This is a genomic window from Salinisphaera sp. C84B14, assembly GCF_040361435.1.
Lineage (GTDB): Bacteria > Pseudomonadota > Gammaproteobacteria > Nevskiales > Salinisphaeraceae > Salinisphaera.
The window spans coordinates 55,603-113,273 of record NZ_APNL01000001.1; the positions used below are offsets into that span (position 1 = coordinate 55,603).

The 57,671-nt window shown below is 63.2% G+C and carries 44 protein-coding genes and 1 pseudogene (2 of these 45 only partly in view); 25 read left to right on the top strand and 20 right to left on the bottom strand.

Annotated features, from left to right (window positions below; genetic code table 11):
• Both C84B14_RS00285 and C84B14_RS00290 read left to right on the top strand, forming a co-directional pair.
• Positions 1-869: the 3' portion of a magnesium transporter gene (locus C84B14_RS00285; RefSeq protein ID WP_353221374.1), read on the top strand. The gene continues 328 nt to the left of window position 1, outside the view; the window shows 869 of its 1,197 coding nt (coding positions 329-1,197); the start codon falls outside the window, past its left edge; its stop codon occupies positions 867-869.
• On the top strand, positions 866-1,411 hold the full coding sequence (locus C84B14_RS00290; protein ID WP_353221375.1) for a DUF427 domain-containing protein: 546 nt from the start codon (positions 866-868) through the stop codon (positions 1,409-1,411). The genes C84B14_RS00285 and C84B14_RS00290 overlap by 4 nt, the downstream gene beginning before the upstream one ends.
• On the opposite strand, the gene C84B14_RS00295 is transcribed toward C84B14_RS00290, so the two are convergent.
• Positions 1,342-3,534, bottom strand: coding sequence for a putative bifunctional diguanylate cyclase/phosphodiesterase (locus C84B14_RS00295; protein ID WP_353221376.1), 2,193 nt, complete (start codon positions 3,532-3,534; stop codon positions 1,342-1,344). The genes C84B14_RS00290 and C84B14_RS00295 overlap by 70 nt on opposite strands.
• 319 nt (positions 3,535-3,853) lie before the next feature.
• A complete protein-coding gene (locus tag C84B14_RS00300; protein WP_353221377.1) occupies positions 3,854-4,648 on the bottom strand; it encodes an SDR family NAD(P)-dependent oxidoreductase in 795 nt (264 codons plus the stop codon).
• Positions 4,649-4,880: 232 nt separating this feature from the next.
• On the opposite strand from C84B14_RS00300, the gene C84B14_RS00305 reads away from it, so the two are divergent.
• The 3 genes from C84B14_RS00305 to C84B14_RS00315 all read left to right on the top strand — a co-directional run bounded on the left by C84B14_RS00305 (position 4,881) and on the right by C84B14_RS00315 (position 9,044).
• Entirely contained in the window at positions 4,881-5,792 is a 912-nt protein-coding gene (locus tag C84B14_RS00305; RefSeq protein ID WP_353221378.1) for a LysR family transcriptional regulator, read from the top strand.
• 136 nt (positions 5,793-5,928) lie between these two features.
• Complete coding sequence (locus C84B14_RS00310; RefSeq protein WP_353221379.1) at positions 5,929-6,924, top strand: TAXI family TRAP transporter solute-binding subunit; 996 nt, start codon at positions 5,929-5,931, stop codon at positions 6,922-6,924.
• A gap of 107 nt (positions 6,925-7,031) precedes the next feature.
• Positions 7,032-9,044, top strand: coding sequence for a TRAP transporter permease (locus C84B14_RS00315; protein ID WP_353221380.1), 2,013 nt, complete (start codon positions 7,032-7,034; stop codon positions 9,042-9,044).
• Between the two features lie 145 nt (positions 9,045-9,189).
• On the opposite strand, the gene C84B14_RS00320 is transcribed toward C84B14_RS00315, so the two are convergent.
• Complete coding sequence (locus C84B14_RS00320) at positions 9,190-9,642, bottom strand: hypothetical protein (protein WP_348767101.1); 453 nt, start codon at positions 9,640-9,642, stop codon at positions 9,190-9,192.
• An 18-nt stretch (positions 9,643-9,660) separates the two neighbouring features.
• Positions 9,661-10,827, bottom strand: coding sequence for a porin (locus C84B14_RS00325; protein WP_353221381.1), 1,167 nt, complete (start codon positions 10,825-10,827; stop codon positions 9,661-9,663).
• Between the two features lie 466 nt (positions 10,828-11,293).
• On the opposite strand from C84B14_RS00325, the gene tadA reads away from it, so the two are divergent.
• The 4 genes from tadA (at position 11,294) to C84B14_RS00345 (ending at position 15,768) form a co-directional block, all read left to right on the top strand.
• The gene (gene tadA / locus C84B14_RS00330; RefSeq protein ID WP_353221382.1) at positions 11,294-11,749 is read left to right on the top strand and encodes a tRNA adenosine(34) deaminase TadA; all 456 of its coding nucleotides are present in this window, start codon (positions 11,294-11,296) and stop codon (positions 11,747-11,749) included.
• A 62-nt stretch (positions 11,750-11,811) separates the two neighbouring features.
• Positions 11,812-12,960: an isocitrate/isopropylmalate dehydrogenase family protein gene (locus C84B14_RS00335; protein WP_353221383.1), complete on the top strand. Its 1,149-nt coding sequence runs from the start codon at positions 11,812-11,814 to the stop codon at positions 12,958-12,960.
• A 116-nt stretch (positions 12,961-13,076) separates the two neighbouring features.
• Complete coding sequence (locus C84B14_RS00340) at positions 13,077-14,339, top strand: aspartate aminotransferase family protein (RefSeq protein ID WP_353221384.1); 1,263 nt, start codon at positions 13,077-13,079, stop codon at positions 14,337-14,339.
• A 130-nt stretch (positions 14,340-14,469) separates the two neighbouring features.
• A complete protein-coding gene (locus C84B14_RS00345; protein ID WP_353221385.1) occupies positions 14,470-15,768 on the top strand; it encodes a DUF2254 domain-containing protein in 1,299 nt (432 codons plus the stop codon).
• 1 nt (position 15,769) lies between these two features.
• On the opposite strand, the gene C84B14_RS00350 is transcribed toward C84B14_RS00345, so the two are convergent.
• Positions 15,770-16,792, bottom strand: coding sequence for an alpha/beta fold hydrolase (locus C84B14_RS00350; protein ID WP_353221386.1), 1,023 nt, complete (start codon positions 16,790-16,792; stop codon positions 15,770-15,772).
• Between the two features lie 158 nt (positions 16,793-16,950).
• Between C84B14_RS00350 and glnT the strand changes: the two genes are divergently transcribed.
• From glnT to C84B14_RS00365, 3 genes are all read left to right on the top strand, one after another.
• On the top strand, positions 16,951-18,309 hold the full coding sequence (gene glnT / locus C84B14_RS00355; protein ID WP_353221387.1) for a type III glutamate--ammonia ligase: 1,359 nt from the start codon (positions 16,951-16,953) through the stop codon (positions 18,307-18,309).
• A gap of 68 nt (positions 18,310-18,377) precedes the next feature.
• The gene (locus tag C84B14_RS00360; RefSeq protein ID WP_353221388.1) at positions 18,378-19,430 is read left to right on the top strand and encodes a putative urea ABC transporter substrate-binding protein; all 1,053 of its coding nucleotides are present in this window, start codon (positions 18,378-18,380) and stop codon (positions 19,428-19,430) included.
• Between the two features lie 94 nt (positions 19,431-19,524).
• A complete protein-coding gene (locus C84B14_RS00365; protein ID WP_353221389.1) occupies positions 19,525-20,142 on the top strand; it encodes a TetR family transcriptional regulator in 618 nt (205 codons plus the stop codon).
• An 84-nt stretch (positions 20,143-20,226) separates the two neighbouring features.
• On the opposite strand, the gene C84B14_RS00370 is transcribed toward C84B14_RS00365, so the two are convergent.
• Positions 20,227-21,576 carry a DAPG hydrolase family protein gene (locus C84B14_RS00370; protein WP_353221390.1) on the bottom strand — a complete coding sequence of 450 codons (1,350 nt, stop codon included), beginning with the start codon at positions 21,574-21,576 and terminating at the stop codon, positions 20,227-20,229.
• Positions 21,577-21,964: 388 nt separating this feature from the next.
• Here C84B14_RS00370 and C84B14_RS00375 point away from each other — a divergent pair, with 388 nt between their 5' ends.
• Together C84B14_RS00375 and ybiO are read left to right on the top strand one after the other, a co-directional pair.
• Entirely contained in the window at positions 21,965-24,694 is a 2,730-nt protein-coding gene (locus C84B14_RS00375; protein WP_353221391.1) for a DUF8508 domain-containing protein, read from the top strand.
• A gap of 492 nt (positions 24,695-25,186) precedes the next feature.
• A complete protein-coding gene (ybiO, locus tag C84B14_RS00380) occupies positions 25,187-27,532 on the top strand; it encodes a mechanosensitive channel protein (protein WP_353221392.1) in 2,346 nt (781 codons plus the stop codon).
• A gap of 501 nt (positions 27,533-28,033) precedes the next feature.
• Here the strand turns inward: ybiO and C84B14_RS00385 are convergent.
• The 4 genes from C84B14_RS00385 to C84B14_RS00400 all read right to left on the bottom strand — a co-directional run bounded on the left by C84B14_RS00385 (position 28,034) and on the right by C84B14_RS00400 (position 32,092).
• Positions 28,034-28,432, bottom strand: coding sequence for a tautomerase family protein (locus C84B14_RS00385; RefSeq protein WP_348767246.1), 399 nt, complete (start codon positions 28,430-28,432; stop codon positions 28,034-28,036).
• Positions 28,433-28,861: 429 nt separating this feature from the next.
• Positions 28,862-30,637 carry an SLC13 family permease gene (locus tag C84B14_RS00390; RefSeq protein WP_353221393.1) on the bottom strand — a complete coding sequence of 592 codons (1,776 nt, stop codon included), beginning with the start codon at positions 30,635-30,637 and terminating at the stop codon, positions 28,862-28,864.
• A 90-nt stretch (positions 30,638-30,727) separates the two neighbouring features.
• Positions 30,728-31,117, bottom strand: coding sequence for a rhodanese-like domain-containing protein (locus C84B14_RS00395; protein WP_348767248.1), 390 nt, complete (start codon positions 31,115-31,117; stop codon positions 30,728-30,730).
• A gap of 33 nt (positions 31,118-31,150) precedes the next feature.
• Positions 31,151-32,092: a LysR family transcriptional regulator gene (locus C84B14_RS00400; protein ID WP_348767249.1), complete on the bottom strand. Its 942-nt coding sequence runs from the start codon at positions 32,090-32,092 to the stop codon at positions 31,151-31,153.
• 65 nt (positions 32,093-32,157) lie between these two features.
• Here C84B14_RS00400 and C84B14_RS00405 point away from each other — a divergent pair, with 65 nt between their 5' ends.
• Entirely contained in the window at positions 32,158-32,370 is a 213-nt protein-coding gene (locus C84B14_RS00405) for a hypothetical protein (RefSeq protein WP_353221394.1), read from the top strand.
• A 30-nt stretch (positions 32,371-32,400) separates the two neighbouring features.
• On the opposite strand, the gene C84B14_RS00410 is transcribed toward C84B14_RS00405, so the two are convergent.
• Complete coding sequence (locus tag C84B14_RS00410; RefSeq protein ID WP_353221395.1) at positions 32,401-33,639, bottom strand: urate hydroxylase PuuD; 1,239 nt, start codon at positions 33,637-33,639, stop codon at positions 32,401-32,403.
• Between the two features lie 520 nt (positions 33,640-34,159).
• On the opposite strand from C84B14_RS00410, the gene C84B14_RS00415 reads away from it, so the two are divergent.
• Entirely contained in the window at positions 34,160-34,897 is a 738-nt protein-coding gene (locus tag C84B14_RS00415) for a GntR family transcriptional regulator (protein WP_348767252.1), read from the top strand.
• A 7-nt stretch (positions 34,898-34,904) separates the two neighbouring features.
• Here the strand turns inward: C84B14_RS00415 and uraD are convergent, their stop codons facing one another.
• Entirely contained in the window at positions 34,905-35,444 is a 540-nt protein-coding gene (gene uraD, locus C84B14_RS00420) for a 2-oxo-4-hydroxy-4-carboxy-5-ureidoimidazoline decarboxylase (RefSeq protein WP_353221396.1), read from the bottom strand.
• Between the two features lie 435 nt (positions 35,445-35,879).
• On the opposite strand from uraD, the gene C84B14_RS00425 reads away from it, so the two are divergent.
• The 7 genes and pseudogenes from C84B14_RS00425 (at position 35,880) to C84B14_RS00455 (ending at position 45,634) form a co-directional block, all read left to right on the top strand.
• Entirely contained in the window at positions 35,880-37,286 is a 1,407-nt protein-coding gene (locus C84B14_RS00425) for a nucleobase:cation symporter-2 family protein (protein WP_348767254.1), read from the top strand.
• Between the two features lie 44 nt (positions 37,287-37,330).
• Complete coding sequence (uraH, locus tag C84B14_RS00430; protein ID WP_353221547.1) at positions 37,331-37,684, top strand: hydroxyisourate hydrolase; 354 nt, start codon at positions 37,331-37,333, stop codon at positions 37,682-37,684.
• A gap of 36 nt (positions 37,685-37,720) precedes the next feature.
• A pseudogene (locus tag C84B14_RS00435) lies at positions 37,721-39,076 on the top strand (8-oxoguanine deaminase).
• A gap of 47 nt (positions 39,077-39,123) precedes the next feature.
• The gene (locus tag C84B14_RS00440; protein WP_353221397.1) at positions 39,124-41,952 is read left to right on the top strand and encodes a xanthine dehydrogenase family protein molybdopterin-binding subunit; all 2,829 of its coding nucleotides are present in this window, start codon (positions 39,124-39,126) and stop codon (positions 41,950-41,952) included.
• A gap of 14 nt (positions 41,953-41,966) precedes the next feature.
• Entirely contained in the window at positions 41,967-42,509 is a 543-nt protein-coding gene (locus C84B14_RS00445; RefSeq protein WP_348767260.1) for a (2Fe-2S)-binding protein, read from the top strand.
• Between the two features lie 2 nt (positions 42,510-42,511).
• Positions 42,512-43,720 (top strand): c-type cytochrome, encoded by a 1,209-nt coding sequence (locus C84B14_RS00450; protein ID WP_353221398.1) that lies wholly within the window; start codon positions 42,512-42,514, stop codon positions 43,718-43,720.
• Positions 43,721-43,939: 219 nt separating this feature from the next.
• Complete coding sequence (locus tag C84B14_RS00455; protein ID WP_353221399.1) at positions 43,940-45,634, top strand: NAD-dependent malic enzyme; 1,695 nt, start codon at positions 43,940-43,942, stop codon at positions 45,632-45,634.
• Positions 45,635-46,016: 382 nt separating this feature from the next.
• Here C84B14_RS00455 and C84B14_RS00460 read toward each other — a convergent pair whose 3' ends face one another.
• The gene (locus tag C84B14_RS00460) at positions 46,017-47,009 is read right to left on the bottom strand and encodes a DnaJ C-terminal domain-containing protein (protein WP_353221400.1); all 993 of its coding nucleotides are present in this window, start codon (positions 47,007-47,009) and stop codon (positions 46,017-46,019) included.
• 273 nt (positions 47,010-47,282) lie between these two features.
• Here C84B14_RS00460 and C84B14_RS00465 point away from each other — a divergent pair, with 273 nt between their 5' ends.
• Positions 47,283-47,600, top strand: coding sequence for a hypothetical protein (locus C84B14_RS00465; RefSeq protein ID WP_348767833.1), 318 nt, complete (start codon positions 47,283-47,285; stop codon positions 47,598-47,600).
• A 40-nt stretch (positions 47,601-47,640) separates the two neighbouring features.
• Here the strand turns inward: C84B14_RS00465 and C84B14_RS00470 are convergent, their stop codons facing one another.
• From C84B14_RS00470 to dinB, 3 genes are all read right to left on the bottom strand, one after another.
• Positions 47,641-48,312, bottom strand: coding sequence for a thiopurine S-methyltransferase (locus C84B14_RS00470; protein WP_353221401.1), 672 nt, complete (start codon positions 48,310-48,312; stop codon positions 47,641-47,643).
• A gap of 29 nt (positions 48,313-48,341) precedes the next feature.
• Positions 48,342-49,067 carry a glutathione S-transferase gene (locus C84B14_RS00475; protein ID WP_353221402.1) on the bottom strand — a complete coding sequence of 242 codons (726 nt, stop codon included), beginning with the start codon at positions 49,065-49,067 and terminating at the stop codon, positions 48,342-48,344.
• A gap of 433 nt (positions 49,068-49,500) precedes the next feature.
• Entirely contained in the window at positions 49,501-50,562 is a 1,062-nt protein-coding gene (gene dinB, locus C84B14_RS00480) for a DNA polymerase IV (RefSeq protein WP_353221548.1), read from the bottom strand.
• 129 nt (positions 50,563-50,691) lie between these two features.
• Between dinB and purU the strand changes: the two genes are divergently transcribed.
• Positions 50,692-51,549 carry a formyltetrahydrofolate deformylase gene (purU, locus tag C84B14_RS00485; protein ID WP_353221403.1) on the top strand — a complete coding sequence of 286 codons (858 nt, stop codon included), beginning with the start codon at positions 50,692-50,694 and terminating at the stop codon, positions 51,547-51,549.
• A 30-nt stretch (positions 51,550-51,579) separates the two neighbouring features.
• Here the strand turns inward: purU and C84B14_RS00490 are convergent, their stop codons facing one another.
• From C84B14_RS00490 to C84B14_RS00505, 4 genes are all read right to left on the bottom strand, one after another.
• Positions 51,580-53,910, bottom strand: coding sequence for an acyl-CoA dehydrogenase family protein (locus C84B14_RS00490; RefSeq protein WP_353221404.1), 2,331 nt, complete (start codon positions 53,908-53,910; stop codon positions 51,580-51,582).
• Between the two features lie 177 nt (positions 53,911-54,087).
• Complete coding sequence (gene galE / locus C84B14_RS00495) at positions 54,088-55,113, bottom strand: UDP-glucose 4-epimerase GalE (RefSeq protein WP_353221405.1); 1,026 nt, start codon at positions 55,111-55,113, stop codon at positions 54,088-54,090.
• An 89-nt stretch (positions 55,114-55,202) separates the two neighbouring features.
• On the bottom strand, positions 55,203-56,222 hold the full coding sequence (locus C84B14_RS00500; RefSeq protein WP_348767632.1) for a histone deacetylase family protein: 1,020 nt from the start codon (positions 56,220-56,222) through the stop codon (positions 55,203-55,205).
• A gap of 169 nt (positions 56,223-56,391) precedes the next feature.
• Positions 56,392-57,671, bottom strand: the 3' portion of a protein-coding gene (locus C84B14_RS00505) for an NAD-dependent succinate-semialdehyde dehydrogenase (protein WP_353221406.1). It continues 169 nt past the right edge of the window; the window shows 1,280 of its 1,449 coding nt (coding positions 170-1,449); the start codon falls outside the window, past its right edge; its stop codon occupies positions 56,392-56,394.

A 57,671-nucleotide genomic window follows, 5' to 3' on the forward strand; every position in this document is an offset into this window, starting at 1 on the left:
CGGTCGCACAGATCACGTATATCTTCGTCGTCGACGACGAGAAACTGGTCGGGGTCGTGGGCATGCGCGATATCGTGCTCGCCAAGCCCGGCCAGCCGTTATCCGAGATCATGGTGAAAGAGCCGTTCGCGTTCAAAAGCGGCACCGGCGTGGATGCGGCCGTGCGTGCTGCACTGGCGCGCCACTATCCGGTTTATCCGGTGGTGGATGACCAGGGCCGTCTGCTGGGCTGTGTACGGGGCTGGCAGCTGTTCCAGCGCGTGGTAGTGGAAGTCACCGCACAGGCGGGCGCCCAGGTCGGTGTCTCGCGCGAAGAACAGGTCAATACCTCCATCCTCGCGGCGTTTCGCATGCGTCATCCCTGGCTGCAGGTGAATCTGCTGACCGCGTTCGCGGCCGCTTTCGTCGTCAGCCTGTTCGAGGACACCATCACCCAGATCGTCGCGCTTGCGGCATTCTTGCCGGTGCTGGCAGGCCAGAGTGGCAATACCGGCTGCCAGGCACTGGCTATTACCCTGCGCGGCCTCACGCTCGGCCAGCTCGATGAATATCCCGTACGCAAGCTGTTGCGCAAGGAGATATTGCTGGGTGCGCTCAATGGTGTGGTGGTGGGGATCGTCGCCGGCGTCGCGATGTGGCTGTATGCGTCTTACTCGGGCGAGCCGAACGCGATCATGCTGGGCCTCGTAATCCTGGTCGCCATGGTCGGCGCCTGTACCGGCAGCGGCATATTCGGGGTGGTCGTGCCGCTCACGCTCAAGCGCGTGGGGGCCGATCCGGCCATGGCCAGCAGTATCTTTCTGACCACGTTCACCGATATCCTCGGCATGGGTTTGATGCTGTTTCTTGCGAGCTCGATTCTCTTGTGACCGCTACCAACGACGACGACGGCTTCGGGTGGCACTATCGCGGAAGTGAGCGTCCGCCGTTCGCCATCGAACCCGGGCCGGGCCAGGAATCGGTATGGGACTATCCGCGCCCGCCGGTGCTCGTGGCCTGCGACAGGCGTATCGACGTGCGCCTGGGCTCGCGTGTCGTTGCCAGCACCCGGGCGGCGTTTCGCATACTCGAAACCGCCGGCGCGCCGACTTATTACCTGCCGCCCGAGGCCGTGGATTTCGATGCGCTGATCGCCGTCGATGCCCAGAGTTTCTGCGAATGGAAGGGCATCGCACGTTACTGGGACGTCACCGACGGTAAACGCCGGGTCGCGCGCGCGGCCTGGAGCTATCCCGACGCGGGCGATCGCTTTGCCGCCATTGCCGGCTGTATTGCGTTCTACTGCGATCGGCTCGACTGCCGCATCGACGGTGTACGGGCCTTCCCGCAGCCAGGGGGCTTCTATGGCGGCTGGGTTACCCCAGACGTTGTCGGGCCATTCAAGGGTGAGCCCGGTACGCGGGACTGGTAGCGTGGCTCAAGGGGGCGCGCGTCTAGACCCGCGTTTGCATTGTCTTTAATTGGTACGACCTTGCCCTGCGGGGCGCGTTGCGTCAGCCGGACAAACTCATCCGCTGCCAGCGCAGGGCTGAACAGATAGCCCTGTACCTGATCGCAGTGCATTTGCTGGAGCTGCACCAGCTGGCTTTCCTGCTCCACGCCTTCGGCCACCACGTCAAGGTTCATGGCATGGGCAAGGTTGATCACGGCGTCGACGATCATCCGTCCGTGCTCGCTGGGGGATGTGAGCTGGCTGATGAAGCTGCGATCGATCTTGAGCTGGTCGATCGGCAGATCGCGCAGGTAGGACATGCTCGACAACCCGGTGCCGAAATCATCGAGCGCGATCCGAATGCCGCATGCACGCAGTCCCCGCAGCGTTTTAAGCGTGGACGCCAGTTCGGCTATGGCCGCCGTTTCCGTAATTTCGCAGATGAGGTCGTCGTTCGACAGGCCGAATTCGTCAAGCGTGCCCAGCAGCACGTCCGGCAGATGCGTATTGCGCAGGCACATGGCCGACAGATTGAAAGCGATCGGTGGTACAACGCGGCCGGCTTGGCGCCATGCCCGCACATCGCGACATATCTGCCGGAGCATGCTCATCTGCAGATCGTTGATCTGATTCGAGCGCTCGGCGACCATGATGAACTCGCCCGGGGATAATTTACCGCGTACCGGATGATGCCAGCGCGCCAGTGCTTCGCAGCCGACCAGCTGACGCGTGGCGACATCATATTTCGGCTGATAGTAGGGTCGAATTTCTCCGCTGGCGATTGCGGCACTGAGTTCGTTGCGGATGACAAAGTCACGTTCCAGCCCGGCGGTTTGTTCGAGCGTAAAGAAAGCATAGCGATCCCGGCCCGCCTGCTTGGCGTTGTGCAATGCAATGTCCGCCGACTTCATCAGGGCCGGGGCGGTCCTGCCATCGGCCGGATAGCAGGCCACGCCGAGGCTGGCGCTCAAACGCGTACGTCCGGCGCCGACCGAACGCACGGCCGCAAGCAGTCGTTCGGATACCTGTTCCAGTGCTTCATCGCCCTGGTTCGACAAAACGAGCAGCGAAAATTCGTCACTGCCCATGCGTACCGCCGTGTCCTGTGGGCGAACGCTCTGATACAGAGCAGCGCCAACCCGGCGCAGGATGTCGTCGCCGTGGTCATGTCCGAGGTTGTCGTTGAGCTGCTTGAAATTGTCCACATCGAGCGCGATCAAGGCGAAGCCGCTGCCGGTGCGCGCGGCGTGCTCTATGGCCAGGTTCAAGCGCTCGCGTAGCAGTACACGGTTGCCGAGGTTGGTCAGCGAATCGTGCCGGTTGGCATGGCGAAGCTGATCGCTGACCTGCTCAAGGGCAGCCATATGCTGCGCTGTGCGATTTTGCAGGCGCCGATCCAGCGCGCCTGCAATCAGCGCACATGCCAGCAACAGCAACGCGGTATTGGTTATCAGAAACGCCAGCCAGGGCGTGCTGATCGCGGTGACGGCACCGCACACGCTGCCGATCGGAAACTGGGCGGCCTGCATGGCCGTGTAGTGCATGCCCACGATTGCGCCGCCCAGCGCCAGGGCAGCGAGTGCCCTGTTCATGAAGCCGGCCTGGTGATGACTGAATGCGATACGCAGAGCGCCATAAGACGCCGCCAGAGCAACGCCGATGGACGCACAGACCCAGAGCGGGTCGTATGAGATCGCCGGCTGCATATCCATCGCCGCCATGCCGGTGTAGTGCATGCCCACGATGGCGGTACTGATGAACACGGTGCCGCCCAGGTGATGGCGCCTGTGCAGCGTGGGGGCCGTAGCCAGACGAAGCCCCAGAACGGAACCCAGCACAGCGAGCAGCCACGAAGCAGCGGTCAGATCGATGCGATAACCCATCTCGATCGGCAGATCGAATGCCAGCATGCCGACGAAGTGCATGGCCCAGATGCCGCTGCCCATACTCAGCGCGCCGGCCAGCAGCCAGCCCCAGGCGGTGGCGCCTTGGGCGGCGCGGATCCGGCCGGTCAAATCCAGCGCCGTATAGCCTGCGATCACGGCTATACCGATCGATACGGAAACAAGTAGCGGATCGTGGGTGCCGGAAAGAAAAGCCATGCAGAGTCCTGGAGTGGGGCGCGGAATCCCCCGCGCCGGCGCTGGTCTGCTGACTTATCGGCCGAACGCCATTTTTTTGAAGTACGCTAACTACGCGAACGACCTGCGCTGGATGACGCCCCACCAAGGGTACGTCGCCGCTCATGGTCGCGCCTGTACCCGGCTCATAGGCAACGACCCGGCCGGTTATTTTCTCGGGTAGACCTGGCTGGAACGAGATGCGTGCCGCTCGCCGGGGATACACAGCTTCGAGCGTATTTCGCGGTTTTTCTCCGGACCCAAAGGCCGACGGTTTGGCACCGCCGGCCCTTGGCATGGCTCAGGCGATGCTGTCGACCACGCCGCCGTCCACGCGCAGGGCGGCGCCCGTGGTGGCCGACGCCTGTTCCGAAACCGCATAGACCACCATGTTCGCGACTTCTTCGACCGTGGCGGCGCGCTGGATGATGGAACTCGGACGGGCCTTCTGGACGAACTCGGCTGCGACCTGTTCCATTGACTGACCGCTCTTGGCCTGCTGATCGGCGAGCATGTCCTGTACGCCTTCAGACAGCGTGGGGCCCGGAAGTACGGCGTTGACGGTTACGCCGGTCCCGGCCAGGCGCTTTGCCAGCCCGCGCGAAACCGACAGATTGGCGGTTTTGGTCATGCCGTAATGCAACATCTCGGCTGGGATATTCAGCCCGGACTCGGACGACAGGAACACCACTCGGCCCCAGCCGGCCTCGACCATGGCGGGAGTATAGGCACGCGACAGCCGCACCCCCGACATGATGTTCACGTCGAAGAATTGCTGCCACTCCTCATCGGGGATGTCGTAGAAATCCTTGGGTCCGAAGATACCGAGGTTGTTGACCAGGATATCGACGCGCGGCTCGGCGTCGACCAGCGTACTGCAGCCTTCGGCCGTGCCCAGATCGGCGGCAACGCCGCGGGCATCGACGTTGGGCACTTCGGCGCGAAGCTCGGCCAGGGCGGCATCGACGCGGTCGGGTTTGCGGCCGTTGATGATCACCGTGGCGCCGGCACGGGCCAGGCCGGTGGCGATTGCGAAGCCGATACCGTGTGTGGATCCGGTGACCAGGGCGGTTTTTTGGCTTAGGTCGATCTGCATGGCAATTCTCTCGAGGTGTGGTGATGGGTTCCCGTTGTCCGGGGCCGGCGCGACAGCCTCCTGCCGGTCGGGCTTGGCATGACAGCAGCGCGGGCACGGTGGCTGCGTTGCTGTATTGACGGGCTCAGCCGAATACTGGGTTTTGCCGAAGATAGAGCCAAGCGGCGCCGGGTGGAATGCTTTGTTGCCAATCATGCAATAATCCGCGGTTTTCGGGCGAGGCGCTACCGGCATGGCCGACGAACTCATTCAGATGCGGGTTTTCGTGCGGGTGGTGGAGTCGGGCAGTCTATCGGCGGCAGGACGGGAACTGGGGCTGTCGCCCGCGGTGGTCAGTCGACGTCTGGCCGCGCTCGAGCAGCGTCTGGGCGTGCGCTTGATCAACCGGACCACCCGCAGCCTGGCGCTGACCGACGAGGGGGCGTCGTTTCAGGCGAGGTGCATGCGCATCCTGGCCGATATCGAGGATGCCGAAACCCAGGCCGCGGTGGGGGCACGTGCGGCCAGTGGCGAACTGCGGGTGACCTCGACCGTGGCGTTTGCGCGTCGGCTTTCGCCGCTGTTGCACGAATTTCAACGCCTGCATCCGGGGCTGAGTATCCGGCTGCACGCCAGCGATGCGGTCATCAATATCGTGGAGGGCGGCTTCGACCTGGCGGTGCGATTTGGCGCGCTGGCCGATTCCAGCCTGATCGCCCGCGAGCTCGCACCCAACCGGCGCGTGATCTGTGCGTCGCCGGCCTATCTCGACCGGCGCGGGCGACCGGCCTCGCCGGCCGAACTGGTGCATCACGACTGCCTGCTCATGAGCGATGCGGGCCCGGATGTGTGGCAGTTTGCCGATGGTACGAACGTGCGCGTGGCGGGGGCGTTTGCCAGCAACGACGGGGAAATCGCGCATTTATGGGCTCTGGACGGTGCCGGCCTGGTGCGCAAGTCGATATGGGATGTCCAGGCGGATCTGGCCGCCGGGCGCCTGGAAACGGTACTCGATGCGCATCCCTTGGCCTGTGCCCATATCCATGCCATGTACCCGCATCGTCGATTCGTCGCACCCAAGGTGCAGCTGTGCGTGGACTTCCTTCGCGAGCGCCTGGCCGCCCAGGCCCTGGAAATGCCGGATCTGGCGGCGGCGAGGGGCTGAGATGGCCGCGGCACAGAGCACGGCACGTATCTGGCGTGGTCCTTGCGTTTATCCCGCCCTTGGCTAGACTCGATTGACCGGCCGCGCTTTCGCATACGGCCTGGGCCAAATCATTTTTCAGGGGGCTTTCATCGCTATGTTCACGCGAATTCTCAAGACACTTGCCGTTGCCACGCTGGTGCTGGGCGTTGCCCAGGCCGCCAGTGCGCGGACCTTCATCACCATCGGCTCGGGTTCCACCACGGGCCTGTACTACCCGACTGCGGTCGGCATGGCCAAGATCGTCAACGAAGCGGGCATCGATATCCGGGCCAACGCACGCTCGACCGGCGGCTCCGTGTTCAACGACCGCGCCGTCGGCGCCGGCCAGCTGCAGATGGGCATCAGCCAGAATAACGTGGCCTATTACGCCTATAACGGCAAAGGCGTCGAGGCATTCGACGGCAAGCCGGTCGAGAATCTGCGCGGCGTGGCCGTCCTCTACCCGGAGACGATCCAGGTCCTGGCACGCAAGGATGCGAACATCAAGACGCTGGCCGACATGAAAGGCAAGCGCGTCTACGTGGGCGATATCGGTTCCGGGACCGAACAGGACGTCAAGAACCTGTTCGGCGCCTTCGATATGAGCATCGACGACCTCAAGGCGCCGGTGCGCGGCAGTGCTGGCAGCGCCGTTGGGCTGCTGCGCGATGGCCAGATCGATGCCATGTTCTATACCGTGGGCCTCGGCGCGTCGGCGATTACGGAAGCCGCGCAGACTGCGCCGATCGAACTGGTGTCGATCGCGCCGGAGAAAATCGAGGAATTGAACGCCAAGTATCCGTTCTATACCCGTATCGACATCCCCGACGACACGTACCCGAACATGGGTGCCGCGACGGCGGTCACGCTCAAGGCCATGCTCGTGACCTCGTCCAACGTATCGGAAGGCGCGATTTATCAGTTCATGAACACCGTGTTTCACGACAAGAAGGACGCCTTCTACAACGACATCGCGAATCCGAACCTCAAGAAATACTTCACGCTCGACACGGCCCTCGAAGGCATGTCCATTCCGCTGCATAAGGGCGCGGTGAAGTTCTTCACCGAACAGAATATCGACGTGAAGGAAAGCCTGATGCCGGCGTCCTGATCCAGGGCAGTTAGCGCAGCGCAACCATCGGACCCCGGCCCCTGCGGCTGGGGTTCGTTCGTTTGGCCGGCCGACGCCGGCACGTTGTTTTATGGCGGGATAGATCGATGAGCGAACACGTGGCACGAGAAGCCGAGGGTATCGTCAAGGCGAGCGAGTACGGCGGCCGCGAGCCCACAGCCAACTGGCAGCGCTGGCTGCTGGTGGTCATTGCCGTGGCGTGGAGCCTGTTTCAGCTCTATGCCAGCTATTTCGGCACGCTCAATCCGCAGAAGATCGGCTCGATTCATCTGGCCTTCGGCTTTGCGCTGGCGTTTCTGGCCTATCCACGCAAGGGCGGCGTGGTCGATCGCATTCCCTGGTACGACTGGCTGTTGGCCGCCGCCAGCGTGGCCAGCGCGCTCTACATCCTGTTCAACTACTACAACATCGTGATGATTCAGGGCGGGCTGCCCGAGCCGCGCGATGTCTGGGTCGGCACCGCGCTGATGGCGTTTCTGGTGATTGCCTCGGTGCGGCTGCTGGGCTTTGCCCTGCCGGTGATCGCGGCGATTGTGGTGCTCTACGGGGTGACCGGCCCGGCGGGACTCATCCCGCTCACCCCGCCCGACGTGATCTATCTGCACAACGGCTATCAGTGGTCGGAAATTATCCAGCAGCTCTATATCACCACCGAAGGGATCTGGGGCACGCCGATCCAGGTATCGGCGACGTTCGTGTTCCTGTTCGTGCTGTTCGGCGCGCTGCTGGACAAGGCCGGGGCAGGGCAGTATTTCGTGGACCTGGCCTATAGCGGCCTGGGCACGTTTCGCGGCGGCCCGGCCAAGGCCTCGGTGGTGGCCAGCCTGCTCACCGGCGTGATCTCGGGCTCGTCGACCGCGAATACGGTCACCACCGGCACCTTCACCATCCCGCTGATGAAACGGGTGGGGTATCCGGCGGTCAAGGCCGGGGCTACCGAGGTGGCGGCGTCGGTCAATGGCCAGCTGATGCCGCCGATCATGGGCGCGGCGGCCTTCATCATGGCCACCTTTATCGACGTGCCGTATTCACAGCTCATCATCTATGCGCTGGTGCCAGCGGTGCTGACCTATCTCGGCCTGCTTTATGTCGTGCATCTGGAAGCGCTCAAGCTCGGCCTGGAAGGCCTGCCTCGCGCCGAGCTGCCGCCTTTCTGGCCGACCTTCATCAAGGGCGTGCACTACCTGATTCCGGTGGCGTTTCTGCTCTACGAACTCATGTGGGCCAACCTCACCCCGGAGCGCAGCGCGCTCAACGCGACCGTGGTTCTGGCCGGTCTCATTCTGGTGCAGGAGACGATCAAGGGCCTGAAAGGCGAGGCCGGGCTGGCCGGCGGGCTGTGGCAGGGGCTGCGCTCGATCGTGGCCGGCCTGGAACTGGGCGCACGCAACATGACCACCATTGCCGTGGCCACCGCTGCGGCCGGCATCATTGTGGGCATGGTCACCATGACCAACCTGGGCTATGGACTGACCCAGGTACTGGACGTGCTCTCGGGCGGCAACATCTGGATCGTGCTGATCCTGTCGGCGATCACCTCGCTGATTCTGGGTATCGGCCTGCCGACGACCGCCAACTATATCGTCATGGCCGCGCTCGTCGCGCCGGTGATATCCAGCCTGGCGGCCGCTGCGGGCATGGACGTGCCGCTGGTGGCCGTGCATCTGTTCGTGTTCTATTTCGGCATTCTTGCCGACGACACACCGCCGGTGGGTCTGGCTGCCTATGCGGCCGCCGCCATTTCGCGGGCCGACCCGATCGCCACCGGCGTACAGGGCTTCATCTACGACCTGCGAACGGCGATTCTGCCCTTCATGTTCTTCTTCAATCCGGAGTTGCTGCTCTACAACGTGAGCAACTGGTACTACGCGGCGTGGGTGATCGCCACGGCCCTGGTGGGCATGCTCGGCTTCGTTGCCGCGACCCAGGGCTATTTCCGGATTCGCATGACCTGGTACGAGCGACTGATCATGCTTGCCGGCGCCTTGCTCATGCTCAAACCGGGCTCCTGGACCGATATCGCCGGAATCGGCCTGCTCATGGCGGTCGGCCTGTTCCACCACATGCGTGCGGCGCGGCAACCCGCTTCGGTTTCGTGATGGCGCCGCGCTTTTAGCGGATTCGGGGCTGTACGGAACGGCCGCGCCCGGTGCGGGCCCGATAAAAAAGGTCGATCGACCCGCGACATCGAGAATGCCCGCGGAATCGATCGACCCGTTCTCTACTACGACAGGTGAGCGCGGACTAGCGCTGCTGGCTGTCCTTCCACTGCTGGTACTGCTTCCATTCCTGCCAGTCCTTGAAGCGCTGGTATTCCGGCGAATCCTTGGGCATGTTCCGGAAGCGCTGGTATTCCTCGTAGTCGGCGAATTCCTGCTGCTGGGCGGCCGAGGGCGCCGTTGCCGTGCTGGAAGCCGGGGCCGCCTCATCGGGCCGGGCGGTCTGTCGGCTGCGCGAATCGCGGTTGATCAACGCCGGCTTGGAGGCATCGTCCGAGTAGACGCGAACACCGTCGTCGTAATCATCGCCACGTGCCGGGCTCATCAGCCCCGGGCCGTCGGCCATCTTGTCGCCCGAACCCGGCAGGCGTTCATAGTTCACGGGTTCGCCTACGCCGGTGCCGGCGCAGCCTGCGACAAGCAGGCTGCACACGGCAACGCAAAGACCGGAGGCCGCGATTTTCAGAGAGTGCTGCATACGGTCTTCGACTCGGTTCTAGAGGAATTTCAGGCGGGTGCCGACGAACAGAATATCAAGATCCTGAGCGTCACCGGTTGCCGAGATGGTGGTGTCGGTGCCGGTGGCATCCGTGCTCGTGTAGCTGTATTCGGCATCGTCGAGCGTGAGGTGATGATAGGAGGCGAACAGTTCGACGCTGTCGATCACGTCATAAACATAGGCCAGGCCGTAGCTGCGCGCGGTGCTGCCATCGCCGGCCAGATCGTTGGTCTGCATATAGCTGACTTCGAAGTGATGCTTGTCCTGCACATAGCCTACGCCGCCGAAATAGTTTTCGGCCGTGGCGCGATCCGGGGCATTGTAGTCGCGCTGCTTGAACGAGGCGGTGAGGGTCAGGCCCGAAGGCAGCAGCAGCGAACCGGTGCCGCCGCTTTCCTGAAAGCGCGGGCTGTTGTCGTTAACGGTGCCGTCGGGCTCGATATCGAAATCCTGGTCTTGCGTATCGAGGTGCGTAAGCACGAAGCCGGCCTTGCCGCCGTCGCCGAACGCGCTTTCGTAACGGGCGGCCAGTTCATAGGCATGGCCGTTGTCCAGGGTGGCCGACAGCACCGCACCGCCGAGGCTGGGCGTGTCGTAGCGCACGCCGTTCTGGCGCGAAATGCCGTCGAAGTGGTTGGAGGCCCCGGAAAGATTGGTGACCACGCGGCCTTCATCGTCGAGGAAGCTGATGCCGCCGGCATACATGGAAATGCCCTGGCCGCCGCCCAGATACATGGTGCCGCTGTAGTTGAGCTCCGAGGAGCCGTTGGCCGCACCGTCGAGCTTGCCGAAAGTGAAGCGACCGAAATCGCCTTCCACATAGACATTGGCCAGACGGTTGTCGAGGAAGTCGTCTTCGCTACCGCCGCCGTTGTTGACGTCGAAAGAGGTGGACGGGTTCTCGTTGAGCGCGATTTCGTAGGCGAAGCCGATGTTGTAGCCGTTCTCCAGATCCTGCTCGCCGGTAAAACGGAAACGGCTGTTGGAGCCGACGTTATCGACAAAGCCGATATCGCGATCTTCGCCGTTATCGGCCGCGATCGCGGCCCGGTCGACCTGGCCGGATACCTTGAATTCGAAGGCGTGGGCCGGACCGGTGAACGCCAATACGGTCGCGGCCGACAGGGCCGATGGCAGCAGGTAGCGTGAGTGCAGGGTCTTCATGATGCTCTCCCCGAGCGGTTAGTGATCGGCAGGCACGATCTCGGGCAAACCTGTACGACAACGCACCTCCAGCAAGCACGAACGTGGACAGGCGGCGCTGTCCGACCGTGTGTTCTGAAAAGTACAGTGCTCGGATATCCCCAATGGCATGTCATCGAACGAGCGCCAGCGCTCGACCATGGTTTGGCAGTGCATCAACGAGTCCAGTTACCCCGGCGGACTCGACGAATGCTCATCGCTGACAATGAGTTGTGCCCAATATTTAATGTGCTTTAGATGATGAGGCGAGCAAGGTAGCGCGCCGATGAGGGCGCATATATTAGACGTTAGTCCTCCAAATTAGCCATGCCCATACTCAAATTGGGTGGTAATGCTGGCTACCGTATGGTTGGCTTGGCAGCGCATGCCGGCGCAGCCTCTGGCGACAGGCTCTAGAATGTCGCTCCGGCGATTGCGATGAACACATATGGACGATATGCACTGGATGCGGCGCGCGCTCGAGCTGGCGCGCCGGGCCGAGACCGAGGGCGAGGTGCCGGTTGGCGCGGTCGTGGTTCGTGACGGCGCGATTCTCGGTGAGGGCTGGAACTGCCCCATCACCAGCGACGACGCGACGGCCCATGCCGAGATCCAGGCGCTTCGCGCGGCCTGTCGATCAGCGGGCAATTACCGTCTGCCTGGTGCGACCCTGTATGTGACGCTCGAACCCTGTGCCATGTGTGCCGGGGCGATCGGGCATGCGCGCATCGCGCGGGTAGTCTACGGCGCCGACGACTTTCGTGCCGGAGCGGTCCACTCGATTTTTTCGGTATTCGACGAGCCGCGTCTCAATCACAGAGTGGCCCATGTCGGCGGCGTGCTGGCCGACGAGAGTGCGGCGCTTCTGCGTGGTTTTTTCCGGGCGAGGCGCGCACAGAAGTGAAAACCCGCATTTTGCCCGGCAAACCGATGCGTATGCATGCAGGTCAGTGGTAGCCTGCAGCCATGAACACCAAAAAGACATGGCGCGTCGCGGTGCTGCCCGGCGACGGTATCGGCCCGGAAGTGATCGCCCAGGCCACGCGGGCGATTGACGCCCTGGTGGCAGGCGACCCGGAACTGTCGATCGACTACGAAACGTTCGAATGGCCGTCGCACGCCTGGCATGAAAAACATGGCGAAAGCGCGCCGGCCGATTATCTCGAACGTCTGGAAAAGTTCGACGCCATTCTTTTGGGGGCGCTTGGCGACCCCGGCCCGAGCGACGATCCGAATCGCTATCTGCTCTCGGATGCGGTATCGCTCTCGCCGCTGCTTGAAATCCGCAAGGGCTTCGACCAGTGGTGCTGCGAGCGTCCGTGCCGGCCAATGGCGGGTGCGCCCCAGTATCTCGCCGATCCGCGTGCCCAGGATATCGACATGCTCGTGATTCGCGAAAACAGCGAAGGCGAGTATGTAAACCAGGGCGGGCGGCTTGCCGTGGGCACCGAGAACGAGATCGCCACGCAGGTCGCACTTTTCACCCATCGCGCGACCGATCGAATTATTCGCCATGCCTTCGAACAGGCAAGGGTCAGGGCGGCCGAACGTGCCGCTGAAGGCCGCGAGCGCAGCTTTGGCCGCGACGAGAAGGCCAGTCAGGTCTGCATGATCACCAAGCGCAACGCGCAGCGCTTCTGGGGCGACATGTGGACCGACATGTTCGCCGAGATCGCCAAGGACTACCCGGACGTGGCCACCCACCACGAACTGGTGGATGCCGCCTGCATGAAGTTCGTCAGCCACCCCTGGGCATTCGACGTCGTGGTGGCCTCGAATCTGTTCGGCGATATCCTCACCGATCTGGCGGCCGTGCTGAACGGCGGCATGGGCGTATCGCCCTCGTCGAACATCAACCCGTCGGATCGTACACGTCCGCCCATGTTCGAGCCCACCCACGGCAGCGCGCCGGATATTGCCGGCAAGAACCTGGCCGGGCCCACGGCCATGCTGCTCACCACGGCCATGATGCTGGAGTGGATGGGCGTCGAGGATCCGGCCGCCGACCGGGCCGGCAAGCGCCTGCGTGAAGTGGTGGCCGCCGACCTGGCCGAACACGGGCGCGAACGCCGCGGCACGATCGAAACCGGCGACGCGATCGTCGACGTACTTTAGCTTTTCCAACGTTTACAAACTGATCCTGCAGCGGGCCCGGCGCGATCGTTGAAACTCGTTTCGATCCGGTCTAGGCTCGCGCGCACAGTGCAACAAGGCCATCCAGGAGTGCCGTCATGCTAGGAAGCAACAAGAGCAATCTATCGCCCCTGCTCAAGCAGGCTACCGACGTCCATGTCGATCGCGGCGAAGGCTGCTACCTGTTCGATACCGACGGCAAGCGCTATCTGGACTTCACCGCCGGCATCGGCGTGACCAGTACCGGTCATTGCCACCCCAAGGTGGTCGCCGCCGCGCAGGAACAGGTGGGCAAGCTCATCCACGGCCAGTACACCACCATTCTGCACAAGCCGATTCAGGATTTGTCGGCCCGTCTGGCCGACAAGATGCCCGGCGATATCGATTCCATCTTCTATGCCAGTGCCGGCACGGAAGCGGCCGAGTCGGCCATGCGCCTGATGCGTCATGCCACGGGTCGGCCCAACATCGTCGTCTTCCACGGCGGATTTCATGGCCGCACCATGGGCTCGGCTTCGATGACCACCTCCGGTACGGCGTACACCGCCGGCCTGCAGCCGATCATGGGCGGCGTTGTCGTGGCACCGTTCCCGAACGCGTTCCGCTACGGCTGGTCGGAAGATCAGGCCACCGATTTCTGCCTGCAGGAGCTGGACTACATCCTGCAGACGATCAGCTCGCCAAACGATACCGCCGGCATGCTCATCGAGCCGATCCAGGGTGAGGGCGGCTTCGTGCCGGCCAACACCCGCTTCATGCAGGGCCTGCGCGAGCGCTGCGACAAGCACGGCATGCTGCTGGGTGCCGACGAAGTACAGGCCGGCTATGGCCGTACCGGCAAGTTCTGGTCGCACAGCCACTACGACGTGGAACCCGATATCGTGGTCACCGCGAAGGGCCTGGCCAGCGGCTTCCCGCTGTCGGCCTGTGCCGCGCCGCGCAAGATCATGGAAAAGGGCCTGCCCGGCTCGCAGGGCGGTACCTACGGCGGCAACGTGGTGGCCTGTGCGGCCGCGCTTGCCACGCTTGACGTGATCGAGGAAGAAGGCCTGGTGGATAACGCCGGTGCCCAGGGGGCGCATCTCAAGGAGCGCCTGGAACAGCTGGCCGACAAGCATGAATGCATCGGCGACGTACGCGGCAAGGGCCTGATGGTGGGCGTGGAATTCCACAAGGATGGCAAGCCCGACGGCGCCCGTGCCGAAAAGATCGCCAAGGAATGCGAAAAGCACGGCCTGTTGTTGCTGCGCTGCGGCCCCGGCAAGCAGGTGGTGCGTTTCCTGCCGCCGCTGGTGGTCACGCGTGAGCAGGTCGACGAAGGCGTGGATATCTTCGCCAAGGCGGTCGACGCAAGCAGCTGATCGCGTCGGCTTCGCCGGATACGAGAAGGGCCGCCGTGTTCGCACGGCGGCCCTTTTTTGTGGGCGCGGCGTTGGCCCGGCAGGCGGTCGGTCTGGCTACAATGCGCGTTTTGTTTTCGAGCGCTGATCGATGCGTATCCGTCTGGCCGAGTTCATGGAGCTGGCCCGCTCCAGTTTCTGGTTTCTTCCGAGCGTGATGATGCTGGTGGGCGTTCTGCTGTTCAGCATTACGCTCGGCCTGGATCGCAGCGACGTTGCCGCAGCATGGCTGACCGAGGTGCTGTATTCCGGCGGCGTCGAGAACGCGGTCTATCTGCTGCAGACATTGACCGGTGCGATGGTGGCGATCGCCACGGTCGTGTTTTCCACGCTCATGCTGGTATTGACGCTGGCGACCAGCCAGTTCGGTCATCGGCTCATTCGCAGCTTCATGCGCGATCGCGCCAACCAGACGGTGCTGGGCATCTTTCTGAGCACGTTCGTGTACTGCATGCTCGTGTTTCATATGGTGGGTAACGACCCGGCCAACCAGTTCGTGCCCGCGCTGTCGGTCACCGTTGGCTTTGCGCTGTCGTTGTTCGCCAGCTGTACGCTTATTTATTTCGCCCATCATATGGCGCAGCTGATCGCCGCTCCGCAGGTGCTGGAAGCGGTGGCGGTCGAACTCGACGACGTCATTGATCGGCTCTATCCGGAGCGCGCGCCGACGCCGGCCGATGAGCGATTCACCGTATCGAGCGGCGTGTGGGTTCATGCGCCCCGGGCCGGCTATGTTCAGTCGGTGGGGCTTGACGGCGTTGTCGCGATCGCCCGCAAATACGAAATCGCGATCGAATCGGTTGTCGGCTACGGCGATTATGTACTGGCCGGTGCACCTATCGCCCGTTGGCAGGGCAGCCAGAGCGAATCGCCCGAGGCGCTGACACAGAAGATCGCCGGCGAATACCTGATCGGCGACAGCCGCATGAGCGACCGTGATTTACTGTTCGCGATCAATCAGGTGGCAGAAATTGCGGTACGGGCGCTGTCGCCGGCGTTGAACAACCCCTATACGGCGGTGGACTGTATCAATCGGCTGGGTGCGTCGCTGGCCGAAGTGGCCCGTCGGCCGGTGCCGTCGCCGCTGCATGGCGACGATGACAGGTCGCGGTTTCTACTGCGCCTGCCCGACTTCGAAGCGGCGTTGGACGCTGCCTTCACGCCGATCCGCAACTACGGCCGGGGCAGCGTCCTGGCCAGCCGACAAATGCTGCGCATTCTGGCTCGCATGAGCGCGCTCGCCCATCGGGAGCCCGACCGTGCCGCGCTGCGACGTCATGCCCAGGTCGTGCGCGATGCGGCGCATAGCGCGCTGCAGGAGCGCCACGATATCGACGATATCGAGCGCGAATTCGAGCGCGCCCTGGAGGCCTTGCGACAGCCCGCCTGAATCAGGCGCCGGGCTCGAGCAGGGTCCGCATGGCCGCGAAAATCGCCTGCATTGATGGCGCCTCGTAACCCGGCCCGCCGGCGCAGTGGCCGTAATCCGAGGCCAGCACGCGGCATGTCCCGGCCGCGATCTGGGCGACGTCGGCCGCGGCATCCTCTGCGGTGAAGTAAAGGTCGGTAGCGCAGGGCATGGCGATGGTGGGCGCGCTGATGCGCTCGAGTGCGGCGGTCGTATCGCCGGCAAAGCCCGGCATGCGGGCGATATCGCCCTGCTGCCAGGTATCGAGCATGGCCAGCAGGTCGTAGGGGTGAGCGCGCAGATGATCGGCCTCCCAGTGTGCGACCAGGTCCGCGACGCTGTCGAAGCCGAGCCCGCGATAACCACCGTCGCGAAAGAAACGCTGCGAATAGGCCCAGCCCGCATACACGCGGGCGAAGGCCCGCAGCCCGCGCTCAGGAAAGCCGCCGGCGGCAAGGGCCGGGTCGGCCTCCAGCGCTGCCTTGATCCCGTCCAGGAACAGTGCGTTATGCGGATAGCATCTCGCCGTGGCACATATCGCCAGCACCGCACCCACGCGCTGCGGATACAGTGCGCCCCATTGCAGTGCCTGCATGCCGCCCATCGACCAGCCGGCGACAAGCCGGGGGCAGGCGTCGTCGAACTGTGCCTCGATCAGCCGCCGCTGGGCGCGCACGTTATCGGCCAGGGTGACCTGCGGAAAGGCTGAATCGCCCTGGCCGGGGCCGGCGTTGCTGGGGGAAGACGATTCGCCGTTGCCGAACAGCGCCGGCACCAGAATGCAGTAGTCGGTACCGGCCAGCGGGCTATCCGGGCTGTCGGCCCAGCGATGGTTGGCCTGCATCGCACCGCCATAGTGCGTTGGCAGCACCACGAGGTTATCGGCGGCGCTATTTAGCGTGCCGCGGCTGTGATAGGCGAGGCGAGCATCGCGCAGCACCGTGCCGCTGTCGAGCACAAAATCGCCGACTGGGAAGCTGTCTTCATGCCATTGTTCTAGCTGCATTTTATGCGTACCGCGTCGAGAATCGTTGAAGCTGGTTACCGATTAAATATACAGGCTGGCATGTATATTGTAAGTGCTTTGGTGAGCGCGGCGATGCTGCGCTGGATGGTCGGCAGTCTCGTACTGCCCGTTCTACAGACAAACCAAGGATTGATTCGATGACTAATAGGGTGGACACGGCCTCGCTGCAGGCGAGTCTTGCAGAACAGGGCGTGAAGTACGCGATGGCCAGCTATGTGGATATCCATGGCTGTGTCAAAGGCAAGTTCGTGCCGCTCGACCATCTGGACAACATGTTCGCGGGCAGCGAGTTGTATACGGGCGCGGCGCTGGACGGCGTGCCACAGGATATTTCCGATAACGAAGTGGCGGCCATGCCGGACCCGGCGTCGGCCACGGTCTGCCCCTGGGATACACGCCTGGCGTGGTTTGCCGGCGATCTGCACCTGGACGGCGCGCCGTTCGAAGCCTGCTCGCGCAGCATTCTAAAGCGACAGCTGGATCGCGCCCGGGCGATGGGATTCACTTTCAATCTCGGCATCGAAACCGAGTTCTTTTTGTTTCGGGAAACCGAAGACGGCGGCTTCGCGCCGCTGAGCGAACGCGATTCGCTGGCCAAGCCCTGCTACGACCCGCGCGGTCTGATCGACAACCTGCCGATCATCGATGAACTTGTCGACGCCATGAACGGCCTCGGTTGGGACGTCTATTCCTTCGACCATGAAGACGCCAACGGCCAGTTCGAGACCGATTTCAAATTCGCCGATGCGCTGACCATGTCGGATCGCTTCGTGTTCTTTCGCATGATGGCCAACGAAATCGCCCGCAAGCACGGCGGGTTCGCGAGCTTCATGCCCAAGCCGTATTCCGACAAGACCGGCAGCGGGGCGCACTACAACATGTCGCTGGCCGATGCTGAAACCGGCGAAAACCTGTTTGCGCCGGACAAGGGCGACCCCTACGGCTGTGGCGTATCCGAGCTGGGTTATCAGTTCATTGCCGGCGTGCTCAAGCACGCGCGAGCCATCAGCGCCGTGATCGCGCCTACCGTCAACAGCTACAAGCGCCTGGTGCGCCAGGGCAGCATGTCGGGCTCGACCTGGGCGCCGGTGTTTGCCTGCTACGGCAACAACAACCGTACCAACATGATCCGCATCCCCGGCGTGGGCTCGCGCGTGGAATGCCGTGCGGCGGATATTGCATGTAATCCCTATCTCGGGGCCGCGCTGGTATTGGCGGCCGGGCTCGAAGGCATCGAGAACGCCATGGATGCCGGCGAGCCGCATCGCGAAAACATGTATCGCTACAGCGATGCCGAGATCGACGACATGGGCGTGACCATGCTGCCGCGCACGCTCGGCGAAGCGATTACCGATTTCGAGGCCGACCCGCTGGCACGTGCGGTCTTTGGCGACCGCATGTTCGATGCCTATGTCGATTTCAAACGCAGCGAGTGGGAGAGCTATCACACCGCCGTATCGAACTGGGAGATCGAGCGTTATCTGAAGTTGTTCTAAGCCGTTGCTATTGAAACTACCGAACCACGAACCGGGAGACCGTACCGATGAACGTCAAGAGATCACTGATGCTCGCTGTTACAGCGATTGCACTTGCGAGCGCGAGCCTGGGTAGTGCCCAAGCCGCCGAAAAACGCGATTCGTTTCGAATCGCCTGGACCATCTATGCCGGCTGGATTCCCTGGGACTATGTGAAGACCTCCGGGATCATGGATAAATGGGCCGACAAGTACGATATCGATGTCGAGATCGTACAGATCAACGACTACATCGAGTCGATCAACCAGTACACCACCGGTCAGTTCGATGGGGTGGTGGCCACCAGCATGGATGCCTTGTCGATCCCTGCGGCTTCCGGCGTGGATACCACGGCCCTGATCGTGGGTGACTATTCCAACGGCAATGACGGCATCGTCTCCAAGGACGCCAAGTCGGTCGCCGAGCTCGAAGGCAAGACGATCAATCTGGTGCAGCTGTCGGTATCGCACTATCTGCTGGCGCGCGCGCTGGAAGAGAACGGCCTGTCCGAACCGGACGTCAACCTGGTCAATACCTCGGACGCCGATATCGTGGCGGCGTTTCAAGGCAATACGGTGCGCACGGTGGTGACCTGGAATCCGCTGCTGAGCACGGTCGCCGAAACCCCCGGCTCGCACGCAATTTTCGACTCCAGCCAGATTCCGGGCCATATCAAGGATCTGACGCTGGTGAACACCGACACGCTCGAAGCCAACCCGGCGCTGGGCAAGGCCCTGGTGGGCGCCTGGTACGAGATGATGACCGACCTCGGTGCGGATACCGCCAAGGGTCGCGAGGTGCGTGCCTACCTGGGTGAAGCCTCCGGCACCGATCGCGCCGGTTATGAAGCACAGCTCGACGGCATGAAGATGTTCTACACCCCAGAGAAGGCCATCGAGTTCATTTCCAGCGAACAGGCCTACGAGGCGATGGATAGCGTGCGCCAGTTCTCGTTCGAAAAAGGCCTGCTGGGTGAGGGCGCGGCCACCGCCGATTTCGTGGGCATCGAATTCCCGGGTGGCCGTGTTCTCGGCGACGAGAACAACGTCAATCTGCGCTTTGATACCAGCTACATGCAGATGGCGGCCGACGACGCGCTCTAGAACAGCGCCGGTTGGCGGCGAGTCAGTCGGGCGGTCGGCCGAGTAGCCGATCGCCCGTCTTGCGCGCGTCGTCCGCACTGTCGATCATAATACGATGAGACGTACTCCCGAACAGGCCGAACAGACCCGGCTCAAAGTGATCGATGCGGGCCTGCGGCTGTTCAGCCAGTACGGCTATTCGGGCACGACACTGGCCATGATTGCCAAGGACGCCGGCATGAGCCGCGGTCCGATCTACTGGCATTTCAAGAACAAGGACGAGCTGTTCGAGGCGGTCATTGCCTATTCGCAGACGCCGCTACAGGGGCTTGTCGATGCCGCGCGCGCCGATACGCCCGACCCGGTTGCGCGTATGAGCGCCTTTATTGGAGGCTGGTTCGATCTGCTGGTCGAAGACAAACGCCATCGCCAGTCGTTCGAAATCCTCATGAACAAGACCGAGCTCACCCAGCGCATGGCCCGTACGGTGCGCCGCGAGCGCGAGCTCACCCGTTCGATCATCGCCCTGTTTGAAACGCTGATTGCCGAGGCCCGTGAGCAGAACGCGCTGCCGGCAGGTGACCCCGCGCCGGCGCTGGCGCTGCAGACCTACACCTTCCTCATGGGCGTGACCCAGACCTGGCTGTTCTCGCCGCGGCTGTTTTCGCTACGACAGCAGAAGGACTACTTCCACCGCAAATGCATGGCGTCGCTGTCCATGAGCGCCGATTAGCCGCATCCGATCCACCTGGCCGCGGCGTTCCACTTCCGGCGTCATACCCGGCCCGCCGATTGCGGGCTGTTTCTGCGCGCAGCGCTAGGGTGTCAACCCCAGCCACTCGCTGCGATACAGACGCGGCAGGAAGTAGGGCATGGTCTGAAATTCGCGTAGCGCATGACGGCCGAGGTCTTCACCGAAGCTTGGCTGCGGAATCAGCACGCCGGCGAAGATGGTGAACACCGTATCGAGAATGACGCCGTCGTGGGCATCGTTCCAGCGCCACTGGTGGATCAGCTTGTTCGCGGGAAAGGGGGCAGGCGACAGCGGTATGTCCACGGGCAGCGAGACGCCCTGGACCTGCTGAAAGCTCTGTGGCTCGGCCAGGGAGTTGAAGAAATAGGGGCGCGGCTGTTCGATGGGGACCGGGGCAGGTGAAACCTCGGGGTCGACGCCTTCGATGCGCAGCGTGATCAGCGCATTGCCGATGAACTCGCGCACGATCTGGACCGCGCCGATATCGTATTGCAGGTCGCGCTCGCGTGGCGCGACTTCCCACTCGAAGCGGTCGTGGTCGATCGGCTGCCACAGGCGGTAGCGGGCCAGATTGTCGATATGGTCCCACCACCAGGCGAGCATGTCGGGCGTAATGCCCTTGATCTGCTGATTCACGATCACGCGAAACGTCAGGCTCGAAAACTCGATCGGCGTGACTTCAACGCTGCCGCGCGTTAGCACCACGTCGTCGTAGAACTTGCGATCGAAGCGGTCGGTCAGGAAGCTGCCTGTGCCTTCGAGCAATCGGCGCAGCCACAGGCCGTATGCGTGGGCGAGCTTTGTATCGCCCGCGGTGGTCAGCTCCAGCGAAAACGCCGTATGGGTCAAGGAGTCGCCGGCCGGCTGGTAGCGCAGCAGCACGTCGATCGGTGCGCCGTCGTCGATGGTTACGGTCATTGCAAGAAAGCTGAATGGCCGGTCACCGAGGTAGTTGCTGGGGTCGACCCGGCCGCGCGCGCTGTCGGGCGAGCGATAGCGAGATGTGACGCTGCGTCGGCGACCATCGAGCCAGATGGATTGTTTGAAGGACGCCCGGCTTTCGTAGCCCAGCTCGTTCGGCTGGGCCGGGGCATCGATCCACTCGAAATCGCGCGACTGGCGGTTGGCGCGCCGCAATGAGCGCTGGCTCAAGTTATTCCAGAACCAGCTGAATGCTTCCGGGCGGACGTCTTTGACGACGAAGAACATCTGTTCATCGACGTTCGGGCTCGAGGCGAGGCCGGAAAACGGGTTATCAATATGTTTGCGCGCGGGGTCATCGGTCGCCAGGGCAGCGGCGCAGGCCAGTACAAGCGACGGTAGCAGCAAGCCGGCAAGCCCACGTCGAATACCGTGGCGACGCGCGCCAAACCATTCAAAAGCGGAAAGAAATTTTTTCCATGCGGTTTGCATGTCATCCTCCGTTTTATCGTTCTAATATTTTTATCTGTAAAAATCTAGGACGTTGGCCTAGGGGCGTCAAGCGTTGCGCGTGGCCCGCGCTCGCCGTCAAGACGGTTGTTTGCAGCCGGCTTTATCGATCCGGCACCAAAACATGGGACTGCGTCGGCTGTTTTTAACGCCGTCACGGCCGTTGGCATTGGCGCGCATGCCTTCCCGGGGTCGGTCATCCATTTGAAAGACCCTTTATTGAATGGTCTATTTCTGGGCCGGGGTCACAATGCCAGCTCGGTGCCGGCACAGATAACGCCAACGCTGTCATCACTCGGCGATATCGACGACCGCAAACTGACATCTGTTGCAGGCATGCTCAGTGGATCGATTATTGAACGGGAAATTCATGCCACGCTCTATTTCCTCGCTGCGCGCGCTTGCTCTTCTGAGCGCCGCCGTCTGCGCTTCGATTGCAACCGGCGCTTTTGCGCAGCCTTCGATTCTCATTAATGAAATCGATGCCGATACGCCCGGTACCGATAGCGCCGAGTTCGTCGAATTGACCGACGGCGGCGTCGGCAATACGGCGCTGGATGGTCTGGTGCTGGTCTTCTACAACGGCAGCAACGACCAGAGCTATGCCGCCTTTGATCTCGACGGCACGGTCACTTCAAGCGACGGTTATTACCTGCTGGGCAATTCGGGCTTACCGGGGGTAGGCACCGTATTCGCCGGCAACGGCCTGCAGAACGGTCAGGATGCCGTCGCGTTGTACGCGGGCGAGGCGGCGGATTTCCCCAACGGCACGCCGGTGACTACCGATAATCTGATCGATGCCGTGGTCTATGGTACCGGCGACAGCGACGATCCCGAGCTGGCCGTATTGCTGGCCGACGGGGCGCCGCAGCTGGATGAAGACGTTAACGGCAACAAGGACAACGAGTCGCTGCAGCGCAGCCCGGACAGCAGCGGTACCGGCCGCGATACGAGCACGTTCGTGGCGGCCGCGCCGACGCCGAATGCGGCCACCGGCAGTACGCCTTCTACCGGCATGCCCGACAACGGCGACGGCATTCCGGACAACGCGCTCACCGGCCTGCGTATCTACGATATTCAGGGCGCGGGCCATTTGTCGCCGCAGCGCGGTAATGCGGTCGCCGGCGTGCCGGGCGTTGTCACTGCGGTCACCCGCCACAGCTTCTATCTGCAGGACCCGGACGGCGACGGTAAGGATGCCACCAGCGATGCGCTCCTGGTGTTCACCGGTGGCGAACCCACGCGGCGCGACGGTGCGCCGGTCGCGGTGGGCGACGTGGTGGAAGTCGCGGGCCAGGTGACCGAATTCTATCCGGGCGGGGTGCAGAGCAATAATCTTCCGACGACCCAGATTGTGACCGGCGACGATGGCAGTACCCGCCTTCTCGCCGATCCGACCTCGGTTTTCAATATGACCGAGATCACGCCCGTCACCATCGGCCAGGGCGGCCGGCAGGCACCGACTGCCATCATCGATAACGATACCGATGGCAATGTCGCCACCAGCGACACCACGGTGTTCGATCCGGACGAAGACGGCCTCGATTTCTACGAAAGCCTGGAAGGCATGCGCGTACGCGTGAATCAGGCCATGGCGGTCGGTCCGACCAGCGGCTTCGGCGAGATCTTCGTGGTCCCGGACGCCGGCGCGAACGCGACCGGCATCAACGCCCGCGGCGGTATTACCCTGGTCGAGCAGGGTGATCTCGTCGACTACAACCCCGAACGCATCCAGATCGACGATACGCTGCTCGACGGCGACATGCCGGTGGTGGATACCGGGGCGTTGTTCACCCAGGTGGTGGGGGTGCTGGGTTACGGCTTCGGCAACTTCGAAATACTGCCGGATACGCTGGACGCACCGCAGCCTTCCAATCTCAACCGTAGCGGCGTGGGCGTGGTCGCCCGTGGCGATACGCTCAGCGTGGCCGGTTATAACGTCGAGAACCTCGACCCGAACGACGAAGACGGCGATACCGATGTTGCCGACGGCAAGTTCGAGGCCATCGCGGACCAGATCGTCGAACGACTGGGTTCGCCGGACATCATTGGCCTGCAGGAAGTGCAGGACAACGACGGCTCTGCCGGCAGCTCGGCACCAGAAGGTGGGTCGACTGCCGACCTGATCGTCGCCGCCGATCAGACGCTGCAGCGCCTGGCCGATGCCATCGCGGCCGCGGGCGGTCCGCGCTATGCCTATACCGAGGTCGTGCCCGAGCCGTTGGCCGACGGCGGCCAGCCGGGCGGCAATATTCGGGTGGCCTATCTCTACGATCCCAGCCGCGTGAGTCTGGTCGAGGGTAGCGAGGGCGCCGGCGACGCCACCACCGCGACCCGGGTTTCGGCCGACAACGAAGGCCGACTCACGCTAACGCTCAACCCGGGGCGGGTTCAGCCCAACGATCCGGCCTTCAAAGACAGCCGCAAGCCGGTCGCCGCGCTGTTCGATTTCCGCGGCCAGCGCGTGCTGCTGGTCAACAACCACTTCGCCTCCAAGGGCGGCAGTTCGCCGCTGTTTGGCGCCCTCCAGCCCTACGAAAACGGGTCCGCGGACCAGCGCAGCGCGCAGGCCGCGGTGGTCAACGCCTTCGTCGACGAGGCACTGGCCGCGGTGCCGGATGCACGCATCGGGCTGCTCGGCGACTTCAACGAGTTTGGCTTCCTGGCGCCGATGCAGGTGCTCACCGGTGCCAATGAATCGGCCGCGGTGGTATCGGACCTGCTGGATAAACTCGACGCGACCGCGCGCTACAGCTATGTGTTCGAGGGCAACTCGCAGGCGCTGGATCACTTCTTTGTCACCCCGGCGCTGGCCGCCGGGGCCAGTGTTCAGGTCGCGCACGTTAACGCCGAATTCGCCGACCAGGTCAGCGACCACGACCCGATCGTGGCCAGTTTCGACGTGAGCGAAGACGAATCGCAAAACGACGACAGTGACACCGATACCAACAGCGGCAACGATGACGAGACGTCGGCCCAGGTCAACAACGACGGCTCCAGCGGTGGCTGTACGCTCGGCAACGGTCGCGATGCAGGGCTACCATTGTTGCTCCTCGCAGCGCTCCTGACTCTGATCTGGCGCCAACGCCGCAGGACATAGCGCACGGCTAGGCACCAGAGAACGCGAGGGCGTATATCGTCCTCGCTTGCGGATGGTTTTCGTAGGCTGCGTGGCCTGCGCGATGGGCGAAACGGGCGCTGCGCTATGCGCATCCAACGCGGTGGCCCGGCGTTATTCGCTTGCTGCGCTGGCTATCCGGATGGGCTGGTATTCCCAGATTTCGGCTCGAGCGGATCGGGCGGCGAATCGCTCCGAGCGCAGAAACGACGCCTTTTCCGCTTGCGCTGGCTCGCTCGAACCGGCGCGTCCGGCGAGGCTGCTCGACGCGCTACGGCGAACAATGTCATTTGTCACATGCAGCCGCTGCATTCATTATACGCCGTGAATTAAGGCTGGCTGGCGCGCTTTCGGCTGCGGTAACGGCCATTACGTCCTGCTGTTCCTGCCAAGGAAAGACATCTTATGAATCGAGTTGGTGTTTCGCGGTCCGCGTCGGACGCCCTGCGAATATTGGTTCTGTTTTTTGCTCTGATGGCGACCGTCATTGCGCCCCAGGCGCTGGCCCAGCAGAGCGACGCGCCGAGCGGCGACAACGCCAGCGAGGTGCTGCCGCTAACCCAGCTTGCGGATCTGCTCGAAAACGACGAATCCCGCGCTAAGATTGTCGATCAGTTGCGTCAGGCCGCGCAGGCCGGTGAGGGCCAGAACGCGGATAGCCCGCTGCCGGCGCCGCCCGAGACAGGCGATGACCCGGCACTGGGCAAAGCCGGCGACGGGGCCGGCGCCGAGCAGGCCGCTGCCAGCGAAGAGCGTGTCTCCTTTGCCCGCCAGTTTGCCCAGACCACCGCGGCCTGGGCAGAAGTCATCGGCGAGCGGGTATCGGCAACCTGGACGATGCTGACCTCGCTGGACGAAGACCGCGGCCCTGGGCCGGAATTCGATATGTCGGCGTTCGTGACCGCGCTGACGACCTTTGCCCTGGTCGCGGTTGCGACCGTGGCCTCGTTCTTCGTGCTGCGGTTTCTGGCCGGCACCCTGTTTTCGGCCATCGGCCGCTTTTCCCAACGCGCCGAAACCGGCGCGGGTGTACTCATTCGGCGCGGCACGGCGATCGTACTCGCCCTGATCGTGGATATTGTCGTGGTGCTGCTGGCCTGCGGTGCCGGCTATCTGGCCGGGCTCTATGCCTTCGGTGAAGCCGGCAGTATCGGTACCCGCGAGTCGCTTTTCATCAATGCATTCGCGCTCGTCGAGCTCACCAAGGTCGCCATTCGTGCGGTGTTCGCGGCGCGCTACGACAGTCTGCGGCTGATCAACATTCCCAGCACCGTGGCCCACTGGTGGAGCATTCGGCTGCGCTGGTTCGTGGGCATTATCGGCTACGGCCTGCTGGTGCTGGTGCCGATCATCAACGTCCAGCTGTCGTTCTTCCTGGGCGCGGTGGTGAGCTTTTTGCTGATGGGCGGCGCGTATATCTATGCGCTGGCCGTTATCTTCAAGAACCGCCAGTTGTTCAACGAGCGCCTGGAACGCATGTCGGAAAATGCGTCGATCGGTTTCTTCGGGGTGCTGTTCCGACTCATGTCGAAGCTGTGGGTGATTCTGGCCGTGGCCTATTTCACCACCCTGTTCGTTTCCAGCCAGGTCGACCCGACCAATGCGCTGCCGTTCATGCTTTCGGCCACGCTCGAAACGCTGGTGGCGGCCGCGGTGGCCCTGGGTATTTCCGGGCTGCTGTCGAAGGCGATCGGCAAGCGCCTGACCTTCTCGGACAATGTACGCAGCAAGCTGCCCATGCTCGAGGCACGGGTGAATTCCTACGTGCCGACAGCGCTCAAGGTCATTCGGGTACTGATCCTGGTCGCCTTCGCGCTGGTCGTGGCCAACGCCTGGGACCTGTTCGATCTCGGCGCATGGCTGGCCTCCGACGTGGGTCTGCGCACGGTATCGACACTCACGCGGGTGGCCATCGTTCTGCTTGCGGCAGCGCTGTTGTGGCTGATCGCCGCGAGCATCATCGAGCACCGGCTCAACCCGAATACCGGCACCGGCAAGCCCAGCGCGCGTCAGGAAACGCTGCTGGAGCTGTTCCGCAACGCGCTCGCGATCGTGATCATCACCATGACGCTGATGATCTCGCTATCCCAGATAGGCGTCGATATCGGGCCGCTGATTGCTGGCGCCGGTGTACTCGGTCTGGCCATCGGTTTCGGTGCCCAGAAGCTGGTGCAGGACATCATCACCGGCGTGTTCATTCAGCTGGAAAACGCGATGAACACCGGCGACGTGGTGACCGTGGGCGGTATCACGGGTACCGCGGAACGACTCACCATTCGGTCGGTGGGTATTCGCGATCTGGACGGTTCCTACCATATCGTGCCGTTCTCGTCGGCGAGCACGGTCACCAACTACCAGCGTGACTTTGCCTACTTCCGTACCGAGTACGGCATCGGCTATCGCGAGGATATCGACAACGCCGTGTATCACCTGCGCGAGGCGTTCGAAGAACTCAAGGCCGACGAGAACGTCAGCGGCAACATCCTCGAGGACATGACCGTCCCCGGGGTCACGGCGCTGGCCGACAGCTCGGTCAATATCCGTATCATGATCAAGACCAAGCCCGGCACCCAGTGGGGCGTGGGGCGTGCCTTCAATCGCCTGGTCAAGATGCACTTCGACCGTGCCGGTATCGAGATTCCGTTCCCGCACCAGACGCTTTACTTTGGCGAGGATCGGGACGGCAAGGCACCGCCCGCCAATCTGCGCATTATCGATGCGGGTGTGGAAGATCGCTCCGACGATTCGCAGCGTAAACAGCGTCGCAAGGGCGATGACGCCGCGCCCGAGGAAACGGGCGACGCGCCAGGGGACACCTAGCGAGGCGCTTGGCGAGCAAATAGCCCGTGGCTGAATAAGCCACGGGCTATTTTTTTGGCATGAAGGCTTGTTCGTGCTGGGTCGATGAACCCTTCGGCAGCTGAGGGGCGTGTCTCCGCTGCTGTATTCGGGCGGGTGCACGACAGCAAGAGCCGCTGCGCTCGGTTGCGCGAATCGAGGGCGGACGGTTCGTTTCTGCGCATAAATTAGCCGCTGGTGTGACAGCACTGTGACGACCGGCGTTTGCGTCGACTATGCGCGGTTTGTCCACAGTGTTATCCAGAGGCTGTGTGTACAAACCCTGGCCAATAATTAAGCAGTGCGTGGATCGTCAAAACCTATGCCCGTCAAGGCCTGCCGCCGTTGGTCAATAATTGCGCAGAGGGCTGTGAACGCAGGCCCGTCAAGGCTTTTCGCGTTCTGACTACGGGTTGTCCACAGGTTTGTCCAGCACGATTGTGAACACCGGTGATCGTTGCAGGATGGGGCTATAAAACGGGCCTAAGCGTCCGATTCGGCTTCCGATTCGCTCCAGTCGCGTGCCCAGCCTTCGTCGTCACGAAACATTTCGTCGCCGGCATGCTGGGTGAACTCGATGGCGATACGCTCGCGCGGCACCTCGAGGTGTTCCACGCACAGGTCGAGCAGAGCGACCGCCAGCTGCTCCCGCCATTCTGTCGGGCGACCCCGGCGTATATCGCACATCATGACCACGCCGGGTTCCGGCTCGCCCTCGCCGCATCGCCAGAGGCTGCCATCGGTGAGCTCGCGAAAACCCACGCTCACACGCCGCGGCGTTGTGTGCATTCGCTCGGCATAGGTTTCGCCGAGCCGCCGGGCCAGGGTGCGCTTGGTTTCCTGGGGATAGGCGCTAGGCACATCGAGTTGCAGATAGGGCATGAACGGATTCCGTTTGTGTGATGAAAGCCCATGAATGCATATCAAAGCGAGCGCGTGCAATGCGCAGTAGCCATAACGACGCGTGAACGGGCCTGATCGAAAATTGATCGCAAGCCGCAGAAGCGAGCCGCCACGGGCGATCGCGCGCTCTGCGCGCATCTTTTCCACAGGGTTGTCCCGGGCTTTTGTGGGTAAAGTATGGGCCAGCCCCGAGGTCTTTGCTGCGCCGTGGCTCGGAAGGTGTTGGCCGGGTCATCGACGCATTACCAGGCAATCGCAACTGTATCGGAGTCGGCTGGTCAATTATTGAGCAATACGGTTCTAACGCCCGTGCTGCAAGGCGTTCGCGACTGTACCAACGAATTATCCACAGTGTTGTCAAAAGCCGGTGTGCAAAACGCCACGCGTGGCGCCGCGTCCAGCCAAGGCTCAGCCGGCCAGTGGCCAGATCCAGGGCACCAGGGCGATGGTGACGGCGCCCACGAGTAGCGTCAGCGGCGCGCCCAGGCGCAGAAAATCGGTGAACCGATAGCCGCCGGGACCGTAGACCATGAGGTTGGTCTGGTAGCCGATGGGGGTAAGAAAGCTCGCGGACGCCGCGATGGCTACGACCACGGCATAGGGCATCGCCGACTGGGACGCGCCGTGGGCCAGCGTGACCGCTATCGGGAACATGATTACAGCGGCGGCGTTGTTGGTCACGATTGACGATATCAGCACCGTGCTCACGAACAGGCCGGTGAGTGCGGCGTGGCTGGAGTCGCCGGCAAGGCTGATGAAGGCGCCGGCGATCGTTTCGGCCAGGCCGGTCTGCTCGACCGCGGAGCCGATGCCAATCGCGGCCCCGATGGCCACCAGCAGCGACCAGTCGAGAGTCTTGCGCACCGAGGGCAGCGAACAGCAGCCGCTCAAGACCATCAGAGCGGCGCTGGCCAGTGCGGCGTCGAGGATGTCGAGCAGGCCGATTGCCACCGAGGTCACCAGCAGGGCGATGATGGCAATCGCGGCATAGGCGCGCTGGTGCTGGGGCGGCTGCGAGTCTTCGATCGCGCTCACCAGAAAGAAGTCACGCGAATGACGCTGCTGGGTCGCGAAGGAGGGCCGTGTTTCCAGCAGCAGGGTATCGCCGGGCCGAAGGGTGATATCGCCGATCTTGCGCCGGATACGGGCGCCGTCGCGTGCCACGGCAAGAACCACGGCATGGTAGCGGCCACGAAAACCGCCTTCGCGAATGGTCTGACCCACCAGCGGGCAGCTGTGCGACACCACCGCTTCGACCAGCACCCGGGCACGCCGCGGCGTATCCAGCTTGAAGATCTGTTCGGTGGCCGGCACCAGCCCGCGGGTCTTGTGCAAATGCACGACCGAATCCACGATGCCGACGAACACCAGCCGATCTTCGCCCTGCAACGGCTCGCGCGGCGACACCGCCGGCAGCAGATGGCCATCGCGCTCGATTTCGGCCAGATACATTCCGGGCAGCTGGCGCAAACCCGCTTCTTCTATGGTCTGGCCTTCCAGTGCACCGCCAGCCGCGACCATCATCTCCACGCTGTATTCGCGCGGGTTGTGCATACGGTCCAGAGCCGGCGTGCGGTCGGGCAGCAGCCAGCGGCTGGTGCCGATCATGAGCAAGCCGCCCATCACGGTGATCGGCACGCCGACCCAGGCGAGATCGAACATGCCCAGGCCGTCGCCCAGGCCCTGTTGTACCAACAGGCTGTTGATCAGCAGGTTGGTGCTGGTGCCGATGAGCGTACAGGTCCCGCCGAGAATGGTGGCAAAACTCAGCGGCATGAGCAGCTGCGATACGGACAGCCGGTGTTTGCGACACCAGTCGGACACCGCCGGAATAAGCGCGGCCACCACCGGCGTGTTGTTCAGGAACGCGCTGAGAATCGCGGTCGGCACGATCAACTGGGCCTGGGCATGGGCGATCGACCGCGGTTTGCCGAGTACGCGGGCCGCCAGCATCTGGGTTGCGCCGGTATCGCGTAGGCCGGCGACCACCACATAGAGTGCGGCCACCGTGATCACCCCCGGATTGGCAAAGCCCGCGAACGCAGACTGGGCATCGATCACGCCGCTGAGCAGCAGGGCGATCAACGCGCCCACCAGCACGGCATCGACCGCAATCGACGTGAGCGCAAGCGCACAGAACGCTGCGACCAGAACACACAGCGTGAACAGCGCCGCTAGCGACACGCGCTGTCTGCTCCCTGGGCAGCGTAGCCGACGGACGGCTGTAACGATGGTGGCCCGGCGTCCTCGGGCCGGACGTGCCGGGGCCCGCGTTCAGTCACGCTCGATTTCGCGCTGTTGCTCGGCCCAGCGATCGAAGCCGCCGTCCATATGGGCGACATCACCCAGCCCCATATCCTGCAGCGTGGCCGCCGCGAGCGCCGATCGCCAGCCCTTGTTGCAGTAAAGGATCAACGCCTGTGCCTGGGCCAGTTCGGGCTTGTGATAGGGGCTTTCCGGGTCGACCCAGAATTCCAGCATGCCGCGCGGCACGTGCAATGAGCCGGGGATATGGCCATCGCGTTTGCGTTCGCGCACGTCCCGCACATCGACGAGCAGCACACCCGGGTTGACGCGGCGTTGGTCCACCGCATCAGGCGAGAGCGTGTTAACACGCTCTTGTGCGCGTGCGACCAGGTCTTGAACGGACAGGGTGACGGGCATGGCGAACTCCGTGGCGAACGAGGCCGTTTTATATCATGGCGTAGAGGATGCCGAGTGCGTTGGCGTGGTTTGTTCCCAGGGCGCAATCGAGGTGAATTTCTCGATCAGGAAATCGACGAATGCACGCACCTTGCGCGACAGATAGCGCCGATGGGCATAGAGCACGAAAAAAGCCGAGTCGTCGTGTGGGTACTCCGGCAGTACCGGCGTGAGCCGCGCGGCCGCGATATCCGGGGCCACGAGCCAGTGTGAAAGTCTGGCCAGACCAACGCCCGAGCGCACGGCCTCATGTAGGGCATCGGCGGTGTTGGCACGAAAACTACCGTGGACGCGCAGCACGCGCGCGCCGTGTATGGCGTCCGTGAAGGCCCAGTCGTTGAATTCGTCGAGTGTCGATAACGTCAGACAGTTGTGTGCCATGAGATCTTCGGGGGTGCGCGGGATGCCGTTTCGTTCGAGATAGGCCGGTGCGGCACAGATGATGCGGCGGTTGATACACAGACGACGGGCGACGACATCCGGATCGTCGACCTGTTCGCGCCACTGAATGGCCACGTCGAAGCCATCCTGGATGAGATCGACATGGCGATCGGTGAGTTCGAACTCGATATCGATCTGCGGGTAACGCGTCATGAACTCATTGATCAACGGCAGGACTTCTACCCGACCGAAGGAGACGGTGGCGGCGACACGAAGCCTGCCCCAGGGTTCGGTGCTCATCGCGCTCGCCGCGTTTTCGGCCTCTTCGATCGCACGCAGAATCTCGGTGCATCGCTTGTAATAATGCTGTCCGGCTTCGGTCAGATGGATGTGGCGCGTCGTCCGATGAAACAGCCGGGTATGCAGCCGTTCTTCCAACCGACGGATCTGTTTGCTCACCGCCGACGGAGTCTGGGCAAGCTGACGCGCGGCCGCGGAAAAACCGCCGGCTTCCACCGCCCGCACGAAGATCGTCATTTCCGTGGTCTTGTCCATACGCCTTGCCTGGTTTATGCCTGCCCGGCACAGGCGATATGCCGATAAACCGGATGATGATGTGCGTGGCCATAATTATCGTGCGCAGCATCGATCAGGCCGGTATTGCCGGCTATGCCAAAGGAGTTGTCGTCATGCTGTTCGTAACGCCGGTCAAGCCGGTCGACCGAAAACTCGGAACGGATGCCGCGGCGCGCCGTCAGCAGGCCGACCGCGAGTTCGCGCGTTTCAAAGCCCGGCATGGCTCGTTTGCGCAGTATGCCCGGCCGCCGATCTAGAAAACTGCGGGCCAGTAGGCCGTCAGAACCCTAGGAACCATCCTCGCGCCAGTTCGCGATCGCCTCGCGTTCTTCGTCGGTGATGCCGGTGATATTGCCCAGCGGCATGTAGCCGCTGGCCACTGCCTGTTTGATCTGGGCTCGATGCGCCCGGATGCGCGCGTCGCTATCGAGCATGATGCCGGCTGGCGCCGCGCTGAAGCTCTCGCTGCTCGGGTTTTCGGCGTGGCACTCGCTGCAGCGCTGTTGGATGATGTCGTGCACGCGGGCGAAGGCGGTGGCGTCGCCGGTATCGCTACGGGCCGCCCGGTCCGTACCGGCCGGGGCTGATGAAAGCGATGAGATCGGTGCGGTCAACGCGAAGGCGGCGACAATGAACAGGGCGCCGACAATCGCGAACACCGGCCGGATGTGGCCGGCGTGCATGGACACGAAAAACTGTCGGATCAGTGCGCCGGCCACGATGAACAGCACGATCACGACCCAGGCGTAGGGGTCGGTATACAGGAATGCATAGTGGTTGCTGAGCATCAGCAACACCACGGGCAGGGTGAAATAGGTGTTGTGGACCGAGCGCTGTTTGCCGCGCTTGCCATCCAGCGGATCCGGCGCTTGCCCGCGCGTCATGGCGGCGACCATGCGGCGTTGCCCGGGTATGATCCAAAAATAGACGTTGGCCGCCATAGCGGTGGCCATCACCGCGCCCACCAGCACGAATGCGGCCCGCCCGGCAAATATATGCGTGGCCAGATAAGCCACGGCCACCATCATCAGCGCCACGGCCACACCGAGCACGCCGTCGCGCTGCATGGTGGGACTGATGCGTTTGCACAGTTCGTTATAGACCAGCCAGCCCAGCGCGAGGAAGACGAGCGCGGCGATATTCGCTTGCCAGCCGGTCATGGCCGCGGCCCAGGTCCAGGTGCTCTGTGGATCGACCAGATAGATCTCCGGTCGGGTGAGATAGAGCAGGGCGAACAGGGCGAAACCGGACAACCAGGTCGTATAGGCCTTGAGATACGACCAGTGCAGGTCGTCGGGCAGTTTGGCCGGCGCGCTCGCATATTTCTGATTGTGGTAGAAGCCGCCGCCGTGCACGGCCCACATTTCGCCGGCGACGCCGCGCCGGGCGTCTTCGGCTTCGGCCGGCTTTTTCAGGCCGTTGTCGAGCATCACGAAATAGAAGGATTCGCCGATCCAGGCGATGGCCGCGATCACATGCAGCCAGCGCAGCAACATGTTGCCGAATTCAATCAGAAAAGCCTGCATTCATATCCTCTGGACGGATGGCGTGGCCCTTGGCCAACGCCTGTAATGCGCCAGTGTGCGTGGTCGATCGGTCGACGGTGGTCGACACAACGAAGGCAAAAGCAGAGTACAACCGTACCTGTTTTTTGTATACAAAATGGGATTTGGCGATAGAGCTGTCGCGATGGGGCGGCCCGCGCCGAGACCGCCATCGCGACCGGCACGAATGTCACTGCAGGCTGCGGCCACAGCGGGTAGGCCTTGGGTGGCGCGGGCGGATAGGGCGGGGATTGAACGCAACGCGTACGCTGGCATCACAGCGACAGGATCGCAGGCTGACCGCCCCATTCGCGTTGTGGCTCCCCACGGTGTCGCTATCGGCCGCGGCATGCCGCGCTCGGCGGTGTCCCGCGTATGATGGGCGCGGCGATCGTCGCCCGGTGGATACGAACATCTGCCGGTATTGATGGTCGTCAGCAAAGCGCCCATTTTCAATCCGTGTGCTCGGCCTGCCGAGACCCAGCCGCAAGGAACGATCGCGATGCCCGAGGTCAGCGACTCGCAGAACCCGCTGCTCGATGCCCAGGAGATCGCCAGCCCCTCGGGCCGGCGTACGGATCAGGATATCTATCGCGCGATCGCGAACGCGATATTCGAGCAGCGCCTGCCCTCTGCTACCAAGCTCCCCGAGGACAGTCTCGGCGATATCTTCTCGGTGAGCCGGACCGTGGTGCGCAAGGCCTTGTTTCGTCTGGCGAGTGAAAAGCTGGTCGACATCCGGCCCAATCGCGGTGCGATGGTTGCAAGCCCCACGGTCGAAGAGGCCCGTGATGTGTTCGAGTCGCGTCGGATTGTCGAGGCCGCGAGCGTGGAAGCGGCGATGCAACGCATGACCGACGATGGCCGCGCACGGCTGGAACGTCTCGTGTTCAAGGACCATGCCGCACATCAGGAACGTAGCCGTCGGCACTGGATCCGTTATTCCGGGGCCTTTCATCTGGAAATCGCCGAGATCGCGGGCAATCAGGTGCTCAAGGCGTTTCTCAAGGAATTGATCGGGCGCACATCTTTGATCATCGGCCTCTACGAGCCGATGCAGCGCACCGTGTGTACCTACGATGAGCACCAGACCCTGCTCGATGCGATGATCGGCGGCGATATCGCGCACGGCGTGCGCACCATGGTCGATCACCTGGTCGATTGCGAGCAGCGTCTTGGCCTGGAGCGCCGCGACCGCGATATCGATCTGCGCGCGATATTCGCCGACGGCGGCGATTGAGTCCCGGCTAGGTCCCGGCCATTTCCTGATCGAGCCGGGCCGCCAGGCGAAAACGCGCGATTTGGTGAATTTCGTCGAGCGCGCGGCGGCGTTCGGTGGCGCCGTCGTTATCCAGCCGTGCCTGCATGGCCGCAAGAATATCCTCGCGCGTCAGGCCTTTGACCGCGACAACGAACGGGAAACCGAACTTGCGGGTATAGGCGTCGTTGAGCGCCTGCAGGCGTTCGTATTGCTCGGGCGTGCAGCCATCGAGACCCGCCCCCGCCTGTTCGCGTGCCGAGGCCGCGCTCAGCCCGCCGGCGACGGCGAGCTTGCCGCCCAGATCCGGATGCGCGCGAATAAGTGTTGTCTGCTGCGTTTCGTCGGCGTGTTCGACGACCTGTCGCATCGCCGCTGCCAGGCGTTCGGCCTGGGTTAGGACAGCGTGGTCCGCGCTCTGCCAGACCGCGCGTGCGACCCATGGCGAGTGTTCGTAGACATCGCCGAAGCAGTCCACGAATTCGTGTTCGTTCATGGCTGCAGGGCGTAGTGGGACGGTATCGGTCATCCGCTGTCTCCAGATTGGCACGATCGTTGGTTGATCGAATCAATGCGCAAAGCCACGCATCGCTCCGACTAAATGCAATATTCGGGGCTGATTGTATCGAATCCTGATTTGACTAATGTTCCACAGATCGATAGAAATTGTATTCAATATGGGAAGTACAGCACGCTATTCGATTCCGTCGACACGTCCCATCGCATGAGCAAAGCGTATCCCGCCGCGTCGCGCGCGTGCTGTGGCGTATGAACCGGCGGGTGGGCTTCCAGCCCTGCGCCCTCCCGGTCTGTCTTCACGGCGCGCACGCGTGTCCGCAGCATTCGAACGTGCGCGCAGCCAGCCCGCGCAACGTTGCGCGCTGTGCGCCAGTGCGGGCATTCGATACAAAAAATAAAGCCGGCGCGGATTATCTGCGCGTACGGCCCGCCAGGAGGGGATTCGATGTCAGACGTGCCGAACACGGCCAGTGATGCCGAGTTGTGTGCGGCCGACCGCCGACCGCCGTTCGTCCAGCTCGTGCCCATGGGGATCCAGCACGTGTTGGTCATGTATGCCGGCACGATCGCCGTCGCACTGATTGTGGGCGGCGCGCTCGAGCTGTCGCGCGCGGATATCTCGTATCTGATCATGGCCGACCTGTTGTGCTGCGGAATCGGCACGCTGATTCAGTCGTTGGGCATCTGGGTCTTCGGTATCCGTATGCCGATCGTGATGGGGTCGAGCTTCGTTACGGTCGGGCCGATGGTGGCCATGGCGACCAGCGGCCAAGTGAGCATCGCGGGTATTTTCGGGGCCACGGTCGTGTCCGGTATTTTCGGCATGTTGCTGGTGCCGTTCTTTACCCGCTTACTCAAGTTCTTTCCGCCGCTGGTCACGGGCACGGTGATCGCCTCGATCGGCATTTCGCTGATGCCGGTGGGCATCAACTGGGCCGCGGGCGGCGTTGGCGCCGAGGATTTCGGCGCGCCGGTCAATGTGGGCCTCGCGGTATTCGTGCTCGCCTGTATTCTGACGATCAACCGGCTCGGGCGCGGAATCTGGGTCAATATCTCGGTCTTGCTGGGGCTTTTAGTTGGCTATATCGTCGCGCTGCCGCTCGGCGTGGTCAGCCTCGACGGGCTTGGGTCGCAACCGGTGGTGGGCATCATCACGCCGCTGCATTTCGGCATGCTCGAGTTTCCGCTGTCCGGGATCATCGCCATGTGCATCATCATGGTGGTCACGCTGGTGGAATCCACCGGCATGTGTCTGGCCCTGGGCGAAATGGTGGGCAAGCCGGTGGATCGCGGGCTGCTCAACCGCGGCCTCTATGGCGACGGTATCGCGACCACGATCGCCGGTTTTCTGAACGGCTTTCCGCATACCTCGTTTTCCCAGAACGTCGGTCTGGTCGGCATGACTGGCGTGACCAGCCGGTTCGTCACCGTGGTATCGGGTGCCGTGCTGATCCTGTTGAGCCTGTTTCCGCAGGCGGCATTCGTGGTCGCCTCCATTCCCAAGCCGGTGCTCGGCGGGGCAGGGCTGGTGATGTTCGGCATGGTCGCGGCGGCCGGTATCAATATCATCACCAAGGCGGATATGGCTCAGCGCAGCAATCAGCTCGTGTTTGCGGTATCGATCGGCTTCGGCATGATTCCGCTGGCCGCGCCGGGTTTCTTTGCCGTGTTTCCCGACTGGACCGGGCCGATCGTCCATAGCGGCATTCTGCTGACCACGGTCGCCGCCGTGGTGACCAACCTGTTGCTCAACGGTCCGGAAGCAGTCGCAGAAGAAGACGATACGGCCGCGCGCGCAGCGCTCGAAGACGCCGCCGCCCGCCAGCACGAGCCGGCCACCGGCCGGGATTGAACACCGGGCGCGAACGCGCCGGTATCAACGACTAGAGGAAGATGATGGGCTATCTCACGACACACGTACTCGATACGGCCAACGGCTGTCCGGGCGCGGGGATCGATATCGTGGTCCGGCGTATTGATGCCGAGGGCGCGCATACGATCACCCGGACCACTACCAATAGCGACGGACGCTGTGACGAACCGCTGGTAGCCGATGCCGCATTTGCCGTGGGCCGTTACGAACTCGTGTTTTCGGTGGGCGCCTATTTCGCCGGCCGGCGGGAAACGCTCGACGAGCCCGCCTTCATCGACGACGTGGTGATCCGGTTCGGCGTTGCCGATGCCGATGCGCATTACCACGTACCGCTGCTGGTTTCGCCGTACGGCTACAGCACCTATCGCGGCAGCTGAATCCAGCCTGCCCGCCCGAATCAAGGAGCCGACCGAATGGCCACTACCGTGCTACGCAATGCGGCGTTCATCGCCACCATGGACGACCACGACACCCTGCATCGCGATGCCAGTATCCGCATCGTCGACGGGCGAATCGATGCGATCGGCACCGATGATGAAATAACCGGCCATGCCGACGAGACGATCGATGCCAGTGGTCATATTCTGATCCCGGGGCTGGTCAATACCCATCATCATTTTTATCAGACGCTCACGCGCAACCTGCCGGCCGGGCAGAACAGCAACCTGTTCAACTGACTGGTCGCCCACTATCCGATCTGGGCGCGTATGGACGCCGGCTCGATCGACGTAAGCACGCGTATCGCCATCGCCGAGCTGATGCTTTCCGGCTGTACGACCGCGGCCGACCATACCTATATCTGGCCCAACGATGCCCGTGTCGACGACCAGATTCATGCCGCCCGGGAGATGGGCTTTCGTTTTCATGCCGCCCGCGGCTCGATGTCGGTCGGGCAGTCGCGCGGTGGGCTGCCGCCCGATCATGCCGTCGAGGCCGAGGACTTCATCCTCTCGGATTCGCAGCGCGTGATCGAGACCTATCACGACGACCGCGCCGGGGCGATGACCCGTATCGTGCTCGCGCCCTGCTCGCCGTTTTCGGTGTCGACCGATCTCATGCGCGAAACGGCAAAGATGGCGCGGCATTATGGCGTGCATCTGCATACCCATCTGGCCGAAACCCTGGACGAGGAACACTACTGCCGCGAGCTGTTCGGCCAGACGCCGGTCGAATATGCCGAGGCCAACGACTGGGTCGGCGACGATGTGTGGTTCGCGCATATGGTGCATCCGCATGAAACCGAGATCGCGCGGCTGGGCGCGCATCGATGCGGCGTGGCGCATTGCCCAAGTTCCAACATGCGGCTGGCTTCGGGCGTGGCCCCGGTCAAGGCGCTGCAGGCCGCCGGCGCGCGCGTGGGCCTCGGGGTCGACGGTTCGGCTTCCAACGACAGTTCGCACATGCTCAGCGAGGCGCGTCAGGCGATGTTGCTGCAGCGGCTGCAAAACGGCCCGGAGGCGATGAGTGCGACCGAGGCATTGCGTCTTGCCACGCGCGGCGGCGCGGAGGTGCTCGGGCGCAATGACATCGGCCATCTCGCCGTCGGCATGGCCGCGGATATCGTGGGTTATCGCCTCGACAGCCTGCCGCTGGCCGGCGGCGCCGTGCACGACCCGCTGGCCGCACTGGTTTTCTGCCTGCCGCCGCGGGTGGATCTGAGCCTGATCAATGGCCGACTGCGGGTCCATCGCGCGCAGCTGCTCGGCGTGGATATCCCGCAGCTGGTGGCACGCCATAACGCTGCCGCGACCGCGCTGATCAACGGCTAGCCGGCGGCGGCGCCCGAACTCTGTTTCAACCAGACAACAACGAAACAATGCCCCAATTCAATCAATCCCGTCGTCGATTTCTCAAGCACTCGGTCGTGGCGGGCGTGAGTACCTATGTTGCCAGCCTGGCGAGCCCGAGCTTCGCGGCGTTGTTCGAACAGGACATCCTGTCGCCGACGGCGCAGGCCTGGCGGCCCGGCACCGGGATGAAATTCCGGCTCGACGGGATCGCCAAGGTCACCGGCAGCAAGGTCTTTGCCCGCGATATCCGTGCCCGCGACATGCCGCACTGGCCCGATACCCAGGCCCATGCATTCATCATTCGCGCCAGCCGCTGCGATCGCCGCTATCAGGGCATCGATCTGTCCGCGCTGGAAGCGGCCGGGCTGGCACCGGATCGCGTGGTCACCGCTGAAGACATGGCCCGCGACAATATCCAGGTGCCCGAGTACTACGGCCCGGCCTTCTTCTTGCCCGCTGGCGAGACACCGCTTTATCTGGGCTATCCGGTAGCCTTGTGCATCTACCACGATTTCGCCCGTTTTGCCGTGGCCAAGGCGCGGGTACGCGCAGCCGAGGATGTGGTGGTCTACGGCGAACAAACGCCGCTGCCGGAAAAACCGCCCTATGGCGCCTTTCGTTATATCCGGGTGGGCGGCGATACACCCTATGCGCCCGATCGTTTCTCCGCCTTGCAGGAAACCGTGCTCTACACGGATTTTCGCAAGCGCCATCCGGTGTGGCCGCAGGCGCTGGAAAACGGCAAGGACAGCCAGCGCGCGATGTATCACGCCAACCAGCTCGCCGAGCAGCTGGATACGCCGCCCGACGATTGGCTGGTGTTCGAGGCGGAATATCAAACGCCCTATATCGATCATTTCGCCATGGAAGCCGACAACGCCAATTGCTGGTTCGATGCCGAGGCTGGGGACATGCATCTGGTCTGTGGCAGCCAGTCGCCGGCCGAGTTGGTCGAACGCATGGCCGAGCTGCACTCGGCCAGCACCTTTGCCAGCGGGCGCCTGTTTCTGCACCCGACCTATACGGTGGGTTACGGCTCGAAGGACAACTCCATCTTTCCGTATTACGGCTTGATCGCCGGGCTCTATGGCGATGGCCATCCGGTACGCCTGGCCAACGATCGCTACGAGCAGTTCCAGGCCACCATGAAACGCCATCCGTTCACGATTCGAAATCGTCTGGCGGTCGAGCGCGAAACCGGCAAGTTTCAGATATTCAAGCAGAATCTGACCGCCAACGGCGGTGGGCGCGCCAATTTCTCCAATTCCGTGGCGTTCGTGGGGGCCACGGCCGCCCAGGGCATCTATTACATGCCCAACAGCGATCTCACCGCCACGGCCGAATTCTCGCGCATGCCCGAAGCCGGGTCGATGCGCGGTTATGGCACCATTCAGACCATGGCCGCGACCGAACTGATGGTCGACGAAATCGCCGACCATCTTGATATGGACCCGTTCGAACTGCGCCTGGCGAACGTGTTCAAGTCGGGTATGAAGAACACCCAGGGCGCGATCCCGGCCGGGCATCTGCGCGGTGAGGAGATTCTGCACAGGGCCCGCCAACACGAGATCTGGACCCAGCGCGCGGCGCGCAAGCAGGCCTTCGAGGCCGATCATCCCGAGCAGCGCTATGGCGTGGGTTTTGCCTGTGTCCAGAAGGATTTCGGCCACGGCGCCGAGGGCGTGTTCTCGGAGGTCCGCCTGAATGCCGATGGCTCGATCGAAGTGCGCAATACCGGGGCTGAAATGGGTACCGGATATTCCACCAGCCAGGCTGCGGTGGTTGCCCAATGGCTCGGACAGCCTGCGAATACGGTCCACACCGCCGAAACCGAGTGGGACGACCTGGCCATGACCTCGAGCGGCAATCCGTATGTGATGTCGCAGTCGGAACAGGAGGCCGCCCAGACCGACCCGCGCTGGACGCCGATGCTCCAGCAGGCCTCCAGTGCGAGCAACTCGTCCTATTATCTGTCGTTTCCGACCATCGAAGCGGCCCGCGTAATCTTCAGACACGGCCTGTGGCCGGTCGCGCTCGAATACTGGCAGCGCGGCATCGGCGGCGGCCAGGCCGCGCCCTATGTCGTGCGCGAACAGGACGCGCGCTGGGAACAGGGCAAGCTCACAGCCAATGGCATGGAGCCGTTGTCGCTGGCGTTTCTGGCCGAGCGTGCCCATGCCACGGGCCGGGTGACTGGCGCCATGGCCCATGCCTTCAATCGCTGGGAATGGTCGAGGGCGGATTATCGGATCGACGGCACCGGCGAGACTCTGCCGCTCGACGGCCTTGCGGTGCGCTACGGCGACGGTGCCTCCCAGCAGAAGAAAGCGCGGATGACCAGCAAGCGGGGCTTCGAACTGTTGACCCGGTCGAACCCGTATTTCCCGCCCACCCAGCGCAACAATGCCGGGGTGACCTATTACAGCGCCTGCGCCACGCTCGTGGAGTTGGCCGTACATACCGGCACCGGCGAGGTGTCGCTACTCAATCATCATTCGTTTTTAGAGTGCGGCAATACGATCGTCGAGGAACTGGTGTCCGGCCAGCTGCAGGGTGGGCTCGCCATGGGCATCGGTCATGCCCTTTACGAAGACATGCCGCTTTACGAGGACGGCCCGGGTAACGGCACCTGGAACATCAACCGTTATCACGTGCCCCGGGCCAGTGAAGTCGCCGTCTGGGAGCAGAGCGCCGATATCCTGCCGCCGTTATCGCGTACCGACCCGCCCAAGGGTATTGCCGAAGTAGTGATGATTCCGGTCGTGGGCGCGATCGGCAACGGCATCGCCCACGCCATCGGCCATCATTTTCATCGTCTGCCCATTACGCCCGAGCGGATCCGGGAGGTTCTGTGAGTACTACCGACCCCATCGTCAGCAAGCCGTTGCATGTCACCGTCAACGGTATCGAACAGCCCGTCGAGGACATCCCCGAGCAGTTGATGATGCTCGATTACCTCAACGAGTATCGCAATCTCACCGGCACCCGTTTTGGCTGCGGCATCGGCGTGTGTCGCGCCTGCACGGTGATCGTCGATCACGAGGATGGGCGCAGTGAAGAGATCCGCACCTGTATTACCGGTGCGCATTACTTCGAGGGTAAATCCATTCGCACCGTCGAAGGCCACGCCACGCGCGATGAAAACGGCGATGTAGCCAAACTCTCTGAGGTTCAGCAGCAGTTTCTGGATCACTTCTCGTTTCAGTGCAGCTACTGTGCGCCGGGGTTCGTGAATGCGGCCACGGTGCTCGTCGAGCGCCTGCAACGCGAGCCGGTACCGCGCTCGCAGCTGGAGGCGACGATCAGCGATGCATTGGAATCGCATCTGTGTCGTTGTACCGGCTATGTGCGTTATTTTCGCGCGGTACGCGCTGCGGTGCTCGCCACCCCCGGCACCACGGTGGAGGGCTGAACATGGCCGGCTATCGACAGACAGTAGCGGCGCTCGTGCTTGCCGTGAGTACCGGCACGGGCTGGGCCGCCAGTCAGGCGACAGCGAAACAGATCGAGCGCGGCCAGTATCTGGCCCGCGCGGCCGATTGTGCGGCCTGTCATACCGCCGAAGGCGGCACGCCCTACGCCGGCGGGCGCGCGATCGAAACGCCGTTCGGCAAGGTTTACGGCACCAACATCACGCCCGACGACGAATACGGCATCGGCAACTACAGCGCCGACGATTTCTATCACGTGCTCACCCAGGGCGAATTACCCGACGGCACGCAGCTGTATCCGGCCATGCCCTATACCTCGTATCACGATATCGCGCGCGAGGATTCGGATGCGATGTATGCCTATTTCATGAGCCTGGACGGCGTGCACGTACCGTCGCCGCAGACCGATCTGGCCTGGCCGTACTCGATGCGCTGGACGCTGAATTTCTGGAACTGGATGTACGCGCCGGATGATGACGCCGGCCAGCGGCGCGCGGCCGACAACCAGCGCGGTCGTTATCTGGTCGATACGCTCGGGCATTGCGGGCAATGCCATACCCCGCGCGGCCGGCTGGGTGCGCTCAAGCGCGATCGTCATCTGCAAGGGGCCGTCATTGCGGGCTGGCAGGCGCCCAGCCTAGAAGCCGAGGCGCTTGCCGCGCGCGGCTGGGACGATGCGTCATTGCGTGAGTTCATGCGCGAAGGCCGCAGTCGCCAAGGCAGCATGTACAGTGAGATGTATCCGGTCTTTCACCACAGCACGCGCTATCTCGACGAGGACGATCTGAAGGCGATGAGCCGCTATGTGCTGGGCGAGAATCCGCCGGCCGCGGCGCACGTTGCGCAGACGACCGCCGCCGACGACAGCCCGGGCCGCCAGCTCTATCTCAACAGCTGTGCCGGCTGTCATGGCGCCGATGGCGAAGGCGCGCCGCATGTGGCAAGCGCGATGACCACCAATACCGCGCTGCGTCTGGACAGCCCGCGCAATCTGGTCAAGATCATCCACGACGGGATCGACGCACGGGCGTTCACCGGCTACGAACGCGTTCAGGCGATGCCCGGTTTCGGCGACGCGCTCAGCGATCCCGAAATCGCAAAATTGGCGACCTATCTGCGCCGTCGCTGGGGTGGCCAGCAAAGCGTGGTCGAAGCAGACGATGTGGCTGAGTTGACTGGCGCGAGCGACTGATCAGTGCGTGGCCGGCTCGTGCGCAGCGGCGCAGTTGGCCACGCAGCCCGGCGCGACCGGGCGTATGAGACAGCGGGGTGCTGCGCTGCAGCGTTGCTGTGGCCGGCCGGCGCGCTAAACTTGCTCCGCCGAATGGCACGCGCAGCGGGTGCAGCCACGGCGCACGGGTACCCATGCCCGGCGGTGTAACGATAACCGACCGATATTCCAGGTGATTGAATGACCAAAGACGTCGAGAAACGTTCGCTCTATATTCCCTATGCCGGCCCGACGCTGCTGGAGATGCCGTTGCTCAACAAGGGCAATGCATTCGATGCCGACGAGCGTGTGGCCTTCAACCTGATCGGTCTGCTGCCCCAGAACGTGGAGACCATCGAAGAGCAGGTCGAGCGGGCCTATCGGCAGTATCAGACCTGTACCAACGATCTGGACAAGCACATCTACCTGCGCGGCATCCAGGACGATAACGAGACCATGTTCTTTCGCCTGCTCGAAGAACATCTCGAAGAGATGATGCCGATCATCTATACGCCCACCGTCGGGCGTGCCTGCGAGAAATTCTCGGAAATCTATCGCAACCACCGCGGCATTTTCGTGAGCTACCCGGATCGTCATCGCATCGACGACATTATCCGCAGCGCCACCAAGGACAACGTCAAGGTGATCGTGGTCACCGACGGCGAACGTATTCTGGGGCTGGGCGATCAGGGCATCGGCGGCATGGGCATTCCCATCGGCAAGCTTTCGCTTTATACCGCCTGTGGCGGTATCAGCCCGGCCTATACGCTGCCGGTGGTGCTGGACGTGGGCACCAACAACCAGGACCTGCTCGACGACCCCATGTACATGGGCTGGCGCCACGAACGTATTTCCGATGCCGAGTACGCCGAGTTCGTGGACCTGTTCGTACAGGCGATCAAACGCCGCTGGCCCGGCGTGCTGCTGCAGTTCGAGGATTTCGCCCAGGCCAACGCCATGCCGCTGCTCAAGCGCTATCGCGACCAGCTGTGCTGCTTCAACGACGATATTCAGGGCACGGCCGCGGTAGTGGTCGGCTCGCTGCTGGCGGCCTGCAAGGCCAAACAGGAATCGATTGCAGAGCAGACCATCGCGTTCGTGGGCGCGGGCTCGGCAGGCTGTGGCATTGCCGAACAGATCGTGGTGGCCATGACCGATGCCGGGCTCGAGGAAAGCGAAGCCCGTGCCCGAATCTACATGGTCGACCGCGACGGGCTGATCACGGATGCCATGAGCGGCCTCTACGACTTCCAGAGTCGCCTGGCCCAGCGCCAGTCCAAGGTCGATGACTGGAACGATTCCACCGAGACCGACCCGCTGCTTACCGTCATCGACAACGCTAAACCGACGGTGTTGGTGGGTGTGTCGGGCCAGCGCGGCCTGTTCTCGCAGCAGGTGATCGAGACCATGCACCGGCATTGCCCCAATCCGTTGGTGATGCCGCTATCCAACCCGACTTGGAAGGTCGAGGCTACGCCGCAGGAAATTCTCGACTGGACCCACGGGGAAGCGCTGGTGGCCACCGGCAGCCCCTTCGACCCGGTGGCCGTCGGCGACGAAAAGCGCCCGATCGCACAATGCAACAATGCCTATATCTTCCCCGGTATCGGCCTGGGCGTAATTGCGACCGGCGCGGCCCATGTGACCGATGGCATGCTCATGGCCGCTTCGCAGGCGCTGGCCGAGAATTCTCCGCTGGGCACGACCGGTGACGGCGCGCTCCTGCCGCCGTTGTCGCAAGTGCGCGAACTCAGCCAGTCCATCGCCTTTGCCGTGGCCAAGAAAGCCCAGGCCGACGGCGTGGCCCTGAAAACCAGCGATGAAACGATCGCCGAACGGGTCGAGCGCCATTTCTGGTATCCGCGCTATCGGCGTTATCGGCGGGCAGCGTTCTAGGCAAGCTCTGCACAACCTGTCGCGGTCGCGCCGGCGTGCTTTGCGCGCGCTTGACAGACAAGTGAGAGCGTAGCGTGCCCAAGCCAATAACAAGTGGCACGGCAGCGAACACGGACGCCGATCAAGCGCGCGCAAAGCCGGCGGCGCGCAAGGGGTTCGGCCTCACAGACGCCGCAGCTGCGTTGCCGGGCGTGACCTGCCAGCAAGGCAGGCGCTGCGCCTGGACGCCTTGCCGCACCCTCTGTGAGGACTCGAACGCGAACCGCGAGAGGTTACGCAGAGCGTCCTTGGCCTGTGTGCGGCACGCCTATCCAAGGCGCGGCGGCAGCGCTGTGGCGGCTCCGCCGGCCGGCTGGAACGCCGGCCGATGCAGACCGGCGGATCAGACCCCGAGCCGTTCGCGCGGGTTGAAGTCCAGTTCCTGGGCCATGCGTTCGTAGACCGCCCGAGCCTTTTCGCTGTTGGCGGGCGGCAGGGCGATCCGTAATACCGCATACAGATCGCCGGGCGTCTTGCCCGGCATGCCGCGTCCACGCAGGCGCAGGCGTTTGCCGTCGCGCGAGTCGGGCGGGATACGCAGATCCACCGCGCCTGCGGGCGTGGGCGTTTTCACGATGGCACCCAGCGCGGCCTCCCAGGGCGCCACCGGCAGTTCCAGGCTCAGGTCGGCACCGTCGAGCGTATAAATCGGGTGTGGCTTGAAGCCGATTTCCAGCAGCAGATCGCCGGGTATGGCCGCCGTATTGCCGGCTTTGGCCTGGCCGGCCAGACGCAGCTGCTGGCCTTCACGGACGCCCTTGGGAATGGTGACGTTGAGCGCACGCGAACGCTCCACCGTCTGACCGAGTTCGTTGACTTCGGGGGTGCGCAGCGTCACGCGCCGGCGTCCGCCGGTAAAAGCGTCTTCCAGATCGAGCTCGACGCGGGCGATATGGTCCTGGCCGCGCCGCTGGCTGCCGAAGCCGGGCCCGAAGCCATGGGTACGACGGGTCGTACCGCCTGCACGAGCGCCGGCAAAACCGCGCCCGAACAGCGATTCGAAGAAGTCGCTGAAGGTCGCGCCATCGGCACCCGGCGGCGGCTCGGCATGCGCGCCACCGCTGAAATCGAAGCCATGATCCCAGCCCGGCGGCGGCTGAAAGCCGGTTTGCGCGCGGGCGCGGTCCGGGTCGATACGATCATAGGCCGCGCGTTTTTCCGGATCCTTGAGCACTTCGTAGGCTTCATTGGCCTCCTTGAAGCGGTCGTCGGCGTCCACCTCGGTACTCACGTCCGGGTGGTATTTGCGCGCCATACGGCGATACGCCTTTTTGATATCGTCTTCCGAGGCGCTGCGCTCCAGACCCAGAATCTTGTAATAATCCTTGTATTCCAATATTCACCTCCGGTAAGCCCAGCTTGGGGGCTACCGTCATCAATGTATGGGCAGGGGCGACGGCTTCAATTGAAGCCGCGGGCGCCAGGCCCTTGTTTACGCCGATAGGCTCTTATCGGCGGGGGTCGATCAAAAATGACCGCCGCGACGTGCAAGCCGACCGCAGGGGCGTCGTGCGCCTGTCAAACCCCGCAAAAAAGCCGTATCGTTGCAGACAGTTTTCGCGCCTGCATGGCCCGCCCATGTTTTCTTAACGACTCACCCGAGTCTTCAATGATCGATTATCTCAACGGTGTCGCCGAAGCCCACGCCGTGGATCCGCTGCTGTTCGTGCTGATCTACCTGGTGAGTACGGTACCGTTTCTACTGGTCAGCGGCTGGCTGTTCCACCACATTCGCAAGCAGCGCCCGCTGGCCCTGCTCACGTTCGTGTGGGCGCTTTGCTATACCGCGCCCTATCTGTACGTTCTTGCCGTGGGTCGGGATCTGCCCCTCTGGGTGTATGGCATGGTGGCACTTCTCATCGTCGGCGGCCTGTGGCTGGCCGCACGCGGGTTGATGCGGCGCCTGCGCCGGGCCGAAAACGGCTGATCGAAAAAACGCGACGGCTGGCTGCAGGCGCAGGCTGTTTTCACGCGGATGCCGTCAGCCGGTAGACATACTCGTCGGCGCTTTTGACGCCGCGCTCTGCAAGCATGTTCTTACCACCGAGCCGCGCGCCGGTTTCGAGTATCTTGACCTCGCGGTAGGCGTCAAAAAGCGTGTTGACCTCTTCTTCGTCGACCGCAAAGGGTGGGCCGTTCATCTGGCTCTGGTCGTAGTCCAGCGTAATCAGCAGGCCGGGCGCGTCGTCGTTCAGCAACGTAAACAGGTGCTCGACGTAGCGTGATCGCATCGTCTCGGGCAGTGCGATAAGTGCTGCCCGATCATAGAAGGCATCGAAGGGGCCCAGCGTCTGGCCGCTTGCAGCGAAGAAGTCGCCGACCAGTATTTCGATCGTGCCGGCACCGCAATCGGCGCGATAGCGCTCGAAGTCGTCGAGTTCGTCGCTGTCCGCGCTCAGATGCTGTTCGACGAAGAAGTCTTGGGCCGCGATGGGGCTGAGTTCGATGCCGGTTACCCGATGGCCGCGTTCGGCGAGCGTACGCAGGTCCGGCGTCTTGCCGCATAGGGGCACCAGCACGCGGGCGTCGGTGCCCAGATCCAGCGTGGGCCACCACTTGTTGAGCATCGGGTGCCCGTCGGGCTGATGAAACGCGGTCTGTTGTTGCGACCAGCGCTTGTGCCAGAAATCCGGCTCCATGGGTGCTCCCTTGAGTCAGCAGGCCCGCCTCAATGCGTCGCATCGAGTTCGGGGTAATGGCGAAAGATACCGTTGTCATTGAACGCCATTCGACGCGCCGAGTCGAGGTAAGCCGCAATGCCCGGTCGTGCGGCCACGTTTTCCGTCAGCTCAATCACCCCGGGGATGGCCTGTGCGTGTTGCCGCATCGCCTTTGGAAACGCGTAGCGTAGGCCGGCCACGACATGAAACAGGCACAGGTCTGCGGTGCTGCAGGCATTGCCGACGAGCCAGGCGTCGCCGTTCGGATTGTGGGCAAGGACCTGCTCGAAATAGGCCAGAAACTTCGGCAGCCGCTGTTCCAGAAAGACCGCGCTGCGCCGGACCGCCTCCGCTTTTTGCTCTTCGTAGTAAAGACCCGGGCCAAGCGGGTGGTGGGTGTCGTGAATTTCGGCCACGAAATCGGTAAGCGTGAGTTGCAGGCCGTGGCACCACAGGCGACCGGCTTCATCCGCCGGTGCGAGGCCAAACCGCGGGCCTAGAAACTGCAGGATATTGGCCACGTGCGAGACTTCGATATCGCCGGCGCGCAGATAGGGCGGAGCAAAGGGCGGGCGAGGGTTATGCTCGAAAGCCAGCCCCTGGTCGACTCGCTCGGGCCCGGTCTCGGCGTCGTAGGCGATATCGATATAGTCCGCGCCCGCGTCCTCAAGGGCCAGACGCACGAATTCGCCGCGTCCGGGGATACCCGGCCAATAGTAGAGCTCGTAGCGCATGCCGCACACCGTTTTGTAAAACTTTGCGCTTGCATCGCAGCAGAGCCCGATGCGGCGGTCAAACGGTGCGGTGTTGTCCGCTACGCGAATACGCGCTGAAGTTCATGCCGCACGCTCAGGGCAATCCGCAGGCGGGCTCTGGTATGTGCGGCTTTCGGTAATTGACCGTGTGATGGCTTCGTTCTTCAAGACAAACCGCAGATTACACAGATGAAAAAGCGCGGCGCGCGCGCCAGGCGACAGCGAACGACGCGGTTCACCTGTTTTCGATCTGCGTGATCTGCGGGCCGTTTCTTGCTGCTAGTGCAAACCAAGCCAGCGCGCCTTTGCGATCGATCGCCCACCGCGGCCGAATCAACGTACCAACGCAATCGGCGTATTTGCGGATAAACCGAGTCGCAGCCAGGAGGGGGTCGCTCTGCGTGCCGACGCGCTAAAGCAGGCTCGGCTGCACGGCCTCTTCGCTGCCGTCTACGAAACCGGACAGGCCAACGCCGACCAGGCGATAACGCGTGCCTGGATCGGCCTCGACCCGATCGCGTAGCGCACAGGCGATTTCGGCCACTTCCGCCGCCGAGGTCGGCCGGCTGGGCGGGGTGAAGCTACGGGTGAGAATCTGAAAATCGGTGGTCTTGAGCTTGAGAACCACGGTACGGGCTACGCGTGGCAACTTGCGCTGGTGATTGGACCAGGTCTTTTCGGCCAGGCGATGAATATGTTCGGCCAGTTCGTCCAGGCGCAGATCCTGGCGCAAGGTGTCTTCGCTGGACACCTGTGAGGCATCGCGTCTGGGCTGCACCGGGCGGTCGTCGATGCCGCGGGCCAGCTCGTACAGTCGTCGTCCCCACCGGCCGTAGCGCTCGACCAGTTCGGCCTGTTCGAAGGCGCGCAGGTCGCCGACCGTATGCACGTTCAGCGCGGCGAGCTTTTCCTTCATCTTGGGGCCGACACCGGGCACCTTGCCGATCGCCAGCGGCAGCAGAAACGCGTCGACGCGTCGCGGCGTGACCACGAACTGGCCGTTTGGCTTGCGCCAGTCCGAGGCGATCTTGGCCAGGAATTTGTTGGGGGCGATGCCGGCCGAGGCGGTCAGCCCGGTGGCTTCGAGTATCTCGGCACGAATCACCCGTGCGGCTTCGGTGGCCGAGGGCATGTTCGTATGGGTGACGGTGACGTCGAGATAGGCCTCGTCCAGCGACAGGGGTTCCACGAGGTCGGTATGACGCAGGAATATTTCGCGGATCTGGCGCGAGATGGCCCGGTAGCGATCGAAATGCGGGTCCACGAAGATCGCCTGCGGGCACAGCCGTTCGGCCCGCACCGCCGGCATGGCCGAACGCACGCCGAACACGCGCGCTTCGTAGCTGGCCGCGGTCACCACCGAGCGCAGCCCGCGCTTGGCCACCACCACCGGCTTGCCCCTGAGGCTGGGGTCGTCGTGCTGTTCGACCGACGCATAGAAGGCGTCCATGTCCACATGCACGATCTTGCGCAGCGGCGCCTGCGCGACGTTGTCGCGCTGCGCGCTCATTGGGGGCGGCCAAGTAGCGCATGGCGCGCTACCATAACGGGCTTTATCGCCGGCCGTACGTCGGCCTGTTCGCTCATCTGAACGGCATCAATCATGGATCGTCCCCGCCATTTTACCCTGCGTTTCTCCTGCCCGGATCGGGTCGGCATCGTCGCCCGTGTCGCGAGTTTCTTTGCCGATCACGGCGGCTGGATTCTGCGGTCGAGCCAGCATTCGGATGAAGACAGCCAGCGCTTTTTCATGCGCGTGGAAGTGCGCGCCGACTCGCTCGACCTCGACGAGGCGGCACTGTGCGATGCGTTCGACGCGATCGGGCGCGAATTCGACATGGACTGGCAGATCAGCGACAGCGCGGTAAAAAAACGGGTCGTGATCCTGGTGTCCAAACAAATGCACTGTCTTTATGACCTGCTCGAACGCTGGCAGTCGCGTGAGCTGGATATCGAGATTCCCTGCGTGATTTCAAACCACGACGACGCCCGCGGGCTGGTGGAGTGGCACGGCCTGCGCTATCACCACGTGCCGATCGACAAGAACAACAAGCCCGAGGCCTGGGCCGAAATCGAGCGGCTGTTCGTCGAAGCCGGCGGCGAAACCATGGTACTCGCCCGCTTCATGCAGATTCTGCCGGCCGATCTGTGCGATCGCTTTCCGGGGCGCATCCTCAATATCCACCACAGCTTTCTGCCCAGCTTCGTGGGCGCACAGCCTTATCTGCAGGCCTATCAGCGCGGCGTGAAGCAGGTCGGGGCCACCTGTCATTACGTCACCCCGGAACTCGATCAGGGGCCGATCATCGATCAGGACGTCACCCGCGTGGACCACGGCGATACGGTTCGCGACCTGGTGCGCTACGGCAAGGACATCGAAAAGGCCGTGCTCGCCCGCGGGCTGCGCTATCACCTGGAAGATCGCGTGCTCGTCAGCGGCCGGCGCACGGTCGTTCTGTAACCGTACGCCGGCTGCCGAGGCGCCTTGTCGCTACGCGCGGGGCGCCTGCTTGAGCGGCTCGCGGCCGACATAGTCGGCAAAGGCGATCGGCGCCGAGAGCAGTTCGTCGGGAATGCCGAAGGCTTCAATGTACGCCAACGCATCTGGGCGGATCTCACCGAGCATGGCCCCGCGCAGGTTACGCAGCGCCTTGTACTTGCCCGAGGAGATATAGCCGTAGGTCAGATACCACTCGGCGTGCTGCAAGAGCGTGTCGATGGCCGAAAGCTGGCGCATGCGCTCCAGGGCGTCTTTCTCGGGGCCGTCGGCGAGCGGTTCGACCGCGTCGGCGAACACCTGGGCGATATGGTGATGCATATCGGCATGGGCGAAGGCCATCATGTGGTCCTGGATATCGCTGAACGCCATGAACGGCTCCATGTCGTCCTGCTTGATGCGCTTGAACAGCCGGCGCGAAGCGGCGACCAGCAGGTTGTGCTTGCGCAGTTTGAGCAGTTCAAGATGGAAATCGGCGCTGCGCAGGTGATCTTCGTCGGTCTTGCGGGCCGTCAACGGGTTGATATCGATCAGCTCGGTCCGGGCCATGCTGGTGAGCTCGCGTACCAGGGTTAGCGCCAGATTCTGTTCGAAGCCCTTGGCGAAGCTGGCCAGGCGGTTCTTCGATACCAGGTTGAGCAGTACCGTGTTGTCGCCTTCGAACGTTGCGAATACGTCGATATCGCGGCGAATGGTCGCGATCTGGTTTTCGGCCAGAAAGCCCAGCCCGCCACAGCATTCGCGTGCGGTCTGGGTGGCATCGATGGCATGCCAGGAGGCCATCGACTTGATGCCGGCGGCCAGGGTTTCCACCTCGCGTGCGGTCTTTTCGGTGCGATCGCGAAAACGCTCGATCAGGTCGAAGGCGGCGAAATGCATGGCATAGGTATGGGCGATCGCCGGGAACAGGCGCATCTGGTGCGCCTTGTAGTCGATGATGCGCAGCTCACTGCCATCGTCGCCGCCGAACTGGCGTCGCACCGTGGCATAGCGGGTCGCGATCGCAAGGGACTTCTTGGCGGCCGTGACCGAGGCCGCGCCCACGCTGATACGCCCGCCCACCAGCGTGCCGAGCATGGTGAAAAAGCGTTTGTTGCTGCCGGAGATCGGGCTGTCGTAGTCGCCGTTCTCGGCCACGCTGGCATAGCGATCGAGCAGGTTCTCGCGCGGGATGCGCACATTGTCGAAGTACAGCCGGCCGTTGTCGACGCCGTCCAGGCCCATCTTGGAGCCACAGTCCTCGATACGCACGCCCGGTGCGGGCTCGCCGTCATCAGTGCGAATGGGCACGATGAAGGCGTGCACGCCGTAGTTCTCGCCGCCGGTGGCCAGCTGGGCGAACAGCGTCACCGCATGGCCGTCGCGGGCGGCGTTGCCGATCCATTCCTTGCGGGCCGACATGGTCGGCGTATTGATGACGAACTCGTCGGTGTCGGGGTCAAAGGTCGCGGTGGTCTCGACTTCCTGTACGTTCGAACCATGGCCGGATTCGGTCATGGCAAAGCCGCCAAGCAGTTTGCCGGAGGCGATATCCGGCAAGTACTTCTTATGGTGCTCGTCGTTGCCCAGAAAGATGATGCTGCCGCCGAACAGCCCGAACTGCACGCCGAATTTCACCACCAGGCTCAGGTCGAACATGGCCAGGGCCTGGAATACGTGAATGAAGCCGGCCATATCGCCTTGGCCGCCCACGCTTTCGGGCATGGCGCCGATGGCGATGTCCTGTTTTTCGGTGGCCAGATACTTCAGCCAGCGCAATACCGTCGCGCGCTGGCTTTCTTCGGACTCACCGGTGCTGTAAGTGAAGATGTCGTCGGCCAGGGCGTCGCGCACCTCCTGCCATTTCGTCGCGTAGTCGCCTTCCAGAATGCCGCGCAGCTTGTCCGCGTCGAAGCTCGGCTCCGGCTCGTTGCGGCTCTGGTCGACCGGTTCGCCGCTGTCCTGAAAGATCTCGGCGGATACGCCCATGCCGCTCACGCCGTATTCGCGCGCATAGTCGGCCACGGCTTCGTTGAACTCACCGTTGGCGCTGCCGCCCATCGCATCGCTCATCGCGGTGAGAGAGGGCTGGCGACGGCCGACCTGTTCACGAATGCGCCTGCGCAGGCGCGATAGCTCGGTCGCTTTGGGCGGGTTATCCGCGTCGAGCCACGCGTCGAGCGTTTCGCGCGCCTGGGCATCGAAGTCCGGCAGTTGGCCGGCCATTGATTCGATATGCGCAGCTTCTTCCTGCGCTAGCGTACCGTCCGACCAGGCGATATAAATCACCGGGAGCAGCGGTTGGAGTTCGGTATCCTCAACTAGGGCATCGGTGCGCTGTGACATGAAACGTCTTCAGATAGGGCGGGTACTCCTTTGTACCAAAAACGGCGCGAATCCGATGCAACGCAGGCGCGATGGTGCCGTGCCGTGAACAGCACGCAGGCGCTCACGGACATACGGTACGGCCAGGCGCGGTAGGGCTGGCGCGGCCCCCCACGCCGGCCAAGCAAGGCGGCAGGTTCAGTTCGAGCCCTTGCCGTAACCCTGCGGATTGTTCGACTGCCAGCGCCAGGCATCGGCCATGATGTCGTCGATGCTGCGCCGGCAGTGCCAGTCCAGCTCGGTTTCGGCCTTGTGCGGGTTGGCCCAGCACTGGGCGATATCGCCCGGGCGGCGGGCCACGATGCGATAGGGCACCTCGCGCCCGCTCACGCGTTCGAAGGCCCGTACGGCTTCGAGCACCGAGTGGCCCTTGCCGGCACCCAGGTTCCAGGTATGCAGGCCGGGCCCGTTGGCGATAGCGCGGGCGGCCTTGAGATGGCCCTCGGCCAGATCCATGACATGAATATAGTCTCGTACGCCGGTGCCGTCCGGGGTGGGGTAGTCGTCGCCATAGATCGACAGCTCGGGCAGGCGCCCGATCGCCACCTGGGAAACGAAGGGCAGCAGGTTGTTGGGGATGCCGTTCGGGTCCTCGCCAATCTCGCCGCTTTCATGCGCGCCCGCCGGGTTGAAATAGCGCAGAATGGCGATCGACCAGTCCGGATTCGCGGCATGCAGATCCTGCAGGATCCATTCGATCATCAGCTTGGAACTGCCGTAGGGGTTGGTCGGTCGCCCGGTGGGCGCGGCCTCGGTTAGGGGCATGACGTCGGATTCGGCATAGACCGTCGCCGAGGAGCTGAACACGAGCGTGCGCACGTCGGCGCCGCGCATGGCTTCGCACAGCGAAAGCGTGCCGCCCACGTTGTTTTCGTAATAGGCCAGCGGCTTCTGCGTGCTTTCGCCCACGGCCTTGAGGCCGGCGAAATGAATCACCGCATCGACCCCATGCTCGGTCAAGGCCTGTTGCAGACGCGCGGTATCGCGAATATCGGCTTCGATGAACGTCAGGGAACGCCCGCTGAGTCGTTCCACGCGCCGTAACGACTCGCGCGAGGCGTTGGAGAGATTGTCGTAGACGACGACGTCATAGCCGGCCTGCAGCAGCACGAGTGCGGTATGGGAGCCGATATAGCCGGCGCCGCCGGTCAGAAGCATCGTCATGGCCTGAATCCTGTCTTAGCCGTGGGCGTTGTACAAAACGCGGCCCGGCGGGGTGGCGCCGGCATGAACCGCCGGCGCCTTCGCCGTCTTTATCGGCCGAGCAACCCGGAAAAGAACTGATGCGCGTTTTCCTGCAGATGGTCGACGTCGTAGCCGCCTTCCTGGATGACACACACGGGCATATCCAGTTCGGCCATGGCACGACCGATACGGGCGAAACCCTCGCTGGTGACGGCGACCTTGGCCTGCGGGTCGTTTTCGTAGATATCGAAGCCCAGCGGCAGCACCAGCACGTCGGCGCCGAAGAGTTTGATGGCGGCCACGGCTTCATCGAGCTTTTCGAAGAAGGTTTCTTCCGGCGAGCCGTGCGGCATCGGCAGGTTGATGTTGTAGCCGTAGCCCGCGCCCGCGCCGCGCTCGTCGGCATGGCCGGTGACCACCGGATAGAAGTTGGTCGGGTCGCCGTGGATGGAGATATAAAGCACGTCGTCGCGCTCCCAGAAAATCTCCTGTATGCCCTGGCCGTGGTGCATGTCCGGGTCGAGAACGGCCACGCGATCGAATTTGTCGCGCAGGGCCTCGGCGGCGATGGCGGCGTTGTTGAGATAGCAAAAGCCGCCGGCGCCGTCACGGCGCGCGTGATGACCCGGCGGCCGGCACAGGCCGTAGGCAAAGCGCTCGCCGGCGAGGATGTCGTCGGCGGCGGTCAGTGCGGTCTGGGCCGAGGCATAGGCGGCTTTCCAGGTGCCTTCGCCGATCGGGCAGCTGCCGTCGGCCTGGTAGCGCGCTGACTCGGCAAGAATGCCCTTGAGCGGATTGGGCGAGCGCACGAAGATGTTCGACATCACCTCGTTGCCCCAATCGTCGGGGATCTCCATCCAGCGCCGGTGCGCGGATTCGAGAAAGCGCAGATAGCCCAGGTCGTGCACCTGCGAGATCACTTTCATGCCGTGGTCGACAGGCTTGTCGACCGCGATATCCAGGCCTTCGAGAGCGGCGACCAGCGGTGGCGTGCGCGCGGGGACTTCCTGCGGTTCGCGCATCTGCCCGCGGGTCAGATAGCTCTTGGGTACATGCTCGTTCTGGGTCGGGTCGAAATAGGCTTTCACGGCACTGCCTTCCGTTGGGTCGAAAAATGAACGCGCGACGATGTTCGTCGCATGACTTCGGCTTGCAACATACGCCGGGCGAGCCTTCGCCTGCAATGCATAAGACGAGCGGCGCGCACAAAAAAGCCGGCGGGTCGGCCCGCCGGCTTGCAAGCGATCAGGCGTTTGACTACTTGCCGCGCGGCACGGTCTGGACTTCGACGAATTCCATGATGCCTTCGTCGCCGCCTTCACGGCCGATGCCCGACTGCTTCATGCCGCCGAACGGCGCATGCGGGGCCGGACCGGTGCCGGTGTTCCAGCCGCAGTGGCCGAAGTGCAGGCCGCGAATGGTTTTTTCGGCACGCTTTTCGTCCGAGGTGAACACATAGGACGCCAGGCCGAATTCGGTGGTGTTGCCCAGTTCGATCACTTCGTCTTCGTCGTCGAACTCGATCATCGGCACCAGCGGGCCGAAGGTTTCTTCCTTGCAGCAGGCCATGTCGTGGGTCACGCCGGTGACCACGGTCGGCGTATAGAACAGGTTCTTGTCGGCGTCGAGTTCGTCCGGGTGCTTGCCGGCGACCAGCTTGGCGCCTTTCGACAGCGCATCGGCCACGTGATTCTGGACCTTCTCGAAGCCGGCCTTGTTGATCAACGGGCCGACGTCGATATCTTCATCCATGCCGTCGCCGACCTTGAGCGCCTTGACCTTCTCGACCAGCTTGTCGGTGAATTCCTTGTACACGCCGGACTGCACGTAGATGCGGTTGGCGCATACGCAGGTCTGGCCGCCGCCGCGGAACTTGTTGCCTACCAGCTGGGTGGTGGCATGCTCGATATCGGCATCGTCAAAGACGATGAACGGCGCATTGCCGCCCAGCTCCAAGCCCAGTTTCTTGACGTGATCCTTGCTCTGCTCGATGAGCAGCTTACCGACTTCCGTGGAGCCGGTGAACGAGATCATGGTCACGTCGGGCGAGGACATCAGCTCGCCGCCGATCTGGCTGGACGAACCCATCACCAGGTTCACGAAGCCCTTGGGCAGGTCCAGGCGTTCGTGGAAGAGCTGGAACATGGCGATCATGGTCAGCGGCGTTTCGCTGGCGGGCTTGATCACGCTCGGGCAGTCGGCCGCGATCGCCGGGGCGATCTTCTTGGCGATCATGCCGATCGGGAAGTTCCAGGGCGTGATCAGGCCGACCACGCCGACCGGGCGGTGGTGGACCGTCCAGGTGCAGTCCTTGGCCTTTTCCTTGAGCTGGTCGGGCTTGAGGATATCGATGTTCTTGGCGCAGTAGTCGAAAAAGCCGGCGGCGTATTCGACTTCACCCTGGGCTTCCTTCCACGGCTTGCCGTGTTCCAGACACAGGATGCGCCCGATCTCTTCCTTTTCGTCGAGCAGGGCATCGCGGATGTCTTCGAGCCATTCGCGGCGGGTTTCCAGATCGTTGGGCTTCAAGGCGCTCT

Excerpts from the sequence above, each read along its gene's own strand:
- C84B14_RS00490 (WP_353221404.1), bottom strand. The coding sequence starts at position 53,910 with ATGTCACAGCGCACCGATGCCCTAGTTGAGGATACCGAACTCCAACCG.
- ybiO (WP_353221392.1), top strand. The coding sequence starts at position 25,187 with ATGGCGACCGTCATTGCGCCCCAGGCGCTGGCCCAGCAGAGCGACGCG.
- C84B14_RS00295 (WP_353221376.1), bottom strand. The coding sequence starts at position 3,534 with ATGGCTTTTCTTTCCGGCACCCACGATCCGCTACTTGTTTCCGTATCG.
- C84B14_RS00305 (WP_353221378.1), top strand. The coding sequence starts at position 4,881 with ATGGCCGACGAACTCATTCAGATGCGGGTTTTCGTGCGGGTGGTGGAG.
- C84B14_RS00340 (WP_353221384.1), top strand. The coding sequence starts at position 13,077 with ATGCTAGGAAGCAACAAGAGCAATCTATCGCCCCTGCTCAAGCAGGCT.
- C84B14_RS00415 (WP_348767252.1), top strand. The coding sequence starts at position 34,160 with ATGCCCGAGGTCAGCGACTCGCAGAACCCGCTGCTCGATGCCCAGGAG.
- C84B14_RS00395 (WP_348767248.1), bottom strand. The coding sequence starts at position 31,117 with ATGCCCGTCACCCTGTCCGTTCAAGACCTGGTCGCACGCGCACAAGAG.
- galE (WP_353221405.1), bottom strand. The coding sequence starts at position 55,113 with ATGACGATGCTTCTGACCGGCGGCGCCGGCTATATCGGCTCCCATACC.
- C84B14_RS00375 (WP_353221391.1), top strand. The coding sequence starts at position 21,965 with ATGCCACGCTCTATTTCCTCGCTGCGCGCGCTTGCTCTTCTGAGCGCC.
- purU (WP_353221403.1), top strand. The coding sequence starts at position 50,692 with ATGGATCGTCCCCGCCATTTTACCCTGCGTTTCTCCTGCCCGGATCGG.
- C84B14_RS00450 (WP_353221398.1), top strand. The coding sequence starts at position 42,512 with ATGGCCGGCTATCGACAGACAGTAGCGGCGCTCGTGCTTGCCGTGAGT.
- C84B14_RS00400 (WP_348767249.1), bottom strand. The coding sequence starts at position 32,092 with ATGGACAAGACCACGGAAATGACGATCTTCGTGCGGGCGGTGGAAGCC.
- C84B14_RS00335 (WP_353221383.1), top strand. The coding sequence starts at position 11,812 with ATGAACACCAAAAAGACATGGCGCGTCGCGGTGCTGCCCGGCGACGGT.
- C84B14_RS00315 (WP_353221380.1), top strand. The coding sequence starts at position 7,032 with ATGAGCGAACACGTGGCACGAGAAGCCGAGGGTATCGTCAAGGCGAGC.
- uraD (WP_353221396.1), bottom strand. The coding sequence starts at position 35,444 with ATGACCGATACCGTCCCACTACGCCCTGCAGCCATGAACGAACACGAA.
- C84B14_RS00410 (WP_353221395.1), bottom strand. The coding sequence starts at position 33,639 with ATGCAGGCTTTTCTGATTGAATTCGGCAACATGTTGCTGCGCTGGCTG.
- C84B14_RS00300 (WP_353221377.1), bottom strand. The coding sequence starts at position 4,648 with ATGCAGATCGACCTAAGCCAAAAAACCGCCCTGGTCACCGGATCCACA.
- C84B14_RS00360 (WP_353221388.1), top strand. The coding sequence starts at position 18,378 with ATGCTCGCTGTTACAGCGATTGCACTTGCGAGCGCGAGCCTGGGTAGT.
- C84B14_RS00370 (WP_353221390.1), bottom strand. The coding sequence starts at position 21,576 with ATGCAAACCGCATGGAAAAAATTTCTTTCCGCTTTTGAATGGTTTGGC.
- C84B14_RS00475 (WP_353221402.1), bottom strand. The coding sequence starts at position 49,067 with ATGCGCTACGAGCTCTACTATTGGCCGGGTATCCCCGGACGCGGCGAA.
- C84B14_RS00385 (WP_348767246.1), bottom strand. The coding sequence starts at position 28,432 with ATGCCCTATCTGCAACTCGATGTGCCTAGCGCCTATCCCCAGGAAACC.
- C84B14_RS00365 (WP_353221389.1), top strand. The coding sequence starts at position 19,525 with ATGAGACGTACTCCCGAACAGGCCGAACAGACCCGGCTCAAAGTGATC.
- uraH (WP_353221547.1), top strand. The coding sequence starts at position 37,331 with ATGGGCTATCTCACGACACACGTACTCGATACGGCCAACGGCTGTCCG.
- glnT (WP_353221387.1), top strand. The coding sequence starts at position 16,951 with ATGACTAATAGGGTGGACACGGCCTCGCTGCAGGCGAGTCTTGCAGAA.
- C84B14_RS00425 (WP_348767254.1), top strand. The coding sequence starts at position 35,880 with ATGTCAGACGTGCCGAACACGGCCAGTGATGCCGAGTTGTGTGCGGCC.
- C84B14_RS00320 (WP_348767101.1), bottom strand. The coding sequence starts at position 9,642 with ATGCAGCACTCTCTGAAAATCGCGGCCTCCGGTCTTTGCGTTGCCGTG.
- C84B14_RS00455 (WP_353221399.1), top strand. The coding sequence starts at position 43,940 with ATGACCAAAGACGTCGAGAAACGTTCGCTCTATATTCCCTATGCCGGC.
- tadA (WP_353221382.1), top strand. The coding sequence starts at position 11,294 with ATGGACGATATGCACTGGATGCGGCGCGCGCTCGAGCTGGCGCGCCGG.
- C84B14_RS00465 (WP_348767833.1), top strand. The coding sequence starts at position 47,283 with ATGATCGATTATCTCAACGGTGTCGCCGAAGCCCACGCCGTGGATCCG.
- C84B14_RS00440 (WP_353221397.1), top strand. The coding sequence starts at position 39,124 with ATGCCCCAATTCAATCAATCCCGTCGTCGATTTCTCAAGCACTCGGTC.
- C84B14_RS00345 (WP_353221385.1), top strand. The coding sequence starts at position 14,470 with ATGCGTATCCGTCTGGCCGAGTTCATGGAGCTGGCCCGCTCCAGTTTC.
- C84B14_RS00470 (WP_353221401.1), bottom strand. The coding sequence starts at position 48,312 with ATGGAGCCGGATTTCTGGCACAAGCGCTGGTCGCAACAACAGACCGCG.
- C84B14_RS00325 (WP_353221381.1), bottom strand. The coding sequence starts at position 10,827 with ATGAAGACCCTGCACTCACGCTACCTGCTGCCATCGGCCCTGTCGGCC.
- C84B14_RS00350 (WP_353221386.1), bottom strand. The coding sequence starts at position 16,792 with ATGCAGCTAGAACAATGGCATGAAGACAGCTTCCCAGTCGGCGATTTT.
- C84B14_RS00310 (WP_353221379.1), top strand. The coding sequence starts at position 5,929 with ATGTTCACGCGAATTCTCAAGACACTTGCCGTTGCCACGCTGGTGCTG.